General features: G+C 58.2%; 55 protein-coding genes and 1 tRNA gene (2 of these 56 only partly in view). 28 read left to right on the top strand and 28 right to left on the bottom strand.

The window, feature by feature from the left end:
• The 6 genes from GFB49_RS16155 to GFB49_RS16130 all read left to right on the top strand — a co-directional run.
• Positions 1-364: the end of a monovalent cation/H+ antiporter subunit D gene (locus GFB49_RS16155; RefSeq protein ID WP_153216963.1), read on the top strand. Its footprint begins 1169 nt before the window's first position; only the last 364 of its 1533 coding nucleotides appear in the window; its start codon lies off the left edge, out of view; the stop codon is at positions 362-364.
• Positions 361-858 carry a Na+/H+ antiporter subunit E gene (locus GFB49_RS16150; RefSeq protein WP_153216962.1) on the top strand — a complete coding sequence of 166 codons (498 nt, stop codon included), beginning with the start codon at positions 361-363 and terminating at the stop codon, positions 856-858. The genes GFB49_RS16155 and GFB49_RS16150 overlap by 4 nt, the downstream gene beginning before the upstream one ends.
• Positions 855-1124: a K+/H+ antiporter subunit F gene (locus GFB49_RS16145; RefSeq protein WP_153216961.1), complete on the top strand. Its 270-nt coding sequence runs from the start codon at positions 855-857 to the stop codon at positions 1122-1124. Before GFB49_RS16150 ends, GFB49_RS16145 begins: the two co-directional genes overlap by 4 nt.
• A gap of 12 nt (positions 1125-1136) precedes the next feature.
• Positions 1137-1505, top strand: coding sequence for a Na+/H+ antiporter subunit G (locus GFB49_RS16140; RefSeq protein WP_153216960.1), 369 nt, complete (start codon positions 1137-1139; stop codon positions 1503-1505).
• 28 nt (positions 1506-1533) lie between these two features.
• Complete coding sequence (gene selD, locus GFB49_RS16135; protein ID WP_153216959.1) at positions 1534-3684, top strand: selenide, water dikinase SelD; 2151 nt, start codon at positions 1534-1536, stop codon at positions 3682-3684.
• Positions 3685-4126: 442 nt separating this feature from the next.
• Positions 4127-4606, top strand: a complete 480-nt coding sequence (locus tag GFB49_RS16130; RefSeq protein ID WP_153216958.1) for a MarR family winged helix-turn-helix transcriptional regulator — start codon at positions 4127-4129, stop codon at positions 4604-4606.
• An 11-nt stretch (positions 4607-4617) separates the two neighbouring features.
• Here the strand turns inward: GFB49_RS16130 and GFB49_RS16125 are convergent, their stop codons facing one another.
• The 3 genes from GFB49_RS16125 to GFB49_RS16115 form a co-directional block, all read right to left on the bottom strand.
• Entirely contained in the window at positions 4618-5334 is a 717-nt protein-coding gene (locus tag GFB49_RS16125) for an SOS response-associated peptidase (protein ID WP_153216957.1), read from the bottom strand.
• Positions 5335-5337: 3 nt separating this feature from the next.
• Positions 5338-5646: a DnaJ family domain-containing protein gene (locus tag GFB49_RS16120; RefSeq protein WP_153216956.1), complete on the bottom strand. Its 309-nt coding sequence runs from the start codon at positions 5644-5646 to the stop codon at positions 5338-5340.
• A gap of 83 nt (positions 5647-5729) precedes the next feature.
• On the bottom strand, positions 5730-7310 hold the full coding sequence (locus tag GFB49_RS16115) for a bifunctional metallophosphatase/5'-nucleotidase (RefSeq protein WP_153217022.1): 1581 nt from the start codon (positions 7308-7310) through the stop codon (positions 5730-5732).
• 275 nt (positions 7311-7585) lie between these two features.
• Between GFB49_RS16115 and GFB49_RS16110 the strand changes: the two genes are divergently transcribed.
• The 3 genes from GFB49_RS16110 to arsC are packed head-to-tail and all read left to right on the top strand — an operon-like array spanning position 7586 to position 9330.
• Positions 7586-7924 carry a DUF952 domain-containing protein gene (locus GFB49_RS16110; protein WP_153216955.1) on the top strand — a complete coding sequence of 113 codons (339 nt, stop codon included), beginning with the start codon at positions 7586-7588 and terminating at the stop codon, positions 7922-7924.
• A gap of 9 nt (positions 7925-7933) precedes the next feature.
• On the top strand, positions 7934-8992 hold the full coding sequence (locus GFB49_RS16105) for a quinone-dependent dihydroorotate dehydrogenase (protein WP_153216954.1): 1059 nt from the start codon (positions 7934-7936) through the stop codon (positions 8990-8992).
• Positions 8989-9330: an arsenate reductase (glutaredoxin) gene (gene arsC / locus GFB49_RS16100; protein ID WP_343032607.1), complete on the top strand. Its 342-nt coding sequence runs from the start codon at positions 8989-8991 to the stop codon at positions 9328-9330. The genes GFB49_RS16105 and arsC overlap by 4 nt, the downstream gene beginning before the upstream one ends.
• A 9-nt stretch (positions 9331-9339) precedes the next feature.
• Here the strand turns inward: arsC and GFB49_RS16095 are convergent, their stop codons facing one another.
• Genes GFB49_RS16095 through GFB49_RS16085 form a run of 3 tightly spaced genes read right to left on the bottom strand, consistent with a single transcriptional unit; the run spans position 9340 to position 11633 of the window.
• The gene (locus tag GFB49_RS16095) at positions 9340-10680 is read right to left on the bottom strand and encodes an MATE family efflux transporter (protein WP_153216952.1); all 1341 of its coding nucleotides are present in this window, start codon (positions 10678-10680) and stop codon (positions 9340-9342) included.
• Positions 10681-10689: 9 nt separating this feature from the next.
• The gene (locus GFB49_RS16090) at positions 10690-11199 is read right to left on the bottom strand and encodes a PaaI family thioesterase (protein ID WP_153216951.1); all 510 of its coding nucleotides are present in this window, start codon (positions 11197-11199) and stop codon (positions 10690-10692) included.
• Positions 11196-11633 (bottom strand): PaaI family thioesterase, encoded by a 438-nt coding sequence (locus GFB49_RS16085; RefSeq protein ID WP_153216950.1) that lies wholly within the window; start codon positions 11631-11633, stop codon positions 11196-11198. The genes GFB49_RS16090 and GFB49_RS16085 overlap by 4 nt, the downstream gene beginning before the upstream one ends.
• A 105-nt stretch (positions 11634-11738) precedes the next feature.
• Here GFB49_RS16085 and GFB49_RS16080 point away from each other — a divergent pair, with 105 nt between their 5' ends.
• The 8 genes from GFB49_RS16080 (at position 11739) to GFB49_RS16045 (ending at position 19648) form a co-directional block, all read left to right on the top strand.
• Positions 11739-12110 carry a MerR family transcriptional regulator gene (locus tag GFB49_RS16080; RefSeq protein ID WP_343032606.1) on the top strand — a complete coding sequence of 124 codons (372 nt, stop codon included), beginning with the start codon at positions 11739-11741 and terminating at the stop codon, positions 12108-12110.
• Between the two features lie 212 nt (positions 12111-12322).
• On the top strand, positions 12323-12718 hold the full coding sequence (locus GFB49_RS16075; RefSeq protein WP_153216949.1) for a MerR family transcriptional regulator: 396 nt from the start codon (positions 12323-12325) through the stop codon (positions 12716-12718).
• Positions 12719-12754: 36 nt separating this feature from the next.
• Positions 12755-14536 (top strand): acyl-CoA dehydrogenase C-terminal domain-containing protein, encoded by a 1782-nt coding sequence (locus GFB49_RS16070; protein ID WP_153216948.1) that lies wholly within the window; start codon positions 12755-12757, stop codon positions 14534-14536.
• Positions 14537-14590: 54 nt separating this feature from the next.
• Complete coding sequence (locus GFB49_RS16065) at positions 14591-14803, top strand: hypothetical protein (protein WP_153216947.1); 213 nt, start codon at positions 14591-14593, stop codon at positions 14801-14803.
• 288 nt (positions 14804-15091) lie between these two features.
• A complete protein-coding gene (locus GFB49_RS16060; RefSeq protein WP_153216946.1) occupies positions 15092-15724 on the top strand; it encodes a glutathione S-transferase family protein in 633 nt (210 codons plus the stop codon).
• 27 nt (positions 15725-15751) lie between these two features.
• The gene (locus tag GFB49_RS16055) at positions 15752-16963 is read left to right on the top strand and encodes an acetyl-CoA C-acetyltransferase (RefSeq protein ID WP_153216945.1); all 1212 of its coding nucleotides are present in this window, start codon (positions 15752-15754) and stop codon (positions 16961-16963) included.
• Between the two features lies 1 nt (position 16964).
• Positions 16965-17453 (top strand): cupin domain-containing protein, encoded by a 489-nt coding sequence (locus GFB49_RS16050; protein WP_153216944.1) that lies wholly within the window; start codon positions 16965-16967, stop codon positions 17451-17453.
• Positions 17450-19648: a 3-hydroxyacyl-CoA dehydrogenase NAD-binding domain-containing protein gene (locus GFB49_RS16045; protein ID WP_153216943.1), complete on the top strand. Its 2199-nt coding sequence runs from the start codon at positions 17450-17452 to the stop codon at positions 19646-19648. The genes GFB49_RS16050 and GFB49_RS16045 overlap by 4 nt, the downstream gene beginning before the upstream one ends.
• A 170-nt stretch (positions 19649-19818) precedes the next feature.
• On the opposite strand, the gene GFB49_RS16040 is transcribed toward GFB49_RS16045, so the two are convergent.
• Positions 19819-20514 carry a Hint domain-containing protein gene (locus GFB49_RS16040; protein WP_153216942.1) on the bottom strand — a complete coding sequence of 232 codons (696 nt, stop codon included), beginning with the start codon at positions 20512-20514 and terminating at the stop codon, positions 19819-19821.
• Positions 20515-20618: 104 nt separating this feature from the next.
• Positions 20619-21287, bottom strand: a complete 669-nt coding sequence (locus tag GFB49_RS16035; protein ID WP_153216941.1) for a sulfotransferase family 2 domain-containing protein — start codon at positions 21285-21287, stop codon at positions 20619-20621.
• 148 nt (positions 21288-21435) lie between these two features.
• Between GFB49_RS16035 and GFB49_RS16030 the strand changes: the two genes are divergently transcribed.
• Positions 21436-22446: a hypothetical protein gene (locus GFB49_RS16030; RefSeq protein ID WP_153216940.1), complete on the top strand. Its 1011-nt coding sequence runs from the start codon at positions 21436-21438 to the stop codon at positions 22444-22446.
• A 79-nt stretch (positions 22447-22525) separates the two neighbouring features.
• Here the strand turns inward: GFB49_RS16030 and GFB49_RS16025 are convergent, their stop codons facing one another.
• The 5 genes from GFB49_RS16025 to GFB49_RS16005 all read right to left on the bottom strand — a co-directional run bounded on the left by GFB49_RS16025 (position 22526) and on the right by GFB49_RS16005 (position 27623).
• Positions 22526-23845: an SPOR domain-containing protein gene (locus tag GFB49_RS16025; RefSeq protein WP_153216939.1), complete on the bottom strand. Its 1320-nt coding sequence runs from the start codon at positions 23843-23845 to the stop codon at positions 22526-22528.
• A 122-nt stretch (positions 23846-23967) separates the two neighbouring features.
• Positions 23968-24600 carry a uracil phosphoribosyltransferase gene (upp, locus tag GFB49_RS16020; RefSeq protein WP_153216938.1) on the bottom strand — a complete coding sequence of 211 codons (633 nt, stop codon included), beginning with the start codon at positions 24598-24600 and terminating at the stop codon, positions 23968-23970.
• A 108-nt stretch (positions 24601-24708) separates the two neighbouring features.
• Entirely contained in the window at positions 24709-25899 is a 1191-nt protein-coding gene (locus GFB49_RS16015; protein WP_153216937.1) for a phosphopentomutase, read from the bottom strand.
• On the bottom strand, positions 25899-27200 hold the full coding sequence (locus GFB49_RS16010; protein ID WP_153216936.1) for a thymidine phosphorylase: 1302 nt from the start codon (positions 27198-27200) through the stop codon (positions 25899-25901). Before GFB49_RS16010 ends, GFB49_RS16015 begins: the two co-directional genes overlap by 1 nt.
• A gap of 12 nt (positions 27201-27212) precedes the next feature.
• On the bottom strand, positions 27213-27623 hold the full coding sequence (locus GFB49_RS16005; RefSeq protein WP_153216935.1) for a cytidine deaminase: 411 nt from the start codon (positions 27621-27623) through the stop codon (positions 27213-27215).
• A gap of 474 nt (positions 27624-28097) precedes the next feature.
• On the opposite strand from GFB49_RS16005, the gene GFB49_RS16000 reads away from it, so the two are divergent.
• From GFB49_RS16000 to GFB49_RS15990, 3 genes are all read left to right on the top strand, one after another.
• Positions 28098-30368: an NADP-dependent malic enzyme gene (locus GFB49_RS16000; RefSeq protein WP_153216934.1), complete on the top strand. Its 2271-nt coding sequence runs from the start codon at positions 28098-28100 to the stop codon at positions 30366-30368.
• Between the two features lie 270 nt (positions 30369-30638).
• Positions 30639-32531: a propionate-CoA ligase PrpE gene (gene prpE, locus GFB49_RS15995; RefSeq protein ID WP_153216933.1), complete on the top strand. Its 1893-nt coding sequence runs from the start codon at positions 30639-30641 to the stop codon at positions 32529-32531.
• Positions 32532-32691: 160 nt separating this feature from the next.
• Complete coding sequence (locus GFB49_RS15990) at positions 32692-34131, top strand: amidase family protein (RefSeq protein WP_153216932.1); 1440 nt, start codon at positions 32692-32694, stop codon at positions 34129-34131.
• A 33-nt stretch (positions 34132-34164) separates the two neighbouring features.
• On the opposite strand, the gene GFB49_RS15985 is transcribed toward GFB49_RS15990, so the two are convergent.
• From GFB49_RS15985 to GFB49_RS15970, 4 genes are all read right to left on the bottom strand, one after another.
• Entirely contained in the window at positions 34165-35214 is a 1050-nt protein-coding gene (locus GFB49_RS15985) for a quaternary amine ABC transporter ATP-binding protein (RefSeq protein WP_153216931.1), read from the bottom strand.
• 12 nt (positions 35215-35226) lie between these two features.
• The gene (locus GFB49_RS15980) at positions 35227-36255 is read right to left on the bottom strand and encodes an ABC transporter permease (protein WP_153216930.1); all 1029 of its coding nucleotides are present in this window, start codon (positions 36253-36255) and stop codon (positions 35227-35229) included.
• Positions 36256-36327: 72 nt separating this feature from the next.
• A complete protein-coding gene (locus tag GFB49_RS15975; protein WP_153216929.1) occupies positions 36328-37293 on the bottom strand; it encodes an ABC transporter substrate-binding protein in 966 nt (321 codons plus the stop codon).
• Between the two features lie 369 nt (positions 37294-37662).
• Positions 37663-38418: an NAD kinase gene (locus GFB49_RS15970; protein ID WP_343032605.1), complete on the bottom strand. Its 756-nt coding sequence runs from the start codon at positions 38416-38418 to the stop codon at positions 37663-37665.
• A 186-nt stretch (positions 38419-38604) separates the two neighbouring features.
• Between GFB49_RS15970 and glyA the strand changes: the two genes are divergently transcribed.
• Together glyA and GFB49_RS15960 are read left to right on the top strand one after the other, a co-directional pair.
• Positions 38605-39897, top strand: a complete 1293-nt coding sequence (gene glyA, locus GFB49_RS15965; RefSeq protein ID WP_153216928.1) for a serine hydroxymethyltransferase — start codon at positions 38605-38607, stop codon at positions 39895-39897.
• Between the two features lie 101 nt (positions 39898-39998).
• A complete protein-coding gene (locus tag GFB49_RS15960) occupies positions 39999-40874 on the top strand; it encodes a DUF817 domain-containing protein (RefSeq protein ID WP_246149758.1) in 876 nt (291 codons plus the stop codon).
• A 227-nt stretch (positions 40875-41101) separates the two neighbouring features.
• Here GFB49_RS15960 and GFB49_RS15955 read toward each other — a convergent pair whose 3' ends face one another.
• On the bottom strand, positions 41102-41467 hold the full coding sequence (locus GFB49_RS15955) for a hypothetical protein (RefSeq protein ID WP_343032604.1): 366 nt from the start codon (positions 41465-41467) through the stop codon (positions 41102-41104).
• A gap of 141 nt (positions 41468-41608) precedes the next feature.
• On the opposite strand from GFB49_RS15955, the gene GFB49_RS15950 reads away from it, so the two are divergent.
• The 3 genes from GFB49_RS15950 (at position 41609) to GFB49_RS15940 (ending at position 44725) form a co-directional block, all read left to right on the top strand.
• A complete protein-coding gene (locus GFB49_RS15950; protein ID WP_153216927.1) occupies positions 41609-42373 on the top strand; it encodes an alpha/beta fold hydrolase in 765 nt (254 codons plus the stop codon).
• 143 nt (positions 42374-42516) lie between these two features.
• On the top strand, positions 42517-43332 hold the full coding sequence (locus GFB49_RS15945; RefSeq protein WP_153216926.1) for a CE1 family esterase: 816 nt from the start codon (positions 42517-42519) through the stop codon (positions 43330-43332).
• A gap of 259 nt (positions 43333-43591) precedes the next feature.
• Positions 43592-44725, top strand: coding sequence for a class I SAM-dependent methyltransferase (locus GFB49_RS15940; protein ID WP_246149761.1), 1134 nt, complete (start codon positions 43592-43594; stop codon positions 44723-44725).
• A gap of 126 nt (positions 44726-44851) precedes the next feature.
• Here the strand turns inward: GFB49_RS15940 and fcl are convergent, their stop codons facing one another.
• The 9 genes from fcl to GFB49_RS15895 form a co-directional block, all read right to left on the bottom strand.
• Positions 44852-45883: a GDP-L-fucose synthase gene (gene fcl / locus GFB49_RS15935; RefSeq protein WP_153216925.1), complete on the bottom strand. Its 1032-nt coding sequence runs from the start codon at positions 45881-45883 to the stop codon at positions 44852-44854.
• Positions 45831-46952 (bottom strand): GDP-mannose 4,6-dehydratase, encoded by a 1122-nt coding sequence (gene gmd, locus GFB49_RS15930; RefSeq protein ID WP_153216924.1) that lies wholly within the window; start codon positions 46950-46952, stop codon positions 45831-45833. The genes fcl and gmd overlap by 53 nt, the downstream gene beginning before the upstream one ends.
• A gap of 39 nt (positions 46953-46991) precedes the next feature.
• On the bottom strand, positions 46992-48191 hold the full coding sequence (locus tag GFB49_RS15925) for a DegT/DnrJ/EryC1/StrS family aminotransferase (RefSeq protein WP_153216923.1): 1200 nt from the start codon (positions 48189-48191) through the stop codon (positions 46992-46994).
• Positions 48188-48961, bottom strand: a complete 774-nt coding sequence (locus tag GFB49_RS15920; RefSeq protein ID WP_153216922.1) for a glycosyltransferase family 2 protein — start codon at positions 48959-48961, stop codon at positions 48188-48190. The genes GFB49_RS15925 and GFB49_RS15920 overlap by 4 nt, the downstream gene beginning before the upstream one ends.
• Complete coding sequence (locus tag GFB49_RS15915) at positions 48954-49820, bottom strand: NAD-dependent epimerase/dehydratase family protein (protein ID WP_246149757.1); 867 nt, start codon at positions 49818-49820, stop codon at positions 48954-48956. The genes GFB49_RS15920 and GFB49_RS15915 overlap by 8 nt, the downstream gene beginning before the upstream one ends.
• Entirely contained in the window at positions 49820-50749 is a 930-nt protein-coding gene (locus GFB49_RS15910) for a glycosyltransferase family A protein (protein WP_153216920.1), read from the bottom strand. Before GFB49_RS15910 ends, GFB49_RS15915 begins: the two co-directional genes overlap by 1 nt.
• A gap of 382 nt (positions 50750-51131) precedes the next feature.
• Positions 51132-51217, bottom strand: a tRNA-Leu gene (locus GFB49_RS15905).
• 242 nt (positions 51218-51459) lie between these two features.
• Complete coding sequence (locus GFB49_RS15900; RefSeq protein ID WP_153216919.1) at positions 51460-52017, bottom strand: tetratricopeptide repeat protein; 558 nt, start codon at positions 52015-52017, stop codon at positions 51460-51462.
• A gap of 54 nt (positions 52018-52071) precedes the next feature.
• Positions 52072-52542, bottom strand: a complete 471-nt coding sequence (locus GFB49_RS15895) for an Lrp/AsnC family transcriptional regulator (protein ID WP_153216918.1) — start codon at positions 52540-52542, stop codon at positions 52072-52074.
• A 123-nt stretch (positions 52543-52665) separates the two neighbouring features.
• Here GFB49_RS15895 and putA point away from each other — a divergent pair, with 123 nt between their 5' ends.
• Entirely contained in the window at positions 52666-56073 is a 3408-nt protein-coding gene (gene putA, locus GFB49_RS15890; protein WP_153216917.1) for a bifunctional proline dehydrogenase/L-glutamate gamma-semialdehyde dehydrogenase PutA, read from the top strand.
• Positions 56074-56125: 52 nt separating this feature from the next.
• The gene (locus GFB49_RS15885) at positions 56126-56899 is read left to right on the top strand and encodes a rhomboid family intramembrane serine protease (protein ID WP_153217016.1); all 774 of its coding nucleotides are present in this window, start codon (positions 56126-56128) and stop codon (positions 56897-56899) included.
• 181 nt (positions 56900-57080) lie between these two features.
• Here GFB49_RS15885 and GFB49_RS15880 read toward each other — a convergent pair whose 3' ends face one another.
• Positions 57081-57671 carry the 3' portion of an inositol monophosphatase family protein gene (locus tag GFB49_RS15880; protein ID WP_153216916.1) on the bottom strand. Its footprint extends 195 nt past the window's final position, so the window shows 591 of its 786 coding nt (coding positions 196-786); its start codon lies beyond the right edge, outside the window — the gene reads right to left on this strand; its stop codon occupies positions 57081-57083.

Below are 57671 nucleotides of genomic sequence, written 5' to 3'. Positions count from 1 at the left end.
AGGTTTCCTGGGCAAGCTGTTGGTGATGGATGCCGCCCGCGATCACGACATGGTCTGGATTATCTGGGCGGTCATTCTGATCGGCTCCCTTGTAACCATTCTGGGACTGGCGCGCGCAGGCACAATCATCTTTTGGAAGGCCTATGACGCCACAACCAAAGCGCCTGAGGCCGATGAGCAGGAAGAGGAGGCCATCCACCAACCGGCTCCTGCCTTGCCGGTTGTGGCCACGTTTGGCCTGGTCGCGGGACTGGTGCTGCTGACGGTCTTTGCAGGTCCCATGAGCGCCTATGCAACCGCTACGGCTGAACAGCTTTTTGCACCTGAGGCTTACATCCAAAACGTTCTGGGAGTTCCGAAATGAAGCTTTTGCGCCGCGCCCTCCCGCACCCGTTGCTGACGCTCTACCTGACTGTCACCTGGCTGTTGCTGGTCAATGGCTGGTCGCTGAACTCGCTGGTCTTTGGCTTCTTGCTGGGCTGGCTTATCCCCTTTGTCACCGCGGCCTATTGGCCCGACCAGCCCAAGATGCGCGCTCCGCTGAAGATCATCGCCTATATCGGTGTGGTGATTTCGGACATCATCCTGGCCAATATCGTGGTTGCCAAAATTGTCCTGTTCAAATCCAATGCAGATCGCAAACCCGCCTGGGTCACCGTTCCGCTGGACCTGCGCACCCCCGAGGCGATTACGGTTCTTGCCGCGACCATCACGCTGACACCTGGCACAGTCTCTGCAGACGTCTCCGACAAGGGTCACGCGCTGCTTGTCCATTGCCTGGACGTCGAAGACGCAGAAGCCGTCGCCGCCGAGATCAAGTCCCGCTATGAAGCTCGCCTGATGGAGATTTTCGAATGATGATATTTGCCATCTATTTTGCCTTTGTCTGTTTTGGGGCTGCCGTGTTGATGAACCTCTGGAAAGTGGTCTTTGGCAGCCATGTGGCGGACCGGATCCTGGCGCTGGACACGATGTTCATCAATGCAATCGTTTTGATGGTCTTGTACGGGCTGGCCAATGGCACCGAGATCTATTTTGAGGCCGCTTTGATCATCGCCATGCTGGGGTTTGTCTCCTCGGTGGCCTATGCGCGGTTTATCCTGCGCGGCAATATCATCGAGTAATAGGGGCAACACATGGAAACGATTTTGGAATTCGCCGTCACCCTGTTTCTTGTGGTCGGAGGGGTCTTTGGCTTTGTGGGCTCTTATGGTCTGATCAAACTGAATGATCCCATGTCCCGCCTGCACGCGCCGACCAAGGCCACAACCTTGGGCATGGGCGGTGTTTTGGTGGCCTCAATCCTGCACTCGATCTTGGTCGAACATCATGGGTCCGTTCATGAAATCATGATTATCCTATTCCTCTTTATCACGGCGCCCATCACGGCAAATTTCATTGCCAAGGTGCACATCCACCGGCATGAAACCCCCAAGTCCCTGCCACCCGCTGGCAGCGATACCGTTTGGGCCACCCATGCCGTCCCGAAAGAGGATGAGGGCTGAGCCACACCAAGGTTGAAGAGGCACCATTATGCAAACCCCGACCCTCCCCGCGACCAAAGATGTGGTTTTAATCGGAGGGGGTCATGCACATGCTTTGGTGCTGCGGTCTTGGGGGTTGAAACCACTGGCAGGCGCGCGGGTCACGGTTATCAATCCCGGACCAACGGCACCTTATTCCGGCATGTTGCCAGGGTTTGTTGCCGGTCACTATGACCTCGCCGCACTGGATATCGATCTGGTACAGCTTGCCCGTTTTGCAGGTGCGCGTGTTATTCTGGGGCGCGCCACGGGGATCGACCGGGAAAACAAGCAGATCACGGTTCCCGGTCAGCCGCCCATTGCCTTTGACGTGGCTTCGGTGGATGTGGGTATTACCTCGGATATGCCGCTGCTGAGCGGTTTCCGCGACCATGCGGTTCCGGCAAAGCCGCTGGGCCCTTTTGCCGCCAAATGGGATGCCTTTCGGGCGGGCGACGGCCCGGCTCATGTGGCTGTGATCGGCGGTGGTGTGGCTGGCGCAGAGCTGATTTTGGCGATGGCCTATTCCTTGCGCGAACGCGGGAGACTGGGTACCACCACTTTGATCGACAGCGCCGCGGCCTTGACCGCGATCCCAGAGGCGGCAGCACGCATTGTGCGCAATCAACTGTCTGCCTTGGGCGTGTCCCTTATTGAAAATGCCAAAATCACACGTGTGTGGCCACATTCGATCACGCTTACAGATGGGCGCGAGGTCCAATCGGACTTCACCACGGGTGCCGCCGGGGCCCGCCCTTATGGATGGCTGCAAGAGACCGGGCTTGCGCTATCGGATGGTTTTGTCGATGTGAACGCGATGCTCCAATCTTCGGACCCGCATATCTTTGCAACCGGCGACTGCGCGCATCTCACCCAGTCGCCGCGCCCCAAGGCCGGTGTCTACGCGGTGCGCCAAGCGCCCATCCTCTATCACAATCTGCGCGCCATGATTACGGGTGACCGGCTGAAGCCCTACAAAGCGCAGAAAGACTATTTGAAACTCATCTCCCTTGGCGGCAAATCCGCCCTGGGTGAGAAGTTCGGCACGCCCTTTTCTGGCCCACAGATCTGGCGATGGAAAAACCACATCGACCAGAGTTTCATGGCGCAGTTCCGCGATCTGATCCCACAGGATCCGCCAAAACTCCCGGCCGAATACACCGAAGATCTGCCAAACGCCCTGGCGAACAACACGGTGAGCGGCAGCTGTAAGACCAAATTGGACCACACAAGTCCTGCCCAACACCTGCCCTGCCAAACCCGTTGCGCGGACATAGAGCATCTGCAGGGCGACAGTGCGGCCATGGTCGATGTTCAAGGCAAGCGCCAGGTCGTGGTCACAGATCACATGACAATGCTGACGCTTGATCCAATCCTCAACACCCGAATTGCAGCCTCCCATGCGCTTGGGCGGATCTGGGCAACCGGGGCACAGCCCAAAACGGCCACGGTCACCGTCACCCTACCGCCCATGACGCCGTCGCTGCAGTCCCGCACCCTGCAGGAAGTCATGACCGTCGCAGCCGAGGTGTTCGAACAGGCCGGCGCTCAGATCATTACGGGCCACAGCGCCGCCGGACAGGAGCTGGCACTCGGTTTCACTGTAACGGGTGATTTGCAGGGGCCCGCGTCCACATTGGCGGGTGCCCAACCGGGCGATGCGCTGATCCTGACCAAAGCCTTGGGAACGGGCGTCCTGTGGGCCGCTGAACGTCAAGCCAAGGCCAATGGGGGTGATCTGGCCGATGCCATTGCCCAGATGCTGCGCCCGCTTGGCCCGTCAGCTCAGATCCTGTCGAAGGCCCATGCCATGACACATGTTGGCAGCCTTGGCCTTTTGGGGCATCTGCAGGCGCTTTGTGCTGCGTCCAATTGCGGGGCACAGATCACCACGCACCATATTCCCGTTCTGCCGGGTGTTGCGTCGCTGTTGGACGCAGGCCTTCGTGCGCCGTTGGATTGCGCAAACCGCACGGGCTTTGCCTCGGACCGAACTGCGCCTGATGTCCTGTTTGACCCGCAAACTTGTGGCGGGCTTCTTGCGGCTGTTGCACCGGACTACATCGACGCTGTGATTGATGCCTTGGACGCACAGGACGAGCCTGCGGCTGTGATCGGTCAGATTACCAACAAGACTGGCGACATACAGATCATCGCCTAACAATGCCCCAGCGCGGGTCCTGGAGCTTAAATTACAATCAGCGATGCTGTGATGTCCTTTTAGGCCGAAAGGCACCCAATTTAGGGGACCACTTGCCTGATTCTGGTCATCTCACGGCGTCGGATAGCTTGTTTCAGGGGTACCTTAAGCAGTAGCCTCTGTAGCTGCGATTTAATTTTTCCTCGCAAAATCAACTAGAAGCAGACTGCGCCTCTCAGATCCTTGGATGTAACGAATACATCGCTTCGGGAACTCGGCCATCTTTTGGCAGAAAGCCGTCAGAGACCTTACGTTGCATGCCTGAACGAGCAAATTTTAGCTGTTTTTTCCCTAAACTTTAAAAACTAACTTGCCACTAGTTTTAAATAGAAAGTATCGGTAAATCCGCTAGATGGTTAATAAAACGTGAAACACGTTACTCGTCGATACAGGAAACAAATATATGGCTTCTCCTCATTCGGAGATGTACTCACTACCCTCCCACCTCATCCGCCGCCTGAACCAGATCTGCGTGGCACAGTTTGCCACGGCTATGTCGGATGCAAAGATTGACCTGACACCGGTACAGTATTCGGTATTATGGGCGCTCGAGGCATTTCCCGGCGTCGACCAAGCCTCTGTTGCGAAGCAGATCGGCTATGATCGCGCGACGCTGGGCAAGGTCATCGATCGACTAGAAGCCAAATCCCTTATCGATCGCCAAGTCAGCCAGTTGGACCGTCGCGCGCGCGAAATCTACCTCACCTCAGAAGGCAAGGCCTTGCTGCAGAAAGCCCACCCTGTGGTCAGTGCCTGTCAGGATAAAATGTTGCCGGGATTGAGCCCGCAAGAGCGTGAGGCGCTCGTTGAACTTCTGACCCGTGTCACGGAAGCGGCAAATGCCGAGACGACGGCACCGACTTTCTCTCCGATGAAACCCTAAGCGGTGGGCAGCTAAAACAGTTCTCCCTGGCTCAGGTCCTCTTGCGGGCCTTTCAAGGAAACGTGGTCATCCCCATCAAAAGGCTCAATCAGCTCGGGCCCTTCTGCGCGGTTTGAATTGACCTTTGGATCAACCCGGTGGAACTGCAGCAGGTCCTCGGCACCAGGTGTCATCAATCGCGCGGCACCCGGCCCCTCTTCGCCCAGCCAAAGCCCCCATTGCTCCGGCTCCAGGATCAACGGCATCCGGTGATGCAGCCCCGCGATCCGTTGATTGGCCGCAGTTGTGACAATGGCGCAGGTCGATTGCGGATCATCCCCCCAGCGTTGCCACACCGCACCAAAGACAATCGGAGCGCCATCCTGACGGGTGAAATACCAAGGCAGACGGGTGCCCGTTTCATCCTTGGTCCATTCATAAAACCCATCCGCCGGAATCAAACATCGCCGGGTCCGGCAGGCCTCAGCAAAAGCGGGTTTTTGGGCCAATGTCTCGCTGCGCGCGTTGATCAACAAGGGGCCGTCGGTTTCAGACTGATACCAATGGGGCAAAAACCCCCAACGCATCGACACCAGCTGTCGCCCCATCGGGCCGGACTGCACCACCGCAATCTGATTGGTTGGGCAGATATTATAATTGGGCAGGTTCGGAAGCGTGTTCGCCGGTTGGGCGGCAAACAGCTGAGCCATCGCATCCGTCGGCAGGGTCAGGGCAAAGCGTCCGCACATGGGTCACCGCAGATGTGCTTTGCGCGCCAGATCGATCCGCGCTTCCATCATCGACATCTCTTTCAGGATGTCTTTGCGTTTGGTGCGGTCCCCGGTTTCACGCAGTTCCGCCCGCAATCGTTCCAGCTCACGCGATAGCGAGACAAACTCAGGCACGCCACCTGCTTCTTTTACAATGCGGTTCACCAGCTCATTCTCAGGGTCCTCTACCTTGGGCAAGGGTTTGCCTGCGCCTTCAAGGTTTTCAAAGGCGCCATCCGCCGCGGCGGCGGCGATTTTCTGGTTGATGAGGTCAATCAGCGGGTGATCCATGGCCTCAATCTGCCAGAAACCCCGCAAAAGAAAAAGCCCCGCCGTTACAAGGAACAGCGGGGCCGTATGCGCAGAGCAAGCGCTTATTTTTTGGTGATACGTCCGTCGGTATAGGGCACATAGGGGCCGACTTTTGCCAGATACTCGGCGGTCACATCAGCCAGGTCCGGCCCAAAGTCATAGGCTTTTGCGGCATCGACAAACATCCGGTAGCCATCGCCGCCACCGCGCACATAGTTGTTGGACACCATGCCATAGGATTTGGATGGGTCAATCGGAACCCATGCGTCGCCGTCTTGAACCAGCACCTCTTGGATACGGCCTTCACCCGCTGCCACCGAAGGATCCCAGGTGAATTTCAGACCTGCCACCTGGGGAAAGCGGCCTTTGACCTCTTCGACCTGGCTCACACCGTTTTCCAGCGCGTCAATCACGGTTTGACCGGTGACTTCAAAGGTCGACAACGTGTTCTGGAACGGCAGGACGCTCAGGACTTCGCCCATCGTGATCTCACCCGCATCGATAGAGGCCCGCAAACCGCCGCCGTTCTGGATCGCAATCTGAATTCCTTGGTCCTTGACCCGGTCCAGCATAGCGTCTGCAACCAAATTGCCGATGGCACATTCACCGGTGCGGCAGAACTCGCGCGCGCCTTCGATGGCTTCTTTGGCCTCGGCGACAACTTCTTTCTTCACGGCTTCAATGGGTGCACCCATTTCTGCCACACGGGCTGCCATCGCGGCATCGGGCGTTACTGACGCATCCAACAGGATCGGCTCACCCGCAGCAGCGGTTACATGGCCTGCATCATCAAAAGTGATCGACAGTTCGCCCACATATTTGGAATAGGCATAGGCCTGCACCACAGGGACCGCGCCGACCATCATCGGATAAGGGCCAGCCGCGCGGTCGCTGGTGTTTGACAACAACGTATGAGAATGGCCGCCCACCACCAGATCCAAACCCGGAACCGCCGCCGCGATTTCCAGATCCTTGGACAGGCCCACGTGGGTCAATGCGATGATCTTGTTGACACCTTCCGCCTCGAGCGCGGCAACATCCGCCTTGAGGCTGTCGATCTCATCCTGAAAAATCACATTCGGCCCCGGAGATGAGGTATCCACCGTATCGGTCGCCAGAACCGAGATCACGCCGATCTTCTCACCGCCGATCTCCAGCACCACATGGTTGGATACTTTTTCTTTGAGGCTTGCCTCGGCCGACAGATCCAGATTGCCCGAGATCACCGGGAAGGACACCGCGTCAATGAATTTGGCCAGACCCTCGGGCCCGTCATCAAATTCATGGTTGCCCACCGCCATCACGTCGTATCCGATGGCCTCCATAAACTCAGCCTCGGCTGCGCCTTTGTAGGTGGTGTAAAACAATGAGCCCTGAAACGGATCCCCTGCGTCCAAGACCAGCAGGTTTGCATCAGCCAGTTCAGCGCGCTTTGCGTCGATCATGGTTTTGATCCGCGCCACACCGCCAAAACACTTGCCCTCGGCCTCATCATCCGCGCCGCAGGTGGAATCGTATTTGTTGATCGATTCAATACGGCTGTGAATGTCATTGGTGTGCAAAATGGTCAGATTGAACTCAGCAGCGGCCATGCCGGACGTTAGCCCCAATGCCGCAACACTGGACAGAAAACGAGACAACATCATTAGGTGAACTCCCTGTTCGAATGTACCTAGTTCCTGAGACTAGATCCGGTTGATCCTGATCCAAAGGGGAAATAGGGGCAAGAAAACCCTTGGGCAATTTTCGCCCATATGGTCAAAAACCCAACAGAATGACCGTGAAATGTGCGAAATTATGCGAAATATTACATGAGAGGCGGACGGGAAACGCCCGGCGCGGGGCCAATATTCGGACTTGGTTTCAGACATCACGCCTCCTCTTGACCCGCAGCGCATCCCCGTGCATCAGAGGCCCCATGCTGATTTACAAGATATTCCGTCAGGACGAATGGGACGCCTTTCAGGAGGCTGGAGAAACACGTGGCGCGCCGGTGGATCTGGCTGATGGCTTTGTCCATTTTTCCACCGCCCCCCAAGCGGCCGAAACCGCGGCCAAGCATTTTGCAGACGAGGACGGCCTGTGGCTCTTGGCGTTGGATGCCGAAGGGTTGGGTGAGGCGCTGAAATGGGAGCCGTCACGCGGCGGGGCCTTGTTCCCGCATCTCTACCGGGAACTCCATATGACCGATGTTCTGTGGAGCAAACCCTTGCCCTTGGTCGATGGTCAACATCAGTTCCCGTCGGATATGGAGTAAGAAAAAACCATGAAACTGGTCGAAAAACTGGCGCTGACTGCCCTCCACCGGATGGACCCCGAGGCCGCACATGGGCTGTCGATATCCGCGCTGAAATCCGGGCTTGCGCCAACGCCCGGTCCTGTGACCTCTGCCCGCTTGCGCACCAAAGTTGCGGGTCTGGATCTACCGAACCCTGTGGGCCTCGCGGCCGGTTTTGACAAAAACGCCGAAGCGCTTGCTCCGCTGAGCCGCGCTGGATTTGGCTTTATCGAAGTGGGGGCCGCCACCCCGCGCCCGCAGCCCGGAAATCCCAAGCCCCGCCTGTTTCGGCTGAGCGAGGATCGCGCCGCGATCAACCGCTTTGGCTTTAACAACGAAGGCATGGAAGCCATTGGTGCCCGTCTGGCGAAGCGTCCCAAAGACGCGGTGATTGGCCTGAATCTAGGTGCCAACAAAGATAGCAGTGACCGGGCGGCGGATTTTGCCACGGTTCTGCGTCACTGCGGTTCACATTTGGATTTTGCCACGGTCAACGTGTCCTCCCCCAATACCGAGAAACTGCGGGATCTGCAGGGCAAGGCTGCGCTGAGCGCGCTTTTGAACGGTGTGATTGAGGTCCGCGACGACCTGGAGCGACGCGTTCCGGTGTTCTTGAAGATCGCCCCGGATCTGACACTGGAAGAGCTGGACGATATCGCAGCCGTCGCCCAGGAAACTGGCATTGACGGGGTGATCACCACCAATACCACTCTGTCCCGCGATGGTCTGCAAAGCCCGCACAAGGATGAGGCAGGTGGCCTGTCCGGCGCGCCTTTGTTTAAGAAATCAACCCGCGTGGTGGCCCAGCTGTCGGACCGGCTGGCAGGGGCTGTGCCCCTGATCGGGGTCGGCGGCATCAGCACCGCCGAACAGGCCTATGCCAAGATCTGCGCCGGAGCTTCTGCCGTGCAGTTTTACACAGCCATGGTCTATGGCGGGCTGAGCCTTGCGGGTGAGATCGCAACCGGCCTGGATGCCCTGCTGGCGCGCGATGGGCACGCGACAGTGGCAGATGCGGTTGGCAGCAAAAAGGGAGACTGGCTGTGATTACCTACTGGCACAATCCGCGCTGCTCCAAATCCCGCGCAGGCCTTGCGTTCTTTGAAGAAAAGGGCGTGACCGTCGATGTGCGCCTTTATCAAAAAGACGGGCCCACTCTGGCTGAGTTGACCAAGGTGCAAGCATTGCTGGATGTCCCTGCCATTCAGATGATGCGCCGCAAGGATGCGCTGTTCAAAGAGCTGAACCTGAGCGCAGATATGGACGACGCCGCCCTGTTGGCTGCCATGGCCGAACATCCCGCGCTGATCGAACGCCCCATTGCATTTACGGCGACCACCGCCCGGATTGGCCGCCCGACCGAGGCGCTGGCAGAGCTGCTGTGACAGCGCCGGTTATGACAGGGCTGGCCCGGCGCGCGCTTCCAGCGCCGGGTATCGCAGACCCAGCGTGACACCGCGTGCCACAAATGAAATCAGCAACGCCAACCACAGCCCGTGATTGCCAAACACCGGTGTCAAAATTAGCCCCGCAGCCACATAGATCGCAGCGCTCAGGATCATCATATTCCGCATGTCGCGCGACGCCGTTGCGCCGATAAAAATTCCATCAAGCATCCAACTGGCCCAACCTAAAATGGGGGCCGCCACGATGTAAGGCAGGAATTCTCGTGCGACACTACGAACATCCCCTGACGTCGTCATGGTGTCGATAAACACAGCGCCCCACAGCGCAAAGGCTGCCGCCATAGCGGCAACCACGACAAAGCCCCAAAAGCTGGTGATTTTGACACTTTGCCGAAGTGCCGCGCGCTGTTGCGCGCCCAGCGCCTGCCCCACAAGCGTTTCCGCGGCAAAGGCAAACCCATCCATCCCATACGCCGTGACAAACATGAGCTGCAGCAAAACCTGATTAGCGGCCAAGGTCACGTCACCCTGGCGCGCGGCAAGAAAGATAAAGGAGGAGAAGATCGCCTGCAGCAGCAGGGACCGGATCAGAATGTCACTGTTGACCATCGCCATATGTTTCAGACGCGCCGCATCAAGCACCCGCGCCCAGGCGCGCCAACGTGGCGATTGAAACGCGTCCCGACAGAACCAAAGCCCCAAGGCAAAACCCGACCATTCGGCAATGAAGGTGGCCATCGCAACGCCGTTCACCCCCCAGTCAAGGCCAAGGACAAACCAGATATCCAGCACCATGTTCAAAAGGTTCATGACCACTTGCACGGCGAAAAAGGAAAAGGTGCGCTCCTGCGCAATCAGCCAACCTGACAGACCATAAATGGCAATCATGGCAGGCGCGGACCAGACCCGGATGCCCAAGTAACTCCGCGCCATCTCACTGGCTGAGTCCGACGGAGCCGCCAGCGACAGAGCCAATGAGAACAGCGGCACCTGCAACAGTGTGATGACCAACCCTGCTCCGATCCCAATCAGCAAACAGCGCGTGAGGATCGCCGCGACCTCGGGCGTGTCGCCGCGCCCGATGGCCTGGCTGGCAAGCCCAACCGTCCCCATTCGCAAGAAACCAAAGATCCAGTAAAGCGACGTCAGAATAACCGAGCCAACCGCAACAGCCGCCAGCGCGGCAGCATCCCCCAGCTGGCCAACCACGCCCGTGTCCACCACCCCAAGCAAGGGAACGGTTGCATTGGACACCACCACCGGCAAGGCGATCTTAAGCACGCGGCGGTGCGACACGGGCTTGAATGTGACCTGATCGGTGCGTGCCATAAGCGTCGTCTATTCGGGCTCGGTGGCCATCAAAAAATGCCCAGTGGCTTGGGCCAGCAGTTTTTCCTTGTTGTCCTGCCACGCCTCCACATGCACCGATGCAAACCGGCGACCGGACCGCCAGACCCGCGCCCGCGCGTAGGCATCGCGCGGCAGGCCAGACCGCAGGTAATCCACGCTGAAATCGATGGTCTTGGGCTGGCGTGGCAAATCTCCCGCGGCCATGGCTTCGAGATCATAGGCACCGCTTTCGATCCCTTCCCACAGTACGGTCCAATGAAGTGTGATCATCGCCGTCATCTCCAGAAACGCAGCAGTGGCCCCACCGTGCAGGGCGGGCAACACGGGGTTGCCGATCAGCTTATCATCAAAATTCAGCTGCGCCGTCAGCTCATTGCCCCGCCGGTCAAAGGTGATGCCCATGAATTGGATATAGGGCACCGAAGACACCAAGGCATGCAGCGCCGCGTCGCGACGGTGTTTGACTTGCTGAATGGGCTCTGGACGGGGGCGGTTCATGCGCTCTCCTCCGGCAGGCGGCGTTCCACCGTAAAGGCACCAGTGGCAGTTGCCACGGGCCGTGCGCGGTCTTCATCCATCGCCACAGCCCGCACAAAGGCCACATTGCGGGTCATCTGATGACACACGGCTTCGGCGCGGATGGTCTGACCGGGCGTTGCGCTGCGCATATAGTCGATGCGCAGATCAATCGTGGCCGTGCTGTCGGGCTGGTCCGGGTGAAAAAACACTGCCATCCCACAACAGGTGTCCATCAAGGCCGAAACCGCACCGCCATGCACCACGCGTGTTTTAGGGTCACCAATCAGATTCTCATCATATGGCATATCAATTACGGCTTTGCCGTCCCCGCATGAGACCATCAGCATGCCCAGCGCTCGGCAATGGGGCAAAGCGTCCAGAAACCCCTGTGGTGTCTTTGGTATCTCGTGCATCGCCCATCCCTTTGTTTGTCTTCTCCACAATTGCTTCTAATGGACGCGCTCGGTTGTTGCACTTGCAAAAACTCCCACCTAGGTTAGCCGCAAGGGAGAGAGAGCGTGACCACAGACGAATTGTCGTTCAAAGAGATGTGCGCCGAGTTCGACGTAACGCCGCGTACTTTGCGATACTATGAGTATATCGAGCTGCTGCAGCCCCGCCGTGAAGGCCGCAGCCGCTATTACAGTGCCAAAGAGCGAGCGCGTATGACCTTGATCTTACGCGGGCGCAAGTTTGGGTTCCAGCTGGAAGAGATTCGCCAATGGCTGATGATCTATGAAAACGAAGGGACCCAGGCGCAGCTTAAGGCGTTTCTGGATATGGCCGATCGCCAGCTTGCAGAGCTGAACGAGCAGCGTGCGCAGATTGATCAGGCCCTGGCTGAGCTGACAGAGCTGCGGGCTACAACCGAAAGCCTGATAGACAAATAAACGCAGCGTTCCGCTGTATTCCAAGCCCCGGTCTCCGCCGGGGCTTTTTTGATTTTCGCAGCACCTCTTTATGGACCCCACGTAAAGGCGCGAAGTGACGTGACGTCCAAGTTACGTAAACGTCAAGATCTGCTTTTACTGTTCTACATAAGGTTTGCGCGACACGGGGTTCACCCAGTCAACACGACCACGAGAGCAAGGATCAAAACCGTATGAGTGACGACACTTTTACCATTCGCGAAATGTGTGATGCCTTTGGGGTAACACCGCGCACATTGCGCTTTTACGAGGCCAAAGAGTTGCTGTTCCCGATCCGGGAAGGACAGCGCCGTCTGTTCACCAAACGGGACCGTGCGCGGTTGAAACTGATTTTGCGCGGCAAACGCTTTGGGTTCAGCCTGGAAGAGATCCGCCAGCTGTTAGAGCTCTACCATGCAGATGACCAGCAGCTGGTTCAGCTGACCCGCACCTATGAGGTCGCCTGTGAACGCCTCGCTGATATGGAGCGCCAACGCGAAGAACTGGACACTGCAATTGACGAGCTGAAAGACCAGCTGCGATGGGGCGAGAAGATGATCGCCTCGATGAAATCCCAGGCTGCGTCCTGATCCCCCTTCCCCTTTTTCTTTGGACGGAGACCCAATATGCCCCGTTACACCGCCCCAACCCAAGACGTGCAATTCCTGTTGCATGAGGTTTTGAAGATCGCAGACCGCGATATCCCAGGTTACAGCGAGCTAGACTCTGAATTCACCAGCGCGGTTCTGGAAGAAGCCGGCAAAATCGCCTCTCAGGTCCTGCAGCCCCTGAACTCCGTTGGGGATCAGGGAGGATGCAAATATGAAAACGGCGTGGTGACAACCCCGACAGGTTTCAAAGACGCGTTTGAACAGATGAAAGACGGCGGCTGGCCCGGTCTTGACATGCCCGAAGAATTTGGCGGCCAGAACATGCCTTATCTGATGGGCACCGCCGTGGGAGAGTTCTTCTCTGCCGCCAATCAGGCCTTCACCATGTATCAGGGTCTGACCCATGGCGCGGCTTCTGCCATTCTGGCCCATGGGACAGATGCACAAAAAGCCACCTACCTGCCCAATATGGTCTCCTGCGCCTGGACCGGCACCATGAACCTAACAGAACCCCATTGCGGCACGGATCTGGGCCTGATGCGGACCAAAGCCGAACCCCAGGAAGATGGCAGTTACAAGATCACCGGGCAGAAGATCTTTATCTCCGCAGGCGATCATGACCTTGCGGACAATGTGATCCATTTGGTTCTGGCTAAAATCCCCGGCGGGCCTGAAGGGATCAAAGGCGTGTCATTGTTTATAGTGCCCAAAATCATGGTGGATGAGGACGGCGCCCTGGGCACACGCAACGCTGTGTCGGTCGGTAAAATCGAAGAAAAAATGGGCATCCACGGCAATTCCACCTGTGTGATGAACTATGACGGTGCGACCGGCTATCTGCTGGGACAGCAACACAAAGGCATGCGCGCCATGTTCACCATGATGAACGAAGCGCGTCTGGGCGTGGCGATGCAGGGGCTTGCGCAGGCAGAGGCTGCGTATCAAAACGCCGTGGATTATGCCAAGGACCGCCTGCAGGGGCGCGATGTGACCGGCGTCAAAAATCCCGATGGCCCGGCAGATCCGCTGATTGTCCACCCCGATATCCGTCGCAACCTGATGGCCCAGAAAAGCTTCACCGAAGGGGCGCGCGCCTTTATGCTTTGGGGCGCGCTGTTGATTGACCAATCCCATCGTTCCAATGACGCCGAGGCTGAGGGGTTGATCTCACTCCTGACGCCCATTCTCAAAGGGTTCCTGACGGACAAGGGCTATGACATGACCGTCCAGGCCCAGCAGATCTATGGCGGTCACGGCTATATCGAAGAATGGGGCATGTCCCAATTCACCCGCGATGCCCGGATCACTATGATTTATGAAGGCGCAAACGGCGTTCAGGCGCTGGACCTTGTCGGGCGCAAGCTGGCGCAGGATGGTGGCAAACATGTCATGGGGTTCTTTGAACTGGTGAAGTCCTTCTGCAATGAAGCCGGTGAGATATCCGAGGGTTTCAAGACGCAATTCATCGACCCGTTGAAAGCAGCCTCCAAGGATCTGCAAGCCGCGGGCATGTATTTTATGCAAAACGGGATGAAGAACCCCAACCACGCGCTGGCGGGCTCTTATGACTTTATGCATCTCTTCGGCCATGTGTGCCTGGGACTGATGTGGGCGGATATTGCAAAAGCTTCGCAAAAGGCATTGGACAGCGGCACAGGCGACGCCGCGTTCTATGAGACTAAATTGGCAACGGCACGGTATTACATGTCCCGCGAACTGCCTGCCACGGCATTGCATCTGGCACGTATTCAATCCGGCGCGGACCCTGTTATGGCGCTGGACCCTGACGCGTTCTGAGGTCACTCTTTGCACGGCGCGTCGAGCGCCGATAGAGCCATCAAAGGAAATGAAATGCCCAAACGCTTCCGCCTCACCCGCCGTTTTCCGGTATCCATGACCGAAGACGGCTATCGCCGCCTGCGCCGCTTCGCGCAGGATGCCGGTCTGGATGAGGGCGAAGCGCTGTCTTTCCTCTTTGAGAACTTCGACAGTGTCACCAACCATGACAATCTGACCCATCGTATGCGGATCTTTAACGCCGAATTGGAGGACCGCAAAAGATGAACTGGACACTATCAAACAAAACCGGTCCTGCTTGTTGCTCCTGCGGGAGCCTCCGGCGGAAGTATTTAGAAAAAGATGAAAGGGCTGCGCGCCCAATCCCAAGCCTTCGCCAAATGAAAGGGCGCGCTTTCACCTTTTACGATCATCGGCTCTTCAGCCTGTACCGCCAGATCACAATCGCGCCATCTAGGTAAAAGAACTCTAAATGGTTTCATCTTTTTTCAAATACTTCACGGGGGTGCGGGGGTGTGAAACCCCCCCTCAACTCTCACAAAGGGACGCAATTCTATGACAATGAAACTCTACTGCTTTGGCGAAAGCGGCAACGCCTATAAGGCTGCTCTTGCGATGGAGCTCGCAGGCCTCGAATGGGAACCCGTTTATGTGGACTTTTTCAACGGAGAGACCCGCACCGAGGCCTTCCGCGAGATCAGCATTCAAGGTGAAGCGCCTGTTTTGGTTGATGGAGATATGACACTCAGCCAGTCGGGGGTCATTCAACAGTATATCACCGACAAGACCGGGAAATTTGCAGGCGCGCCAGAGGACAAATACGAAGTTCTGCGCTGGGTGCTGTGGGACAACCACAAAATGTCGAGCCAAGTGGGCATGACCCGCTTCCTGATGAACTTCCTACCTGAAGACAAACGCCCTGCCCCGGTGATCCAGTTTATGCAAGGCCGCTTGCAGGCTGCCTGGACAACATTGAACGCTCATCTTGAAGGGCGCGAGTGGATGGTCGGGACCGGGATCACCAATGCGGATCTCAGCTGCTGCAGCTACCTGTTTTACCCCGAACCCTTTGGCTTTGACCGTGCCGACTGGCCCCATATTGACACCTGGCTGACCCGCATCAGCGAACAGCCTGGTTGGAAACACCCCTATGATCTGATGCCCGGCAACCCGTCAGACCGTGCATAACACCCTATCGCGCTTGAGGAGAGCATGATGACAGACGCCTATATCTATGACGCCCTGCGTACCCCGCGGGGCAAGGGACGCAAGGATGGATCTCTGCATGAGGTCACCGCCCTGCGCCTATCCGCCCTCACCCTGAACGCTGTCAAAGCCCGCAACGGGCTGGAGGGGCATGTGGTTGAGGATGTGATCTGGGGCAATGTGACCCAAGTCATGGAACAAGGCGGCTGTCTCGCCCGGTCTGCTGTGCTGGCATCGGATCTGGACGAACGCATTCCGGGTCTCTCCATCAACCGCTTCTGCGCCTCTGGCATGGAGGCGGTCAACCTGGCGGCCAACCAGGTCAAAGGCGGCGCTGGCCAAGCCTATATCGCAGGCGGCGTCGAGATGATGGGCCGCGTCGCCATGGGGTCGGACGGGGCGGCCATTGCGGTCGATCCAAGCCTTGCGATGGAGAGCTATTTTGTACCGCAAGGCATTTCAGCCGATATTATTGCAACGGAATATGGTTTCACCCGAGATGATGCCGATGCTTTGGCGGTGGAATCTCAGCGCCGTGCAGCGGAAGCCTGGTCCGAGAACCGGTTTGAGAAATCGGTCATTCCTGTCATGGACCAAAACGGTCTGACCATTCTGGACCGCGACGAATACATGCGCCCCGGCACCGATATGGCGGCCCTGGCCAAGCTGAACCCCGCCTTTCAGATGATGGGCGAGCAGATGCCCGGCTTTGACAAGGTGGCGATGCTGAAATACCCGCATCTGGAAAAGATCAACCACATCCACCACGCGGGCAACTCGTCCGGTATCGTGGATGGGGCCGCGGCACTTTTGATCGGCAACAAAGAGTTCGGCGAGGCCCACGGGCTGACCCCACGTGCACGTATCAAGGCAACGGCCAAGATTGGCACCGATCCCACCATCATGCTGACCGGACCCGTGCCTGTGACCGAGAAGATCCTGGCGGACACAGGCATGACCATCGGTGATATCGACCTGTTTGAGGTGAACGAAGCCTTTGCCAGTGTTGTGATGCGCTTTCAGCAGGCCTTCCAGGTGGATCCGGCACTGATCAACCCCAATGGCGGCTCGATCGCGATGGGACACCCGCTGGGTGCAACCGGTGCCATCATCATTGGCACGCTCTTGGATGAGCTGGAGCGGCAGGACAAAGAATGCGGCCTGGCCACGCTGTGCATCGCCTCTGGCATGGGTGCTGCCACAATTATCGAGAGGGTCTGATATGCCCAAGCTTGATCTTTCAAAAATCGAAGCCCGCGGTGGGTCCGGCTATCCGGGCAAGCTGGCAGATCCGGTCGCCGGGCGCACAGGCCAACGCTTGGGCGATGCCGGTGGGTTGACCCAGTTCGGAGCGAATTTGATTCATCTGGAGCCCGGGTCCGCCTCGTCTCTGCGCCATTATCACATGGAGCAGGATGAATTCGTCATTGTCACCGCTGGTGTCTGCACGTTGGTGGACGATGACGGCGAACATGAGATGCGGCCCGGTGATTGTGCCGCATTCCCGGCAGGTGACGCGAACGGGCACCATTTCATCAACAAAACCAACACAGTGGTGAGCTTTCTTGTGATCGGCACCCGGACCGCGACAGAAACCGGATACTACAGCGACGTCGACATGATGGTGAAAGTCACCAACAACAAAGAGTTTGAGTTCACGCGCAAAGACGGGAGCCCGCTGACAAAAGACCAAACGGGAGAGGACACATGAGCGATTTTACTTATCACGTCGACAGCGACGGTGTGGCGATCATCACATGGGACGCGGTGGAGAAATCCATGAATGTCCTCACCCGCGAGGCCTTTGCGCTGGTGGAAGACTATATTGACCGCGCGCTGGACGATGATGCTGTCAAAGGTGTGGTGATCACCTCGGGCAAAAAAGACTTTGCCGGTGGCATGGACCTGAATGTGCTGGCCACAATCCGCGAGGAAAGCGGTGAGAACCCGGCCCAGGGCTTGTTTGATTTCACCATGAACGGTCACCGCATCCTGCGCAAACTGGAACGCGCCGGTCTGGAGCCCAAAACCAACAAAGGCGGCAAACCGGTGGCCTGCGCCATCAACGGCACCTGCGCAGGCATCGGAACCGAAATTGCGCTGGCCTGCCATCACCGGGTTATGACCACCAACCCCAAGGCCAAGATCGGCTTGCCAGAGATCATGCTGGGCATTTTCCCCGGCGGCGGCGGCACCACGCGGTACATCCGCATGGTGGGCGCCGTGGCCTCGGCGCCTGTCTTGCTGGAAGGCAAGATGATGGACCCCAAGAAAGCCAAGAGCGCAAGCCTTGTGGACGCGCTAGCCGAAGATCCGCTGGCCGCCGCCAAGGAATGGGTGCTGAACGCAACCAATGCCGACATCATTAAACCCTGGGATGCCAAAGGGTTCAAAATGCCCGGCGGCGCGCCTTATCACCCGGCTGGGTTCATGAATTATGTCGGCGCATCCGCGATGGTCAACGCCCAGACCCAAGGTGCCTTCCCAGCCGCCAAGGCGTTGTTGTCGGCGATCTATGAAGGGGCGCTGGTCGACTTTGACACCGCGCTCAAGATCGAGGCACGCTGGTTCACCCATGTTTTGATGAACCCGTCATCCTCGGCCATGATCCGTTCGCTGTTTCTGAACAAACAGGCGCTGGAAAAAGGCGCGGTGCGTCCCAAAGCCGTGGCGGATCAGTCCGTCAAAAAGGTCGGCGTTCTGGGCGCGGGTATGATGGGCGCAGGCATTGCGCTGGTTTCGGCCATGGCGGGCATCCAAGTGGTGCTGGTCGACCGTGATCAAGAGGCCGCTGACAAAGGCAAGGCTTATGCCGAAACCTATGCGGACAAAGGCATCAAACGCGGCAAGTCCACGCCCGAGAAGAAAGAGGCGATGCTGTCCCTGATCACCGCCACGCCGGATCTGGCGCAGCTGCAGGGCTGCGATCTTATTGTCGAAGCGGTGTTTGAAGACCCCAAGGTCAAGGCTGAGATGACCCAAAAGGTCGAGGCGATAATTCCTGACGATTGCATTTTTGCCTCCAACACCTCCACCCTGCCGATCACCGAACTGGCCAAAGCTTCCAGCCGCCCAGAGCAGTTCATCGGCATTCACTTCTTCTCTCCGGTCGAGAAGATGAACCTGGTGGAGATTATCAAAGGGCGCGAGACCGGGGACCGGGCCGTGGCCAAGGCGCTGGATTATGTGCGCCAGATCCGCAAAACCCCGATTGTGGTGAATGACGCGCGCTTCTTCTATGCCAACCGCTGTATCATCCCCTATATCAACGAAGGCCTGCGGATGATCACCGAAGGCGTGTCGCCCGTGCTGATCGACAATGCCGCGCGTCAGCTGGGTTTCCCGGTTGGGCCGATCCAATTGACCGACGAGACCTCCATCGATCTTGGCGCCAAAATCGCCCGTGCCACCAAGGCCGCAATGGGCGACGCCTATGATGACAGCCCCGCCGATGATCTGATCTTCTGGATGGAAGAGCTGGGACGTCTGGGCCGCAAAGCCAACGCGGGCTTCTTTGACTATGACGCCAAGGGCAAGCGGGTCGAATATTGGAAAGGCCTGACCGAGAAGTATCCGGTTGCGCCGGAACAGCCCGACCTGATCGAAGTCCAGGAACGCCTGATGTTTGTACAGGCGCTGGAAGCGGTGCGCGCGTTGGAAGAAGGTGTGTTGATGGACATCCGCGAAGGCGACGTTGGCGCGATCCTGGGCTGGGGTTTTGCGCCCTGGTCGGGCGGGCCGCTGTCATGGCTGGACATTGTTGGCACGCCCTATGCCTCCGAACGCTGCAAGGAGCTGGCTGAAACCTATGGCGCGCGCTTTGCCTGCCCGAAGGTCCTAGAAGATATGGGAGAGAAAGGGCAAAGCTTCTACGCCAAATTCGCCCCAGACCGCGCAGCGGCCTGATCCTGTGGTGCCGCGTCAGACCTGATGCGGCCTCCACAAAAGAGAAGCAGCGGCTTGGCCCATGGGATGATCCCGGATGCTCAGCCGCTGCGGTTTTAGGTCAAAGACTGCTCGGGTCTTGCCTGATGCCAGTTGCTTTCTGGCTTGAAAATTCATCGTCGCCTGCGCGGTCAGCGCAGATCCATCGGGTCAAACCCATCTGTGCGGATAGGGAAGGGAACGCCGCTCATGCCCTGTTCGATCCTGTCATCCTCGGCCATCATATCAACCACCAGCGCACGCGCGTCGCCCACCGACAGCACCCGATAGGCCTCATCCATCCTGTCAAAAGCGAAATCCAGAATGTCCCGTTCTGCCGGGCAATATCCCAAGGCACCCGCCTCGACATAGACAACCTGATCCTGGGCAAACCTCGGCAGAACCAGCTCCATCCGTTCACCGGGCCGCACGCGCGAAATTCCACGATAGCCATCCAGCGTACAGGCCGGCAAAACCGCAAAGGGATCGCCAAACTGGGCGTCGATCACATCGCTTTCGACCAGCAGCCCCTGATCCGGCATCACCCACATCGGGGCGCGGTTGTTCAACGCATCGGCGGGAACATAAACGGGCGCACGCAACGCACCCATTGTGTCCGCGCCGGTCACCAGTGTTTCGCGATACAGCGCGGTGATGGGCTGCATTCCGTGGTCAAAGGTCAGAACCTGATCACCAACCGCCAAAGCTTCCACTGGGCGCCAGCCGAGGTTCGACGCCACATGGGTGCCCCCCAGCAAACCACCGGTTCCGGTGCTCACCATGCGGGCACGCCCGGACAAACGGTCACCAAGCTTCAGATCTTTGCGTTTTAACAGCCATTCCAGCATTCTGCCGTACTCCACAAAATGGGTTCAGCACATGCCGCACATCCGCAAAATCCGCCAAATTCTGGCGTTGTCGACGCGGATTGATAGGCCAGTTCACCCAGTTCCTAGGACTGTGTTAACGGCCAATCGTTAAAAGAGTATTCAAATCGTTCCAGTTCGACCGCAGAAAAATCGGCGACAATGGCGGCACTCTCGGGCGTGTAATAGCTGCGCCAATCCGCTTCGCGATCCGACCGATTGGCCTGTGGCAGTGTCAGTTCAAACCCCAAATGATCAAACAAGGGCTGCGCATCTGTGGCAAAATGTTCAATCCTGATAAAGAGATCACAGCGTTCCACCCCATCTGATCCGGTCACATAATGTGGCGCGGGATTGGCCCGAAACGCGGTTTGGATGCTGGGGTGTGCCAGGAATTCCGGAAACGCCAACGCCTTGGCCAGACCAACAGAGGGGTGTGAGAAATTTTGGCTACGCAGCCAAAAGTAATAGCTGACCACCCGGTCCCACGGGTTGCGCACCAAGGTAAACGTAAAAAGCGCATCCATCTGGGCTTTGGGCAACAACCCCTCCAGATCCGCGCGTGTGGAATGCTTCCAAAGCCGCCCGCGCGTTTGAACGTCCTGAAGACGGCGCCGCCGTTTCAAAGCCTTTGGCGTATCCCCCAGCATCATATCATCCGCCATCGCCCGCGCCTCCAGCGCCAGGGCCAGGGACGTGCCGCCCGTTTTGGGGATGTGAATAAACAGATAGTTGCGGCCAGTGGACAGGATCATGGCGCAACGCTAGGCCACCCACCCCTGCGGGAAAACCCCTGAGGTCGCATTTTCCTGACCAATAGCGGGACATTACCCGTTCAATCCTGTTTGCCGACTGGACTGGGCCTGTGTTATGTTGATGCCAACAATAATGCAGGCAAGCGCCATGACGGCACTCAAGGAATTTCAGCGGCTCGAAGCAGCCGGGTTGTGGCGCGCCACGCCCGAAGCGCAGCGACGTGATGTGATCATATCGATCGGGGACGCCACCTTGACCATCACCGATCTACAAGACCGCCCCCTGGCGCATTGGTCCCTTGCCGCTATTGAGCGGCAGAACCCCGGCCAGTTTCCAGCCCTGTTCCACCCCGACGGAGACCCCGGCGAAACGCTGGAGATCGCGGTAGACGAGACCACAATGCTGGACGCAATCAGCAAGGTGCAATCGGCCATCAATCGCGCCCGTCCCCACCCCGGACGGTTACGGGTCCTGGGCAGCCTTGGTGTCACCGCATCGGTTTTGGCAGCCCTGGCCCTGTGGCTTCCGAGCGCGCTGCAGCATCACGCGATCAGCGTTGTCTCTGACATCAACCGCAAGGCCATTGGTCAGGCGCTCTTGGGCCGGATTGAACGGCTGTCCGGCCAGGCCTGCGTCACCCCACAGACGGCACCACTGCTCGCCCAGTTTGCCGAGCGTATCAACATGCGACAGATCGTGGTGCTGCGCGATGGGGTAAAGACCAGCTTGGCGTTGCCCGGTGGGATCTACCTGCTCAACAGCAGCTATTTCGAGGATTATGAGGATCCAGCGGTGGCCGCTGGCGCACTATTGGTGGAACGGGCCCGCACCCGTGCGGAAGATCCGCTGATGGCCCTTCTGGCGGCGGGCGGCATATCATCGGCCTTCCACCTGTTGACCACAGGCCAGCTGAGACAGGAAACGCTGGACAGTTATTCAGAAACCGTTTTGGTAGAGCCGCGCCCCACGGTGGAAGATCAGGCCATTCTGGCCGAATTCGCCCAAAGTGCCATTCCCGCCACCCCTTATGCCTATGCGCAGGACATCACCGGCGAGACCACGCTGTCTTTGATCGAAGCCGACCCATTGGCACATGTGGAGTTGGAGCCGTTGTTGAGCGATCAGCAATGGGTGCAATTGCAGAACATCTGCGGCTAAGGCCGGTCCATCAGGGCCACAAGGCAACAAAAAAGGCCGCGTATGTGCGGCCTTTGATACGCTATATGGTGCGTGCGTGTTATTTGCTCAGCCGCGCTGCTGGGAACCCGGCCTGCTGAACAGAGCCAAGCGCGGCTTGCGCCGCAGCACCCCGCACTGGACCGACCAGAACCACCTTGAGTTCTTTGCCTTGACGGCTGGCCCGCCCCATCCGCACCGGCAGGCCAGAGGCCGCCAAGCGGCCGGCCGCAGCTTTCGCCTGCGCCGGATCGGCAAAGCTGGCTGCGCGCACGTAACGCAATGGTTGCGCCAGTTCTGCACTCACATCGCTGGACAGGAATCCCAATTGCGCTGGCGTGTGCTGGCTGCGGTTTTCAACGGTGATGGTGCGCGCTGGCTGTTTGGCCACCAGTTTGCGCGGCAAGGTGTCGGTCCAGACCTGAGCGGTTTGCGCGTCGCCAGCTGCCGTGCGGACACCGCGATTGGGATTAAACCGGGGCAAGCTGTCGGCCACCCGCGTAAAGCCTTCGGGGGTATCCTCGGACACTGCGGCACGTGGAAACAGGTCCTGCTCTGCCCGACGCGGGTTCAGGCGGTCGTCTTCCCACACGGTCCGATATCCAGGCGGCGGCGTGATCCCGGCCGCTTGCTGGCGATCTGAATACAAATGCGCAGGCAACACCCGTGTGTCTGCTGGCAATTGCAACGAGGACTGCGGGCCAAAGCTCACAGGCGACTGGCTTTGCGGGCCGCAGCGCACGCCGGTGGAATTAGTATACTGTCGGCTGACTTCGGACAGGCCGTCACAGGCGCTATCGCGAACAGTGGCTTTGGCGGTTGGCGCAGGCTGGATCACCAAAGGCGCGGCCTCAACCCGGCGCACGCGTTTGACTTGTGGTGCCGGGGTCGGATCGGGTTTTGGCGCAGGCGCGGCAACAACAGGTGTCGGAGCCCGGCGCTGCGGTTTCTGCGGCGCGACAACTTTTCGAGTGGTCGCGGGCACGGTGGGCGCAGCCGCTTGTACGGTTGGCGCTGCCGCCGCTGTTGGCGCGGCTTGGGTGGCATTTGGGCGATCAGCCTCTGGCAAGGTAATCAGTTCAGGCGCGGCAGAAGCCCGGCGTGCCGGTGCAGGTGCTGCGGCGGTGCCCGCCAAATCGGTGGGTTGAAACCCACAGATCTGACGCCGATTGCGCTGCACGCGCGGCACCCAATTGACAATCCCGTCGATGCCTGCGCGGATATAAACACAGCCGCGACTGTCCACATATTGCCGCCCCTGATAGCTGCTCGGCGGCAGTTCCGCCGGCGGGCTGGCGGTGCGAAATTGCTGTGCTCTTGCGTCCTGCCCGAACGCGCCCCCTGCAATTATGGCGAGAGCAATAATTCTTGTTAGTTTCATGCCTGTGCCCCACAAAATATGGCCACAGGATGCCCGAAACCACCAATTGAGTAAAGCGCGGATCGCGGGAATATGGCAGGAATGAGGCAAGAATTGTGCCTCATCCCCTGATATTCACTGGTTTACTTGGTGCCGAACATCCGGTCACCCGCATCGCCAAGACCCGGCAGGATGTACCCTTTGTCGTTCAACTCCCGGTCCAAAGAGGCGGTGACAATGGCCACATCCGGATGCGCCTCTTTCATACGGGCCACCCCTTCGGGAGACGCCAACAGACACAGGAAACGGATATCGGTGGCGCCTGCCTCTTTCAGTAGGTCAATCGCAGCCACGGATGAGTTTCCGGTGGCCAGCATCGGATCCACCGCGATCACCATACGGTCGTTCAGACCTTCGGGTGCTTTGAAATAATATTGCACCGGTTTCAACGTCTCTTCATCGCGGTAAAGCCCTACGAAACCCACGCGCGCGGATGGCACCAGTTCAAGAACACCGTCCAACATCCCGTTGCCCGCCCGCAAGATTGAGACCAGCGCCAGCTTCTTACCCGCCAGGATCGGTGCTTCCATGTCTTCCATCGGCGTTTCCACTGGCGTGGTTGTCAACGGCAGATCGCGCGTGATCTCATAGGCCAACAACTGGGTGATCTCGCGCAGCAGGCGACGGAACCCGGCGGTCGATGTGGCTTTGTCCCGCATCAGGGTCAATTTATGCTGAACCAACGGGTGATCCACAACTGTCAGATGCTCGGTCATCTTTTTCTGTTCCCCTTAAAGTTTTGGCTTACTAACCGCAGGCCTCCCTGCGGGACAAGCTGTTATTTTACCATCGGGTCAAAGCAGGTTTTGGCCCCGCCCTAGGACTTATTGTGCCGCAAAACCCAGGTGTTTGGCCAGAAGACCCGCCACATCGACAAAGCGGATCTGCCCCAAAGAACCAGCGCCAACACCCGCAACCAAAACAGGCACCTGTTCCCGCGTGTGATCGGTGCCGGGCCAGGTTGGATCATTGCCATGGTCGGCGGTGAACACCATCATGTCCCCCGGACGCAGCGCCGCCAGAACCGGTGCAATTTCGCGGTCAAACCATTCCAAGGCACAAGCATATCCCGAGACATCCCTGCGGTGTCCAAAAAGACTGTCAAACTCCACGAAATTGGCCACTGTCAGACTGCCGTCCCGCGCCGTTTGCGCGCGGTGCAGCAGATGTTCCATCAGCTGGGCATCGGTCCCTTTGTCGAGTGTGTCGATCCCCTTCATGCTGAAGATATCGCCGATCTTGCCAATCCCGTGAACGGTGCCGCCGGCCGCCTGCACCTGTTCCAACAGGGTTGGTTTGGGCGGCGCCACGGCAAAATCACGCCGGTTTGCCGTGCGTGTAAAACCGCCTGTGACATCGCCCACAAACGGTCGCGCAATCACCCGCCCCACGCGCATGGCATGCAGACGCGGCGCCATCGCCTCACAAAGGGTCAGCAGGCGGTCCAGCCCAAAATGCACCTCATGCGCGGCGATCTGAAACACGCTGTCGGCCGAGGTGTAGCAAATGGGTTGCCCGGTCTCGATATGCGTTTGGCCCAATTGTTCAATAATTGCGGTGCCCGAGGCATGGCAATTGCCCAATGTCCCCGATGCCTGCGCAAGATGTGCAACCTCCCGCATCAGTTCCGCAGGAAAACACGGGGCTGTCTGCGGGAAGACATGCCAAGTCCACGGCACCGGAACCCCTGCCAATTCCCAATGCCCTGTGGGGGTATCCTTGCCAGGGCTGGCCTCAACCGCTGTGCCCCACAAACCGGTGGGTTTTGCACCCAAGCCCGGCACCAAACGCCCCGACAGCGACTGCATCGCTGCCCCCAGACCAAGCTGATCCAGATGTGGCATCCGCAACGGTCCCGCGCGGCCGGTGTTGGCCTGACCACGCGCGCAAGCCTCAGCAATATGGCCAAGGGTATTGGCCCCAAGGTCCGGCAAGTTCCCGTTGAAAAACAAACCTGCGTCGGGCGCATGGCCCACACCAACGGAATCCATCACCACCAGAAAGGCACGCGCCATCAGCCGATCCTTTCATGCAACAGCGGCGGCAGCTCTGGCGCATCCTCGCCAAGGGTGATCGCCGACAACACCGTCTGCACCGCCTGCTCGGCTGCCGCCTCATCACTGGCATGCACCACACACAAGGGGTCCCCTGCCGAAACGCGCTGTCCCAAACGGCACATGTCTGCAAGGCCAACGGAGGGATCGATCGTATCGCTTTCGACCAACCGCCCGCCGCCAAGGCGCACAACGGAATGGCCCAGAACCTCGCCCTCAATCGCGGTGACATATCCGTCGTCAGGTGCAGGAACCGGACGGGTGATGGGCGCGCGCGGCAAAATATCTTGCCAGGTTTTTTCAAACCCCACAGGCGCTCCCATTTGGGTCAGCATCCTGCAGAACCGCTCCATCGCGGTGCCATCTGCGATCACTTGGCGGATCTTCTCTTGTCCGGCTTCTTCGTCCTCGGCCAAACGGCAATCCACCAGCAAACGCCCGCCCAAAAGCGCTGCACACTCCAGCAATGCGCCCCCCTGCCCCGACAGCACCGCCATCGCTGATCGCATTTCCAATGCGTTGCCCAAATTGGGCGCCAGCGGCTGGTTCATATCGGTGATCATCGCAGAACAGGCACAGCCCGCGGCTTGTGCGGTTTCCGTCAGCGACCGCGCCAGCGCCTGCGCCTCGGCCTGGGACTTCATAAAGGCACCAGAGCCCAGTTTAACATCCAGGATCAACGCATCCGGGCTGGCGGCCAGTTTTTTCGACAGGATCGAGGCTGTGATCAGATCGAGGCTCTCGACCGTGGCGGTCACATCGCGAATGGCATAAAGCCGTTTATCCGCGGGCGCGATCCGACCAGATGCCCCAACAATGGCACAGCCTGATGTGCGCAGCAGGTCGCGCAATGTCGCCTCATCCACCTGAGTGCTTAAACCGGGCACCGCCTCCAGCTTGTCCAGCGTGCCACCGGTGTGGCCCAGCCCCCGCCCCGAGATCATGGGCACATAAGCGCCCAAAGCGGCCAAAGCCGGTGCCAGCACAAGCGACACGCAATCACCGACGCCCCCGGTTGAATGTTTGTCCAACACAGGCCCATCCAGATCCCAGGCCAGAACATCGCCGGTGTCACGCATGGCCAAGGTCAGATCCTTGCGCGCCTGGGTGTCCAAGCCCCGCCAACAGACTGCCATGGCAAAAGCGCCAGCCTGCGCATCAGTTACCGTGTGGTCGGCGAGCCCTTGCGAAAACCACCGCAGGCTTGCCGCATCCAACTGTTGGCCCTGCCGCAAAGCAGCAATGATCGCCCGCGCTTCCATCCGAGGTTCGCCTTATTCTGTATCGAGGAAATCGGCGCCAAAAGAGCCGGGCAACAAATCCCCGACGGTTGTCTCCATTGTGGCGCCCTCCACAGTGGCCAAGGTAACTTTGGCATCCCCCTTGGCAAACTCCGCCAGTTTTTGACGACAGCCCCCACATGGCGGCACAGGCGACGGGCAATCGGCGATCACAAAGGCTTCGACCAGCTCGGTTTCACCCGCTGCCACCATGGCCGCAATGGCACCCGCTTCGGCGCAGGTGCCCTCGGGATAGGCCGCATTTTCCACATTGCAGCCGGTATAGACCGCCCCAGATGCCGAGCGTACCGCTGCGCCCACTTTAAAATTGGAATAGGGCGCATAGGCGTTCTCACGCACTTGGGTGGCTGCGGATTTCAGTGTGTTTGGATCTTGATCGGTCATTTTTATCCCCGAGACGGACAACCGGACTGGCGAGCACGGCAGTGTTTTTTCTTTTGAGAGTCAGTGCTGCAGTTTGCCTGCAAACCCTTGTTACCGCAAGCGGAAGCACCAAGCCCACCAATGCAGCCAACGGACGTTACCTTGAGGGTCCACAGCACAAAGCACTCCCGCCCGTCGTCGATCTTTTTGCAAAAGATCTCCTCCCGTTGGGCCAGGCATCGCGCGCTGCGCGATGCCTGGCCCAAGGCCGCCAAGGGCACGTGGCCAAAGCCCGTCGTGTCCTGCGGGCGCGGGAGCGCTCCCCTCATTTTCACCGCGCAAAACGTAAGGTTCCGCGTTTGGAGAACTGGGAATCCCCCTATAACTCATAGGAAATCGCGTAAAAAGAAGCGCAAAACGCCGCCGATGTCCCGGAAACAGGTTCCCAGGCGTGGAGCAATAGTTTAATGCTAAACTAAGTTTGGGAGAGCTCCTATGTCTGACAAAAAGTCTCTGCGCGAAGACGCGCTGAACTATCATGAATACCCACGCCCCGGCAAACTTGAGATCCGGGCCACCAAGCCGATGGAAAACGGGCGCGACCTGGCGCGTGCCTATTCACCTGGCGTTGCAGAGGCCTGTGTGGAGATCAGCAAAGATGCCGCAACTGCCGCACGCTACACCGCACGCGGCAATCTGGTGGCCGTGGTGTCCAACGGATCCGCGGTTCTGGGGCTGGGCAATATCGGCGCTTTGGCTTCAAAACCGGTGATGGAAGGCAAAGCCGTCCTGTTCAAGAAATTTGCAGGTATTGACTGCTTTGACATCGAAGTAAACGAAAGCGATCCAGAAAAGCTTGCCGATATTGTCTGCGCGCTGGAGCCAACCTTTGGTGCGATCAACCTCGAAGACATCAAAGCCCCCGATTGCTTTATTGTCGAAAAGCTTTGCCGCGAGCGGATGAATATCCCGGTTTTTCACGATGACCAGCACGGCACCGCCATTGTGGTAGGGGCTGCGGCCACCAATGCCTTGCGCGTTGCGGGCAAAAAGTTCGAAGACATCAAAGTGGTCTCCACCGGTGGCGGCGCCGCAGGGATTGCCTGCCTGAATATGTTGCTGACCCTGGGCGTGAAGCGCGAGAACGTCTGGCTGTGCGATATCGAGGGTCTGGTCTACGACGGGCGCACAGCGGATATGACACCGCAAAAGGCGGAGTATGCCCAGAACAGCGACCTACGCACCCTGGATCAGGTGATCGAAGACGCGGATTTGTTCCTTGGCCTGTCTGGTCCAGGCGTTCTAAAGCCTGCAATGGTGGCCAAGATGGGGGAACGCCCGATCATCTTTGCCCTGGCCAACCCAACGCCCGAGATTATGCCGGATGAGGCCCGCGCCGCCAAACCGGATGCAATCATTGCCACCGGGCGCAGTGACTTCCCGAACCAAGTGAACAATGTCCTCTGCTTCCCCTTCATCTTCCGAGGGGCGCTGGATGTGGGGGCCACGGAAATCAATGATGAGATGAAGGTCGCCTGTGTGGAAGGCATCGCGGAACTGGCCCGTGCAACCACCAGCGCCGAGGCCGCCGCGGCCTACAAAGGGGAACAGCTGACCTTTGGCGCAGACTATCTGATCCCCAAACCCTTTGACCCACGCCTGTCCGAAGTTGTGGCCAAGGCCGTTGCCAAAGCTGCGATGGAAACAGGTGTCGCCACCCGCGACATGGATCTGGACCGATATCGCGATCAGTTGAACGCGGGCGTTTTCAAATCTGCCATGCTGATGCGCCCGGTGTTTCAGGCCGCCTCCACCGCAGCGCGCCGCATCGTCTTTGCTGAGGGTGAAGATGAACGCGTTTTACGCGCAGCCCAGGCCATCCTGGAAGAGACGCCCGAGCGTCCGATCCTGATTGGCCGCCCCGAAGTGATCAACCATCGATGTGAGCGGTTGGGCCTGTCGATCCGCCCGGATCGGGACTTTGAGCTGGTGAACCCGGAAAAAGATGCGCGGTATCGTGACTATTGGGGCACCTATCACGAGTTGATGGCACGCAAAGGCGTGACCCCCGATCTGGCCCGCGCCATCATGCGCACCAATACCACCGCAATTGGCGCGGTTATGGTGCATCGCGGTGATGCAGACAGTTTGGTCTGCGGCACCTTTGGCGAATTCCGCTGGCATCTGAACTATGTCACCCAGGTTCTGGGCAATGAGACCTACCAACCCGATGGCGCACTGTCACTGATGATCCTGGAAGATGGGCCGCTGTTCCTGGCAGATACCCATGTCTGGTCCCTGCCCACCCCCGAACAACTGGCCCGCGTCGCCAAAGGTGCGGCCCGCCATGCCCGCCGATTTGGCGTCGAGCCCAAAATCGCCTTCTGTTCGCAATCGCAGTTTGGCAATCAGGCCGAAGGCTCTGGTAAACGTCTGCGCGAAGCGATCGAGATGCTGGATGGTATGGAGACCGACTTCCAATATGAGGGCGAAATGAACGTCGACGCCGCCCTAGACGCAGAGCTGCGAGAGCGCTTGCTGCCGGGCAACCGTCTGACGGGTGCGGCCAATGTTTTGTTGTTTGGTCATGCGGATGCGGCGTCGGGTGTGCGCAATATCCTCAAGGCCAAGGGCAACGGTCTGGCAGTGGGACCCATCCTGATGGGCATGGGCAACCGCGCGCATATCGTGACGCCTTCGGTGACCGCACGTGGGCTGCTGAATATGGCCGCAATTGCTGGCACGCCTGTCGCCCATTACGGCTAAAACATCCCATGCCCTGCAGTTCCTTTGGATCTGCAGGGCATTTTTTATTCGGCTGTGGGCTTTGCAAAGCAGCACACCAGTTAGCGAAAGAATTTGCAGCCCTGTTAACTTTGCAAAGTTTCGCGTGATCACCTTGTAAAGTCTGAAAATACTCGCCTCATATGGCCAGTTTATTGGTGAATTCCTTTACAAAACTTACGGATAACCCCTCAGTTTCCTTGATTGTTTGCAAACCCGTCGCCTACCCATGATGTAGGGAGGACGAAGACAATGGGTTATCGCGACATTTATTCTACATGGCAGGCCGATCCAGAGGCGTTTTGGATGGAGGCGGCACAGGCCATCGATTGGGTTGAAGCGCCCCAGAAAGCGCTGACCGACAAGGGCGATGGGCTTTATGAATGGTTTGCCGACGCCAAGGTCAACACGTGCTGGAACGCCGTTGATCGCCATGTCGAGGCCGGGCGGGGTGAGCAAACCGCGATCATCTATGACAGTCCGATAACCCACACCAAGCGTGAGATCTCTTATGTGGAGCTGCGCAACCGTGTCGCCACATTGGCTGGCGCGCTGCGGGCCAAAGGGGTCGAAAAGGGCGACCGCGTCATTATCTATATGCCGATGATCCCCGAGGCCTTGGAGGCGATGCTGGCCTGCGCGCGTCTGGGCGCCATTCACTCCGTTGTCTTTGGCGGATTTGCCGCCAATGAGCTGGCCGTTCGCATTGATGACGCCAAGCCCAAGGCGATCATCGCCGCCTCTTGCGGAATGGAACCGGGCCGTGTGGTACATTATAAACCGCTGCTGGATGCAGCGATTGACCTCTCCTCCCACAAGCCTGATTTCTGTGTCATCTTCCAACGCGAACAAGAAGTCGCGCAGCTGGTCGAAGGGCGCGATTACAATTGGCACGGCTTCCAATATGGTGTGGAGCCTGCGGATTGCGTTCCGGTTGAAGGCAACCACCCGGCCTATATCCTTTATACCTCCGGCACCACAGGCGCGCCCAAAGGGGTGATCCGCCACACCGCAGGCCAGTTGGTCGCGCTGAATTGGACGATGAAGAACATCTATAATGTGGCGCCGGGCGATGTGTTCTGGGCGGCATCCGACGTGGGCTGGGTCGTTGGCCACTCTTATATCTGTTACGGGCCTCTGATCCACGGCAACACCACCATTGTGTTTGAAGGCAAGCCCGTTGGCACCCCAGACGCGGGCACCTTCTGGCGGGTAATACAGGAACATAAGGTCACAAGTTTCTTTACCGCCCCTACAGCATTTCGCGCAGTCAAACGCGAAGATCCCAAGGGCGAATTCATTACCAAATACGACCTCTCCTCACTGAAACAGGTTTATTTGGCAGGGGAACGCGCCGACCCCGATACTATTACTTGGGCGCAACAGCATCTCGGGGTCCCGATTGTGGACCATTGGTGGCAGACCGAAACCGGTTGGGCCATTGCCGCAAATCCCATCGGCATTGAAGAGCTCCCCACCAAGCTCGGCTCCCCAGCCGTGCCCATGCCCGGTTATCAGGTCGAAATCCTGGATGAGGCCGGCCACCCGGTTCCCGCCGGGACCCTGGGTGCAATCGCAATCAAGCTGCCGCTTCCTCCCGGCACGCTTCCAACCCTCTGGAATGCAGAAGACCGGTTTCAGAAAAGCTATCTGACCAACTTCCCCGGCTATTATGAAACCGGAGATGCAGGGATCATTGATGAAGATGGTTATATCTCAATCATGGCCCGCACGGATGATGTGATCAACGTCGCAGGCCACCGCCTGTCGACCGGCGGCATGGAAGAGGTTCTGGCGGCGCATCCCGATGTGGCCGAATGCGCGGTAATTGGCGTGACGGACGCACTGAAAGGCCAGATGCCCGTGGGCTTCCTGTGTCTCAATGCTGGCTGTGACAAGGATCACGGGGATGTGGTGAAAGAGGTTGTCAAACTGGTGCGTGAAAAAATCGGACCTGTTGCGGCCTTCAAACTGGCTGTGGTGGTTGATCGCCTGCCCAAGACGCGCTCGGGCAAGATTCTGCGGGGGACCATGGTCAATATTGCAGATGGGACAGAATACAAGATGCCTGCGACGATTGACGATCCAACGATTCTTGATGAGATCAAATCAGCGCTGCAGACCATCGGATATGCGCAAGCTTAACGGTTTCATCTGGCCTTACCGGCGACGGGTGGTCAGCTGTTAATCCCTTGTTAACCGCTGCCTCTTTTCCTCGCGCCCCGGCAATCTGCCGGGGCGTTAATTCGCGTTTTACTTGCAACTCTGTGCATCCGTCCTAGGCTCCAAAGCAGGAGAGTTGCACATGAAAAATCAAGAAATCTGGCGCTTGGACGCCAGCGGGTTAATGGCATTGACCCGCACAGGAGCAGTGTCTGCAAAAGAGGCCACAACCGCAGCTTTGAACCGGTTGGAAGCGGTTAATCCGCAGCTGAATGCCGTTGTTGAAACCTTGGCGGAAACGGCTTTAAACACGGCCGAGGCGTTGGATCAGGCCCGTGCCAATGGGGCACCTTGTGGTCCCCTGCATGGCGTCCCTGTGACCATCAAGGTGAACGTGGATCAGGCCGGATGCGCCACCACCAACGGGGTTGTGGCGTTGAAAAATGTCATCGCCCCCGAGGACGCGCCGGTGGTTGCAAACCTACGCAAGGCCGGGGCGGTTATCATCGGGCGCAGCAACACATCCGAGTTTTCCTTTCGCGCCGACACGGACAACCCGCTTTATGGGCGCACCCATAACCCTTGGGGAAAACATATCTCGGCCGGGGGATCGTCAGGCGGTGCCGGTGCGGCTGTGATGGCCGGGATCGGCGCATTGGCCCATGGCAATGACATTGGCGGCTCATTGCGGTTTCCCGCGGCTGCGACAGGGGCCGTGTCATTGAAGCCGGGATTGGGTCGCGTGCCCGCCTGGAATCCCAGCCAATCTGCCGAGCGCGGGCTTTTGGCGCAGAGCATGTCCGTTCAGGGTCTGCTGACACGATCGGCACGGGATCTGGACCTGGCCATGCCTGCCATGATCGCGGGCGATATGCGGGACCCGCTGCACAGCCCCCTGCCCTGGCAAGGTCCGCCGCTTGAAGGGCCGATCCGTGTCGCCTTCAGCCGCGAGACCTATGGGTATGACCTGCACCGCGATGTGGATGCCGCATTGGACGCGGCCCTTGATGCGCTGCGAGATGCGGGATACCGTGTCGAAGAGGTAGAGACCCCCAGCATTTTTGAAGCGGGCCGCATTGGTTACCGCGCCTTGATGGGAGAGGTCAAAACCCTGATGGGACGCGATATCAAGGATATGGGCTCGGACACCATCCGCCAGATCTTTGACACCTATTTCCAGGAGTTCCCCCCCCTGTGCAATTCGGATCTGTTACGGGCGATGGCCGAACGCAGCCGGTTCATGCGGGAATGGAACGTCTTTTTGGCGCGTTACCCGCTGGTTCTGACGCCCTTTATGTTCAAACCCTTCTTTGCGCCCGACCGTGACACCAACGGGCGCGCGGGCGTGCAAGAGGTGCTGGGCGAAGCGATCTATTCTTATGCGGTGAATTTTCTGGGCTTGCCGGCGGCCTGTGTACCGGCCCGTCTGGCGCAGACCGAAAAAGGGCCACAACCGATCAATGTGCAGATTATCGCGCAACGTTGGCGCGAGGATCTGGCCGTGGCCGCCGCACAGGCAATTGAAGAACGCCTTGGCCAGATGTGCCACCCCTTGTGGGAGACAATGGAGGCTGGGAAATGATGGAGGGCTAAGCGCCCTCCACCACGGCGCGTTTTACAGCGCGCGTTTGCTTTCGGACGCGCTGGTGGGCACCAGGGCCTGCACCAGCGCGTTCATATGGACCACACCAACTGGCGCGCCGCCGCCGTTGGTCACGCGATAGGCCGCGTTGGTGTCGCCACCGCTCAGGGCGATGATTTCTTCCAACGTGGTTTCCTGATCTACGTCGCCCGCAACAGCCTCACCATTGATCGGTGCCATAATGGAGCGTGCCCGCAGAACCCGCGCGCGGTTAATGTCCGAGATGAAGTCGACGATATAGTCATCCTCGGGGTGCAGCAGAATATGCTGAGGCTCACCCTGCTGGACCACTTTACCGTCTTTCAGGATCACCAGGTGATCGGCCAGTTTCAGCGCTTCATCCAGATCGTGGCTGATAAAGATGATGGTCTTGGCCAGTTCCTTTTGCAGCTCTAACAGAAGGTTCTGCATATCGGTCCGGATCAGCGGGTCCAAAGCTGAGAAGGCTTCGTCCATCAACATAATCGGCGCGTTTGACGTCAACGCGCGGGCAATCCCCACACGCTGCTGCATGCCGCCGGACAGTTGATGCGGGAAGCGGTCTTCAAACCCGGCAAGGCCCACACGCGCCAGCCATTTGATCGCCTCTTGGCGGTAGGATTTCGCATCCTCTCCCCGCACGATCGGAGCCAGAGCCACGTTTTCCAGAACCGTCCGGTGCGGCAGCAGCGCGAAATGCTGGAACACCATCGACATCTGGGTGCGACGCATCTTGCGCAGCTCTTCCTCGCCCAGATCCAGGACGTTTTCACCCTGGATCAGAACTTCACCTGCTGTGGGGTCAATCAACCGGTTCACGTGCCGGATCAGAGTGGATTTCCCCGACCCCGACAGACCCATGATAACGGTGATCTCACCCTCTTTCATGTCCACATTGATGTTCTGCAAACCCAGAACATGGCCGTGTACATCCAGCAGCTCTTCCTTGCCCATGCCCGCATGCACATGCGTCATCATCTCTTCGGAGGCTGAGCCAAAGATCTTGTACAGGTTGCGGATTGAAACCATCACATTGTTAGTCATTTTCCGCTCTCCTTAGTGCTGCTGGGCGGCATTGACGCGCGCCACGGCGGTTTTGGTCACACGGTCCAGGATCACAGCCAGAAGCACGATGCCAAGACCCGCAACCAGACCCACGCCCAGTTCAAGGTTTCGAATACCACGCAGAACCAGAACACCCAGACCCGGAGCGGATACCAGCGAGGCAATCACAACCATCGCAAGGCTCATCATGATGGTCTGGTTGATGCCAGCCATAATGTTTGGCAGGGCCAGCGGAATCTGAACCTGCAACAGTTTCTGGCGCGGCGTCATGCCAAAGGCCTGCGCGGCTTCCAGTACCTCTTTGTCAACAAGGCGGATCCCCAGATCGGTCAGACGTACCACCGGCACAATGGCGTACAGAATGATCGCGATGCCATAAAGTTTGCTTTCCGTGACGCTGAACAGGAAGATCAGCGGGATCAGATAAACAAAGGTCGGCAGCGTCTGCAGCATGTCCAAAACGGGCAGAAGGGATTTTTGCAGCCTGTCAGAACGCGACATCGCGATGCCGATGGGAACCCCTAAGGCCACACATATAAAGGCACAGACAAAGATAATCGCCAGCGTTTCAACCGCATATGTATAATGGTCGATAAAGGCGAGTGCGAGCAGCGACGCCGCCACAAAGCCCACCAGTTTCAACGACTTGGTCACGCTGAATGTCAGCAGGAACAACAGTGGCATAATGATCCACCACGGCACGGACTGCGCCGCAAACAAGGCCCCATCCAGCAGCCAGCTGAGCGGTTGTGTCACCGGGTCCAGGACAAATTTCAGCACATCTTTGATCGCCAGAAAACCGTCTTCGAGCCCTTTAGTCAGTTCCCGAGACTTCGGGAACGCACTACAGGCCTCGTTTAAAACATCCATCGAGGGAAACGGCAAATCCCAGATCGACGCCTCCTTTGCCTTGCCACCTTGGGCCAAAAGATCTGCCATCGAAAGTGGCGCAGCGCTTGAGCCAGCATCACACCAGCCCCGCAGACCAATTGTGTCAAAGAGAAAATCGTAGCTTGCCATATCCTATCCTTCGCGCGAGCTAAAACAAACGCCCGCACCGGGTTATCGGGCGGGCGTTCATCATGTGTTTGATTAGTTCAAGATCTGCGCGAGGTTCGACTTGGCGTCGTCGTTCAGCCAATCCGCCCAAACGGATTTGTTGTTGATCAAGAAGTTCACAGCAGCTTCTTCGGCAGAGGCGTTGTTTTCATCCTGCCATGCCAGGATGGTGGACATCTCGTCAGCTGTGAATTTGACGTTGCTCATCAGAGCCGCCAGCTCAGGGTGCTCTGCTTCAAACTCGTTGGTCACAACGGTCCAAACAGGCGACGGTGGGAAGTCAGAGATTTCCGGTGCGTCACGGTCCTTGGTCTGGTTGCGGTGGTGCGCTTCGGGATCAACCGGGCCCAGTTCAACCTTGGTCATGTTGTATTTGCCCATAACCTTGGTGGGTGCCCAGTAGTAGCCAAACCATGGCTCTTGCGCGTCATAGGCCGCAGCGATGGACGCCGCCAGAGTTTCACCAGAACCGTGATCAAAGACTTCGATACCGGATTCCTCGACACCCAAAGCACGGGTCAGGTTGTCGTTCAGGATACGGCAGCCCCAGCCTTCGGGGCAATTGTTGAAGCGTCCGCCAACCAGCTCAGGGTTCGCCAGAACACCTTCAATGGTCTTCAGCTCAGGATGAGCGTCCGCCAGATAGGTCGGGATCCACCAGCCTTCAACACCGCCTGGTTCCAAAACCGCGGTCAGCTCTTTGACACGGCCTTGCTCAACCAGTTTTTTGTAAGCTTCGCCACCGCCATTGGTCCACATCTCGGTCACAATGTCCGGCTCGCCGTTCTCCGACAGCGAGGTTACCGCAGGCACGGTGTCAGAGGGCACACGGGTCACATCGCAACCGTAACCATGGGTCAACAGGAATGTCGAGATCTCGGTTACGATGGCCGAAGAAGCCCAGTTCATATCCGTGATCGACACCTCGCCGCAGTCGCTTGCCATGGCAAACCCTGGCAGAACAATGGCACAAGCGGTTGCTGCAATTTTATACTTCATATCTTCCTTATCTCTCCTGTTGTCGGAACGGGCCAATCTAGTTTTTATCCGCCAGCAAACTGCACCTCATGCACAGATTTATCAGGCAAATTACACCCAAGGATTGGGCGCTGATGGTCTCGTCTAATCAAAGACGACCGCCTCCTATGGCGTGCCCCACTACTTTGACACACTAAACAGTTCGTGACGCAAACGGAACATATTGGTCGCATTTGTACAACCGCAAATTTGGCAGCACAGTACGTCACACATGCCTGTGAAGAAGGCGATGCGGAATTAGGAGGTAGCATCTCGTTTTCATGACTCTAAGGTGCACCACTGCCTGAGGTATGCACCACAGAATATGCGACAGGTTGGCCCCAATTTGCGTCAGGCAAATTGTTCAGTTATCAAACGTTCTTCAAGTCCATGGCCTGGATCGAACAGGATCCGATGGGTCACGTGGCGTTCTGATTTGATTTCCACCCAATCCACATCCGGAAAAGATTCCGAATCGGCATGTGCCATGACGGGTCGTTTATCGGCTTCTTGCACTTCGAACCGCACACACGCCTCACTTGGCAACAAGGCACCACGCCAGCGGCGCGGGCGAAAGGCTGCAATTGGCGTCAACGCCAGAACATCTGCGCCGATGGGAAGGATCGGCCCATGGGCGGAATAATTATAGGCGGTCGAGCCTGCAGGCGTCGCCACCAACGCCCCGTCACAGACCAGTTCTTCCAGACGTTGACGGCCATCGACCAGGATCTTCAACTTGGCCGCCTGCGGACCAGATCGCAGCAGGGATACTTCGTTGATCGCCAGGGCATGATGCTCTTCGCCGTTGCGGCAGACCGCACGCATCGACAACGGGTGCACGATTTCCTGCTCGGCCGCTTCCAGCCGTTCCACCAGGCCGCTTTCGTTGTATTCGTTCATCAAAAACCCGATGGTGCCGCGGTTCATACCGTAAACCGGCACATCCAGATCCAGAATTTCCTGCAGGGTTTCCAGCATAAAGCCATCACCACCGAGGGCCACCACCACATCCGCATCTTCGGGGCGAGAATCACCGTAACGCCCGATTAATGCGGCCCGTGCGGTTTGTGCAACGGGGGCGCGGCTGGCCAAAAAGGCAATTTTCACAGGACAGACCTCTGTTTCCGGTGTGACACGTTTGGTTCCAAAACAATCACAGCTTTTCCCAGAAGACCAGCCACCGCGCTGCGAAGTCGCTGGGAAATGCCAATTAGTCGCTTTACATTCTTCCAAACTCGTGATGTTTCCTATAGGAAACTTCTCACTTTCATTCTCCAGCCACACGGAGCGAACATGACCACAACACGTGATCCCGGTTTCTTTACCCAATCCCTGTCCGAGCGCGACCCGGACCTTTTTGGCGCCATCACCAATGAGCTTGGCCGCCAGCGCGACGAGATCGAACTGATTGCGTCGGAAAACATCGTTTCAGCCGCCGTGATGGAAGCACAGGGCTCTGTGCTGACCAATAAATACGCTGAAGGTTACCCAGGCCGTCGCTACTATGGTGGCTGTCAATATGTGGACGTTGCCGAAAACCTGGCCATCGACCGCGCCAAAGAGCTGTTTGGCTGTGAATTCGCCAACGTTCAGCCGAACTCAGGTTCACAAGCCAACCAAGGTGCGTTCCAAGCCATGATCAAGCCGGGCGATACTATCCTTGGTATGAACCTGGCCTCTGGTGGCCACCTGACTCACGGTGCCGCGCCGAACCAGTCCGGCAAGTGGTTCAACGCCGTTCAGTACGGTGTGCGCAAACAAGACAACCTGATCGATTATGATGAGGTGCAGGCGCTGGCCACCGAACATCAGCCCAAGCTGATCATCGCCGGTGGTTCCGCGATCCCGCGTCAGATCGATTTTGCCAAGTTCCGCGAGATCGCCGACAGCGTTGGCGCTTATCTGATGGTCGACATGGCGCATTTTGCCGGTCTGGTTGCCGCCAGTGAACACCCTTCGCCCTTCCCTTATGCGGATGTGGCCACCACCACCACGCACAAGACCCTACGCGGCCCGCGCGGCGGCATGATCCTGACCAACAACCCGGATCTGGCGAAAAAGATCAACTCTGCGATCTTCCCCGGCATCCAGGGCGGTCCGCTGATGCATGTGATTGCAGGTAAAGCCGCAGCCTTTGGCGAAGCGTTAAAGCCTGAGTTCAAAGAGTATCAAAAGCAAGTGCGCGCCAATGCGGTTGCACTGGCGGATGAGCTGATGAAGGGTGGTCTGGACATCGTCACCGGCGGCACCGACACCCATGTGATGCTGGTGGACCTGCGTCCCAAGAAAGTGACCGGCAATATCGTCGACAAGGCTCTGGGCCGTGCGCATATCACCACCAACAAAAACGGCATCCCGTTTGATCCGGAAAAGCCGACCGTGACCTCTGGCATCCGCCTGGGCACCCCGGCCGGCACCACCCGTGGCTTTGGCGAAGAGGAGTTCCGCGAAATCGCCCGTCTGATTGTCGAAGTTGTCGATGGTCTGGCCGCAAATGGCGAAGAAGGCAACGCCGAAGTCGAAGCCGCAGTTCGCGGCAAAGTGGCAGCGCTCTGCGGTCGTTTCCCGCTCTACCCGAACCTCTAAACGCACCGTTTTTTGAGAACCCGTTTTAACCGTCGCCCTTTTCAAGGGCGGCGGTTTTTCTATGCTACACGGACAGATCTAACCGTATTTCGAGAACTTTGATGACGACAGAAAATTTAAACCGTACCGAACGCCTGGAACGCAGTCTGGGCGACTGGATGCGCGCCCATCTGCCGTTTTATCTTGCGGAGTTTGTCATGTTTGTCCTCAAGCAGGGCTGGGCCGCCATATTTGGTATCCTTCTGCTTGGCGGGCTGATTGTGACAGACTGGATTTGGCAGGACAGCTGGCGTGTCGCCCGCTATGACGCGCTGTTGATCTATGCGCTCCTATTGCAAGCCTTCCTGCTGACCACCGGCATGGAGAGTTGGCGCGAAGCGCGGGTGATCCTGCTGTTTCACCTCACGGGGACAGTGATGGAGATCTTCAAAGTCCACATGGGATCATGGGCCTATCCGGGAGACGGTGTCATCAAACTCTGGGAGGTGCCCCTGTTTTCAGGGTTTATGTATGCCTCGGTCGGCTCCTTCATTGCCCGGGTGATCCGGCTTTTTAATATGCGCTTTGCCCCCTACCCGCCGTATTGGGCCACAATATTGCTCGCCTGCGCGATCTATGGAAACTTTTTCGCGCATCACTTCCTGCCAGATCTCCGCTTGCTCCTGTTTGCTGCAACTGTGATCCTCTACCTGCGCACGCGTATCTGGTTCAGCGTGGGGGCGCAGACCTATTGGATGCCGCTGCCTGTCGCGGCCTTTTTGTCCAGTTTTTTCCTGTGGTTGGCTGAGAACGTTGGGACCAGCACTCGCACCTGGCTTTACACGGGACAAACGGTTGAGACATGGGTCAGCCTAGCCAAGATGGGATCCTGGTATCTTTTGCTCTACGTCAGTTTTGCCACGGTTACCCTGGTCTTCCGAGAAGCGCTCATCGCTCCGAAGCGCACAGTGCCGAAGCAAAGCACTCCCGCGCCCTGACCTTGCATCAAAGATGCAAAGTCAAAGGCCTTGGGCCACGCATCGCAGCCCCTTTGGGGCTGCGATGCGCCAGCGATCCGTTACAACTGTTTAGGCAAGAACCACCTCTGGTGTGACGCACCCGCACCGCGCAACGCTCGGTGCCTGGCCCAACGCTTTGCCGATTTTCTTTGAAAATCAAAAAGGGGCGGGAGCACTTGCTCCGCGCACCACGCCCCAGGCAGCGTTCAGATAAATCCACGCAGTCGCAGGACAAAGATCAACAGTCCAATCACCACCAGAACCGCAAATCCCATCGACCCCAAAACATCCAGAACCCGTCCCCAGCGCCGGTCTGCCACGTCGATGCTCTCCAAATGATCTCTGAGCTCTTTTGCGGCGCGCCACAGCGGGACCTCGTCCACCGTCATCTGCAGATGTGGATGTCGCAGGATCGGCTCTGCTGCAGCCAGCTGCAACCCTTGGCGATAAACCCGCCGCGGCAGGCTGCGCCGCCGTTTCTTCAGAACACCCGCAAAATCCCCACGCCCACCTTCGCGAGCCCGCAGCATTTTATGGAGGTCCTCAATTTCGGCCGCTAAATCTCGTGCCACGTTGTGCGTCCCCGTATCCCTTTTACCCGATCCATCGTAACAAGTGGCGCAGCCGCCCTCAATCACCGATGACATCAACCGACCCAATAAGCTCTTTGAAAAAGTCTGGTCCATCAGATCATTCGCCGCTATCACCGCCTTATGCTGAACACCATCTCCCACGGCTCCGCCACCGACCAACCGCCCCTTTTGATTGTACACGGCCTTTATGGATCGGCCCGCAACTGGGGTGTCATTGCCAAACGCCTGTCGGATACGCGTCAGGTGATTGCCGTGGATCAACGCAATCACGGGTTCAGCCCCTGGACCGCCACACACAGCTACCCGGAACTGGCCGCTGATCTGGCTGAGGTGATCCAGGCCCATGGTGGGCAGATGGATGTCTTGGGCCATTCCATGGGTGGCAAGGCCGCCATGACATTGGCGCTCCAACACCCGGAACTGGTACGGCGCTTGCTGGTGGCGGATATTGCGCCTGTGGCCTACAGCCACAGCCAGATCCAATTCATCACCGCCATGCGCACCGTGGATCTTGCTACATTGGAGCGCCGCTCGGACGCTGAGGCGCAGCTGTCTGCCGCAGGGGTGGATCCAGCTCTTCAAAGCTTTTTCACCCAGTCGCTGGATATCCCAAACAAACGCTGGCGTTTGAACCTGGACACGCTGGAAGCCGAAATGCCCAAGGTTCTGTCCTTCCCAGACGCTGTGAGCGGACAATGGAGCGGACCTGCCCTGTTCTTGTCCGGTGCCAATTCGGACTATGTCCAACCTGAACACCGCCCCCGGATCAAATCCCTGTTTCCAAACGCCAAATTCGCCAAAATCCCCGGCGCAGGCCATTGGCTTCACGCGGAAAAGCCGCGTGAGTTTGAAGCGGCCGCGCGGATGTTCCTGACCGCATCCTGAGCCACAGATCCCAGGCTGACACATTTGCCCACAGTAAGGTGAATTGACCTGTTACAACAGGCACGAGACTACTTTCGCGACCTTCGTGGCTGCCCGCGCCTTGCAGGCAGCCTTGGTATTTTGAAGGGACGAAAGGGTTTCAAATGGTCACAAAAACAGCTGCAATCGCCGCATTTATCACCTTGGCCGCTGCCAGCACCGCCAGCGCCTGCGGCGCAGACAGCGATTGCAAGATCGGCGATCGTCACTATCGGATTTATATGCCCGCAGGGCATGACGGCACACAAAAGATTGGCGCAATTGTCTTTACCCATGGCTACAAAGGCACCGCCAAAGGGGCCATGAACAACAGCAATCTGACCGGTCTGGCGGATGAGCTGGGAGTGGCCCTGATCGCCACCAAATCGGCCAAAAACGACTGGTCCATCCCCGGCGCCCCCTCCAGCGAGACAGATCCCAACGTGGATGAGCTGGCCTATTATGACGCGATGCGCGCAGATGTGGCCACGAAATTTCCCATTGATGACACCCAGCTGATGCTGACCGGCTTTTCAGCAGGGGCCATGATGGTCTGGAACCTCGCCTGTCACCGCAGCGAAGATTATGCAGGTTTTGTGCCCATGTCCGGCACCTTCTGGCAGCCCGAACCCCTGACCTGCGACACGCCCCCGGCCAGTGTCATTCACATTCACGGCACCACTGACAAGATTGTCCCGCTGGAGGGTCGCAAGGTTTTGGACACCCATCAGGGCAGTGTCTCGGGCGTTTTGGCCATGTACAGCGCCTATGGGGATTTTGCGGATACCGGTGCGACAAAACTGGGGGGCTTGGCCTGCGAGACCAAGGCCAATGCCACAGGCGATATCCTGGATTTCTGCACCTTTGATGGTGGTCACAGTTTCAAAGCGGAATACCTGAAATCGGCTTGGACCCATCTGGGCGCGAAAGGCAAGCTCTGATCCCTGCCCTTTACGTGTCAGAGCTGCAGATGCGTTTGCAGCTCTGATTGTCCGCGCCGCCTGTATCCAACTCATTTGATCCACCCCGGCTTTACGGTTTCTTAGAGCCTGCTGCGGATGATGCAATTTAACTGAATTTGCTTCAAATGAGGACATTTTAAAGTTGTTCGAAAAACCTACACAACTGGGGCCGCAGCCCGCTCCGGACTTCCCAACTTTCACAGCCGTAGAGCCGTCAGATACAGCCGCCGCAAACGAACTGGTCGAACAGGCAAAGGCCCTGTCGCTGGGCGATGGTGGGATGAAAACCGCCGCGCTGTTGTCGCAGGCCTTGGCCGCAGATCCGCATCACCACGAAGCGCTGCTGCTGCGCGAAAAACTGTTTCAGACCTTTGTGCCGCGCTGGCACTTTCCGATGCTGGCCGATACCGAACGCAATCAGGCCTATGCAAGGGCCATTGCCGCAACCGTGCGCCCCGGCGACATCGTCTTGGACATCGGCTGCGGCGCAGGTCTGACCGCGATGCTGGCGGCGCGCGCGGGGGCAAAACACGTCTATACCTGTGAACAACAGCCCCTGATCGCGGCGGCAGCCAGACAGGTGATTGCACAAAACGGGCTGAGTGATCGGATCACGGTCATTTCCAAATGGTCACATGAGATTGTGATCGGTCAGGACATGCCAGAACCTGCCGATGTGGTTGTGTCCGAGATTGTGGATACCGTGCTTTTGGGCGAAGGGGCAATGGCCACGCTGACCCATGCCATGGGCGCATTGGCCAAACCCGGCGCGCGCGCGGTGCCTGAATCCGGCACGCTGCAGGCCCAATTGGTGCAAAGCGACCAATTGGCCAATCAATGGCAGCCACCCCAGGCCGAAGGGTTTGACCTGCGCGCCTTTCACCATCTGGCCAATGTCGCACAGATCACGCCAAACGATCTTTTGCACTATGAGTTCAAACCATTGGGATCCGCAATTGATCTGTTTGACTTTAACTTCATGCGCCCCTCTCTGGCCCATGGCCACGTCAGCGCTGCGTTGAAATCCACCAACACTGGGGTCGCCCATGCGGTTTTGGTCAGCTTTGAAATGGATCTGGCTCCCGGTGTGCGGGTCAAAAGCGGTCTGGCCTCGGACGGTCATTGGGGGTGCAACGCGTATCTGCTGGATCAACCACGTCTGGTGTCTGCGGGTCAAAGCGTCGAGATCACCGCGCAGCATGATTCCGCCCAGCTGAGCCTGTCGATCCACCCGGAACGCACACAAGCCGCGGACCCAAAAGCGCTGTGGATGTCGCCAGATTGGCAGCGGACACAGCATGGCGGGTTGGCACCCTCCCAACCCCAATGGCCCGCAGCCGAAATGCCTGCGCAAACGCCCCCGGTCCATTAAACCACGCGCCGCCATCTGAGATCACAAACCAGATTGGCGGCGTCACATGATCTGTTTCAGAAAAAAGCCACGACCAGACAGCTGAGCCGTGCGAAATTTGCCGATGCACGTTTGGGAAAAAGAAGGTTATTTGGAGCGCAGGCCGTTTTCATCTTGTTCAAGGTACCACGCATAGGTCTGCCGAATTCCGGCCTCAAGCTTGATGTTTGCCGTCCACCCCAGCTTTTGCAGCCTTGAAACATCCATCAATTTGCGCGCGGTCCCATCCGGGCGGCTGAGATCAGTCAAGATCTCCCCTTCAAAACCGACAACTTTGGCCACCAATCGGGCCAGATCCAGGATCGAGATCTCTTCGCCACAGCCGACGTTAATATGCGACAGCATTGGTTCCGTCTCACGCTGATAAATCTCCTGCGGGAGGTCCATCACAAAAAGCGCCGCCTCGGCCATGTCATCCACATGCATAAATTCGCGCATCGGGCGGCCCGACCCCCAAATGGTCACGCTGCGCGCCTCTGACGTCACCGCCGTGTGGAAATTTCGGATCAAGGCAGGCAAAACATGCGAATGCTCGGGATGGAAGTTGTCACCGGGTCCATAAAGGTTTGTGGGCATCACCGAGCGATAGTCGACACCATATTGTCGATTGTAGCTTTCGCACAGCTTGATCCCAGCGATTTTGGCAATTGCATAGGGTTCGTTTGTGGGCTCAAGCGGACCCGTCAACAGCGCGGCTTCAGAGATCGGCTGCGCGGCCGCGCGGGGGTAGATGCAACTGGAGCCAAGCTGCAACAGCCGCTTGACACCCGCTTCATAGGCCGCGTGGATGACATTGCATTGGATCATCAGGTTTTCATAGATGAACGGGGCCGGATAGGCGTTGTTGGCGACAATGCCGCCCACGCGCGCGGCGGCCAGGATCACCTGATCCGGACGTGTCATTTCCAAAAACGCGTGAACAGCGGCCTGATTGGTCAGATCCAAACTGGTCCGATCACGGGTAATCAGCTCAAGCTGCTGCCCCTCTGCACATCGCGCTTGTAGACGACGCAGGATTGCGCCGCCGACCATTCCACCGTGACCCGCAATAAAGACTTTCACCCGATTAACCTTCGCAACACACCGGAATATCCATACCGTGTTCTTTGAGCAAAGCATGGCGTTTTGCGACTTTGAGATCTTCGCGCACCATTTCGGCGCACATCTCCTGAGTTGAGATTTCCGGGACCCACCCCAACCGGTCTTTGGCCTTGGTCGGATCTCCCAGCAGCGTCTCAACTTCGGAGGGGCGGAAATACCTTGGGTCAATGCGCATAACCACATCGCCAACCTTGAGCCCAGGCGCCTTGTTCCCGTTGATGTCTGCCACAACCGCAATCTCATCAAGGCCGGTGCCGACAAATTCCAACGTCAGCCCCAGCTCTGCAGCCGCCCAGACAATGAACTGGCGCACGGAGTATTGAACGCCGGTTGCGATGACAAAATCCTCGGCCTCATGTTGCTGCAGCATCATCCACTGCATCCGGACATAGTCCTTGGCATGTCCCCAATCCCGCAATGCGTCAATATTGCCCATGTAGATACAAGGCTCGAGACCCTGCGCGATATTTGCAAGGCCACGAGTGATCTTGCGAGTCACAAAGGTCTCGCCACGGCGCGGGCTTTCGTGATTGAACAAGATGCCATTGCAGGCGTACATGCCATAGGCCTCGCGGTAGTTCACGGTGATCCAATAGGCATACATCTTGGCCACCGCATAGGGAGACCGCGGATAGAAAGGTGTGGTCTCTTTTTGCGGGGTTTCCTGCACCAGACCATAAAGTTCCGATGTCGAGGCCTGATAGAACCGCGTCGTTTTCTCCATCCCTAGGAACCGGATCGCCTCCAGCAACCGCAGCGTACCGATGGCATCCACGTCCGCCGTGTATTCCGGAGCCTCAAAGGAAACCGCGACGTGAGACTGAGCGCCCAGGTTATAAACCTCATCCGGCTCCACCTCACGGATGATCCGTGTCAGATTGGAGGTATCCGTCAGGTCGCCGTAATGCAGGTTGAAACGCGCATTATCGACATGCGGATCCTGGTAGATATGATCCACGCGGTCAGTGTTAAAGGAGGAGGCGCGGCGCTTGATGCCATGCACCTCATAGCCTTTGTTCAGAAGAAACTCTGCCAGATAAGAGCCGTCTTGTCCGGTGATGCCAGTTACAAGTGCACGTTTGACCATAATATCCTCATGTGCTGTCGAAGCAGATAGTGCAGCCTGTCAGGCGCTCATTTGAAGCGATTGCGCAAGCGGACGCGCAACGGCGTTGAAGCTTGTCGCCACGCGCGCAATGTCATCTGCAGTTAAATTGTGGTGATTGGGCAGGTAAATCCCGTAGTCGTGGATCAGATCCGCTTGGGGTAAGGTCTGCTCCCCATAGACGCGGGTCCAAAACGGATGGCGTGCGATATTGCCGCAAATCAAGGGGCGGCATTCGATCTGCTCCGCCTTGAGCGCGCGCGCCACCTCCATCCGGTTCTCTACCAATGTGCCATAGGCAAAGGAGGACAGAAGCTGGGCATCGCTGGATTGCGCGTAAAACCCTGGCAGCAACTGTTTGTAGGTTGCAAAATTCTGCGCCCGCGTGTCGCAGATCTGGTCCAACTTCTTGAGCTGTTGCAACCCAATATAGGCCTGCAGATCGGTCGAACGCAGGTTAAACCCCGCATAATAAAACGTATAAAGGTTTCGGAATTCGTCAATCTCATGCGTGCGCTGGAGATCGGCCTGCCGCTGTGGTGCCAGATCGCGGCTCCAGCCATGCGACCGCAGCGACAGCATCACCTGATGCAGCTCAGGATCATCTGTGACCACCATGCCGCCTTCGATCGTCGAGATATGATGCCCGTAGTAAAACGAGAAACTGCCCGCCAACCCGTGGCACCCCAGTTTGCACCCGTCAAAAGTCGTCCCCAGCGCCTCGCAGCTGTCCTCGAGCAGGATCACATCGTAGCGATCACAGATCGCTTTGATCTCCTGCAGATGGTTGGGGTGACCCAGAACATGAACCAGGATCAACATCGCAGGCGCTTCGTCTCGGCACAGGGTTTCCAGATGATCCAGGTCGAGGCCCAGATTGATGGCGTCGCAATCGCAAAGCCGCACATCAAAGCCCAATTGCATCAAGGGCGACACAGTTGTGACCCAGCTTACGGCTGGCGCGATAACCTTGTTGTTGCGCAAACGCCCGGCCTCTTTGGCGGCGTAAATCATCAACAGGTTTGCCGAGGAGCCGGAATTCACAAAAACCGCGTGATTACAGCCCATCCATTTGGCAAATTCCGCCTCAAACTCTGCTGTCACCTCAGCCTTGGTCAATCGGTTTCCGGCCAGCATCCATTCCGTCGTGGTCACAAGATCGGCCTGCGAAATCGTCTCTTCCGCCAGAAGGACAGGTTTTACGGTGTTCTTGGTCGTCATTGTGTCGCCCGCACGATTTGCATCGCTTTCAACTCAACATAATAGGCGCGCACTTCGTTATAGGCGGCGCTCAGCTCCTGCTTTTTTTGCGCGTCTTTTAGAGCGTCGATGGTGATGCTGCCGTCATGGGCCCGAAAGCTTGCAAGCGGTTCTTTGACAAAACCAAGCTTGGGATAGCGCAGCATCGACAGCAGGGACGCAAAAATATCCGGTCCGACCCCATGGTATTCGCTGGTCTGGAGCGGCAAACCGCCCTGATAGAGCGCATCGATCAAAACCTGTTTGCGAAACAACGCCGCACCGGGTGAGATCAGGGAGCTGACAATCTTGTCCTCGGCGACGTGGTTTTCGAAAATGCCCGTAGATGGCAGCCATTCCAGGAACTGCGTCATCATTTGGCGACCGCTTTGATCATCAACCACTTCAGCGCCGCTAAAGGCAAAACCGACATCATCAGCCATCACGCTGAGGCATTTTTCGATAAAGCTGTCAGCGATCCAATCGTCGTCATACTGCAGATGAACATAGGTGCCGTTGGCATGCAAAATACCTTCAAGCCAACAAAAATGCGGGCCAAAATCACGTGCACGTTGGACATAGGTGACCTTGTCGCCGTATTCGGCAACAACGTCGGAAGTGTTATCCGTAGACCCATGATCCACAACGATAACTTCGCACGGATGTGTTTGCGCCAAAGCGCTGTCAATCGCCTTTGGCAGCATGTCCGCGCGGTTGAATGTTGGGATGACGATAGAAACCGACTTAGTCATGATTTTCTCCAATCAAGGCGCGCAGGCGCGACACGTCGGGCACCAATATGTTTGGGGTGCCAATAGATTTGATGTTGAGCGGGAAACTGGCCAGGGACTGGGCGAAATCAGCGACCCGCTGAGGGGTCCCCGAGCCCACGTTAACCACGCCCTCTGCCCCACCGAGTGCGAGACGCACCAGAATGCGCGCCGCCTGTTCTGCCGTCAGGAAATCCCGCAGGCTTTCAGCGCCATGCAGTTCAAACGGGGCGCCAGGATCAGCCTTTGCCAAGCGGCGTTCCAGCGAGGGACGCAGGTATGAACCCTGCTGATCAGGATCATGGATCGAGAACAGCCGCGGCACACACAGAGCACGCCCCGTGTCCTGACAGATCTCACGTGCGGCCTGTTCTGCCAGCAGTTTGCTTTTGCCATAGACGGACACGGGTTCTGTTCGATCGGTTTCACGAATGGGGTCGGGCTGGCTGGCGTAAACATGACCCGAGGAGCAGCACAACAACCGCGCCCGCGGCGCAGCACGGCCGGTTTCTGGCTGAATCGCCGTGTCACCGTCCTCGCTTTGCGCCAGCGCGGCCAGAAGATTGACAGTCCCGCCGACGTTGACGGCATAGCCGCGCGCAGGGTCGGCCAAGACCGCATCCACCGGCACAAGTGCCGCCAAATGAATAACCAGATCCAAGGGGCCCGCGGCCTTGAGCCCACGGGTGGTCGCGGCCAGATCCGTGAGGTCGGCCGTATTGCGCAGGATTTCCCAACCGGGGGCGACCTCCTGCAGCACGGCGCACAGATGACGCCCCACAATGCCACCGCTGCCGGTGACATAGACCCTGCCGTTTGTAGGGATTTCCATCATCATCATTACGAACCCGGTGCAGCCGATTGCGCACCGCGCAGCATCGCGGAATAACGCGCCGCAAGCTGCTGGCTTTGCGCTTCAATCGCGTTGCGCGGTGCCGCAGGCGTCGCGGGCGCAGCAGTTTTATCCAGACGCGGCACGCCAATTTGATGGACAAAGGACACCTTGTGGACACCAAATTGTTTCAGGTTTTCGTCGTCATTATGTGGACGGAATTCACCCTGAGCGTCGGGCGAGGAATAATAGCGCCCAATCACCTGAGGAAGACGAGTCAGCTTCATGTTCGAGCGGATCAAGTACTGCCAAAAAATCGAGTCTCCTCTCGACAGGATCGGTGCCTCGTTGCCAAAATAAGTCGGATACCAACGTTTGGTTTTCTCCAGATCCCACATGGTCGCCGGACCAAAGGTGCCGATCCGCTCACCGGTACCACTGCCCAAACGCAAATTTTCCGCCGGTTTCGGCGGCCAACCAGAAATAAAGACGGTTTCGGCCACGTGAGAGGATGCAAAGCTTTGCGATTGGAACGCGTGATCAAAGCAGACCAGCCATTCCCCCGCCACCAGCGCCGCGTTCTGTTCACGCAGATCCCGCAACATCAGCTCAGCCGCATCTGTCGCGAGGCGGTCGTCCATATTGAGGTTCATCACATAGCGCGTTTGCGCAAAAGCAACGCCAGCGGCCCAGGCTTGATAAATCGTGAGCGGTTCAGAGAAAGAATGCCAGGGCGCGTCCAGCCAATCAGGAGGCGTGTCGCCATTGTCAAATATGTAACAAGGCTCAACAGGCAGGGTTTGTTGTTTCAGGTTTTCCCAATGTGTTCGCAAAAGCTCCAGCTTGTTGGGCTGCTTGTGCCAGACCGCACAGAACACGGTAACAAGCGGGCGGTCAGAGGCCGCTGTGTCTGGAAGATTGTTGGATGACACACGCATCGCTCGACCCTCATTCTGATGTCATTTTTCCACGTCTTCGACGCGTTACAATTTGAACTAAACCTCTGGTTTTAAAATCGAGTTAACATCGCGAACGCTTCTGCTTCTGGATCCGGGCTTGCGTGTTTGGCATCCGTGGTCGTGTTGGAGTCAGACCACTGCTGACCGAACCAAACGCTGCAGCAGGCGTTGCGGAACATAATACAAAGGGCTTTGAACCAGACCCTGGCAAACCAAGGTTACCCCTTGCTTTCATCGGAAATCAGGAAAGCGTGGGCGTCACAGGGCGCATAAATTGAGGCGTGGAGGCCACGTGTGGGTACCGCGCAACTTGTCTGCAAGACTCTCGCAAAACAGTCCGGGGCTGTCCCTTTATTTTCACTGGTACCCGCGGCCGGACTCGAACCGGCACGGCGTTTCCGCCTGGAGATTTTAAGTCTCCTGTGTCTACCATTCCACCACGCGGGCACAGCGTGACGGGTCCCAATGAAACCCGTTTTCAAATCGGACACAAAGGTCCTGACGTCGGTGCAATCCGCCAGCCCCAACCCAAGCGTTTCGCCCGTATTGTCGTTGCCAACATCTTGCCCCTCCCACACAGCGGCGGGTGTCTGACATAGGGGTCTAACGGTGAGAAACAGCCGGTACAACCGAAAAATGAGCCGGGCCGCACCACCTGTGGCGCAAGCGTCAAACCGGCACGTCTGGGCTTATAGATCAACCCCATCAAGGGCCAAAGGTGCGCCCGGCAACAACAGGCCACGCTCTGGCAACCAGGGATTCAGCGCCAAGGCTTCTTGCAGGGTTGTGCGGGCCTCGTCCAGGCGGTCCAGCCCAACCAAGGACAGGGCCCGGCCGCTCAATGCGGCCACGTGGTTTGGAGTGATTTCCAGAGCTTTGTCCAGATCCACCAAGGCCGCGTCGTAATCCTGACGCAGGAAATGCACAAAGGCCCGTTGGTTGTAGCCTTCGGCATAATCCGGGCAATAGTCCACCAAGGTGTCGAAATCCTGCAGCGCCCCCAGAAAATCATAAGACGACCGCCGCCGCATGCCACGGTCCAGGATTTCCTGTGATTGTTCATCCGGCGCATCCGCCCAATACTGCCACATCTGAATGGAGTATTGCTGGGCTTCGGCTTCGGTTTTGGCGGCTTGGGTATCTGCCAGCAACTCTTCCAAAGCCGCGCTGTGATCCGGCGGTGTGGGACACATCGCAATCGCGGTTGCGGGAAGCATGACAAACGGGATCAGGGCCAGAATACGCATATCCCAATGCTGCCGCAAAAGTCGCAAATCGCAAAACACCTTTTTGTGTGCGGCCTACAACGCGTTTGGGCCCGCCTGTTCCTTGACCGCCTGCATCGCCACATAGGTGGAGGTTGATGATACATGCGGCAGGGCCGAAATCTTCTCTCCCAGAACTGTGCGATAATCGCTCATGGAGCGGGTGCGCACCTTGAGAAGATAGTCAAAATGCGAGGCCATCATATGCGCTTGCTCGATCTCCACCATCTTGGCTACCGCTTCATTAAAGGCCCGCAGCGCCGCCTCGCGGGTGTCGCTCAGTTTGACCTCGACAAAGGCCACATGATCCAGCCCCAATCGGATCGGATCCAACATGGCCCGGTATCCGGTGATGATCCCGTCGCTCTCAAGCCGTTTGACACGCGCCTGCGTTGGCGTCTTGGTCAGCCCGATGCGCCGCGCCAGATCCGCCACAGAAATGCGCCCGTCCTCTCCCAGAACATTCAAAATCTCCAGATCAAAACGATCCAATCCCGGATAGTCCATTTGCACCTCACGTACGGGTAAATAAAGTCCAATGGCCTACAAAGTACCAAAATACAGACGAACAGCCCATAGAAAAACGGTCATACTGATAAAAACAGACTAAGAGCCAGTTGGGGATCCCATATGACCAAACAGCCGCGCCTGCGTGATGTGATCGATCAAGAGACCTATGTGGACCAGACCGCCAAACGGGATGCTTTGGTGGCGCTGGCCGATCTGAGCCCTGAGGACCGACAAACGATCTCAGCCCGTGCGGCGGCTTTGGTGGAAGATATTCGCAGCCACTCCGCGCCGGGGTTGATGGAGGTGTTTCTGGCCGAATATGGCCTGTCCACGGATGAGGGCGTGGCCCTTATGTGTTTGGCCGAAGCCCTGCTGCGGGTGCCGGATGCAGATACCATCGATGCGCTGATCGAAGACAAGATTGCCCCCTCTGACTGGGGCAAACATCTGGGGCATTCCTCCTCTTCTTTGGTCAATGCCTCCACCTGGGCGCTGATGCTAACGGGCAAGGTGCTGGAGGAAGAACGCGGCCCGGTGCGGGCCCTGCGTGGCGCCATAAAACGGCTGGGTGAGCCGGTGATCCGTACCGCTGTCAGCCGTGCCATGAAGGAGATGGGCCGCCAGTTTGTTCTGGGTGAGACCATCGAAAGCGCCATGAAACGCGCCAGCGGCATGGAGGCAAAAGGGTATACCTATTCCTATGACATGCTGGGCGAAGCCGCTCGCACCGAAGCGGATGCTGCGCGCTATCACCTGTCCTATTCCAAGGCGATCTCTGCCATTGCAGCCGCCTGCACAAGTGACGATATCCGCGAAAACCCTGGCATTTCGGTCAAACTGTCAGCGCTGCACCCGCGGTATGAGCTGGCGCAGGAACAGTCAGTCATGGAACAGCTGGTGCCTCGGCTCAAGGCGCTGGCTCTCTTGGCCAAAGCCGCCAATATGGGGCTGAATGTCGACGCCGAAGAGGCCGACCGCCTGTCGCTGTCACTGGAAGTGGTGGAGGAAGTGATCTCGGACCCCGCGCTGGCTGGATGGGACGGGTTTGGCATGGTGTTTCAGGCCTATGGCCCCCGCACCGGCGTGGCCATTGATGCGTTTTACGACATGGCCGTCAAATATGATCGCAAGTTCACCCTGCGTCTGGTCAAGGGTGCCTATTGGGACACCGAGGTCAAACGCGCGCAGGTCGAAGGTTTGGACAATTTCCCGGTATTCACCTCCAAAGCTCTGACGGATGTTTCCTACATCGCCAATGCGCGCAAGTTGTTGGGGATGACCGACCGGATCTATCCGCAGTTTGCCACCCACAATGCGCATACCGTGGCCGCCGTTCTGCATATGGCGGATCAGGACCAGCCGTATGAGTTCCAGCGGCTGCATGGCATGGGCGAAACCCTGCATCAGATGGTGCTGGAGCAAAACAAAACCCGCTGCCGCATCTATGCGCCGGTGGGCGCGCATCGGGATCTTCTGGCCTATCTTGTGCGGCGTCTTTTGGAAAACGGGGCAAACTCCTCCTTTGTGAACCAGATCGTCGATGAGAATGTACCACCGTCGATGGTCGCACTGGATCCCTTCACCCAAATCGCGGATGTCACCCCGCCGATGAAAACCGGCCCGGCGCTGTTCCAGCCGGAACGGCCCAATTCCCAGGGCTTTGACCTTGGCCACGCGCCAACCCTGTCCCGGATCGAGGCGGCGCGCGCGCCGTTTTTGAACCACAGCTGGCGCGCCTCCCCGCTTCTGGCCTGCGACGCCGTGCCCGAGGCTCCGCAAACCGTCACCAACCCCGCCGACGGCTCGGCAATTGGCACAATCGCCCAGGCAAGCCCCCAGGATGTCGAGGGCGCATTGGCGGCCGCTGTCGGCTGGGACGCCCCCGCCGCAGAACGCGCGACGGTCTTGAACCGGGCGGCCGACCTTTATGAGGAACACTTTGGTGAATTCTTCGCGATCCTTGCGCGCGAAGCCGGTAAAAGCCAGCCCGACGCCATCGCCGAACTGCGCGAAGCGGTGGACTTCCTGCGCTACTATGCTGCCAATATTCCCGATGCCAAACCGGCTGGCGTTTTCACCTGCATCTCGCCTTGGAATTTCCCGCTGGCGATCTTTACCGGCCAAGTGGCCGCGGCATTGGCCGTCGGCAATGCGGTCATCGCCAAACCGGCGGAACAAACCCCATTGGTGGCATTCCGCGCGGTTGAATTGTTGCATGCCGCAGGGGTTCCCCGCGCGGCCTTGCAGTACCTTCCTGGTCCGGGCCGTAAAATCGGCCCCGCGCTTACGGGGGATGCGCGGATTGGCGGCGTGGCCTTTACCGGCTCAACCGCAACGGCCCTCCATATTCGTCGCGCCATGGCCGAGGGCTGCCAACCCGGCGCGCCCTTGATTGCGGAAACCGGCGGTCTGAATGCGATGATCGTGGATTCAACAGCCCTGCCGGAACAGGCGGTCCAATCCATCATCGAAAGCGCCTTTCAATCTGCAGGCCAACGTTGCTCTGCCCTGCGGTGCCTCTATATCCAGGACGACATCGCCGATGATTTCCTGACCATGTTGACCGGCGCAATGGAATGCCTGTCGATGGGCAACCCCTGGCAGCTGTCCACGGATTGCGGCCCGGTGATTGACCAGACGGCCCAGGACCGCATCACCGCCCATATCGCAGACGCCCGCGCCCAAGGCAGGGTGCTGGCCGAGCTGACCGCGCCGGATACTGGAACCTTTGTTGCGCCCACCTTGATCGAAATCGCGGGCATTGCGGACCTCAAGGAAGAGATCTTTGGCCCCGTGCTCCATGTGGCGCGGTTCAAATCTCATGAGATCGACGCGGTGATCGATGCGATCAACGCCACGGGCTATGGCCTGACCTTTGGCCTGCACACACGTATCGATGACCGGGTGCAACACGTGTGCGACCGGATCCACGCAGGCAATATCTATGTGAACCGCAACCAGATTGGCGCAATTGTCGGCAGCCAACCTTTTGGCGGCGAAGGGCTGTCAGGAACCGGTCCCAAGGCAGGCGGCCCGCTGTATCTGTCACGGTTCTGCGCGCCGGATCGCCAGACCACCGGCGACACATGGCCCAATGTGATGGAATCGCTCCCCACATCCAATGACACAGGCGCAGCCCCCACCACCCAATCTTTGCCCGGCCCCACGGGTGAATCAAATCGCCTGACTACTGCGCCGCGCCCGCCGCTGTTATGCGCAGGTCCGGGGCACGCAGCAGCGCAGGCCCAGGCCAAGGCCGTCCGCGCCTTGGGAGGACTCGCGATTGAAGCCTCTGGACAACCAGCGGCGGAGCTCTTGCAGGGCACGGGCGCAATTTCTGGCGTGTTGTGGTGGGGCGACAGCGACAGAGCCCGCGCGTTGGAACAGGCTCTGGCGCAACGCCCCGGCGCAATTGTGCCGCTGATCCCAGGTCTGCCCGACCTGGCCCGTGTAATGGCGGAACGCCACGTCTGCGTGGACACCACCGCCTCTGGCGGCAACGCCGCACTCTTACAAGGGAAGGGATAACCTTTTCATCCCCCTTGACGCTGGGCCCCTCAGGGCCCAGCTTTTTTCTATGTTGTTTCCGTTACGCGACCAAAACCCATCCGGGCGCACGCCTTATGTGACTTATGCGCTGATGGCGGTGAATATTCTCGCCTATCTCTGGTATGCCTCGCAGTTCCCCGAAGGCCGCGCCCTTGCACAATTCTATGATGTGGTGGCCGTGGTCCCGATTGAAATCACCCATGGCCAAGACTGGGGCACGCTGCTCACCTCCATGTTTGTCCATGCAGGGCTCCTGCATCTGGCGGGCAATATGCTGTTTCTGTGGATCTTTGGCGACAATATCGAGGATGAGATGGGCCACCTGCCCTTTTTCCTCTTCTACCTCGCCAGCGGCGTTGCGGCCGCCTTGGCCCAGGTTGGCGCCGATCCCACATCCCAGATCCCAACCGTTGGCGCCTCTGGCGCAATTGCCGGGGTCATGGGCGCCTATCTGCTGATGTATCCCCGCGCCAAGGTCGATGTGCTCTTGGTTCTGATCATCTTCTTTCGCGTCTTCTCCATCCCGGCGGTCTGGGTGCTGGGCACCTGGTTTGCCATGCAGTTTCTTGGCGGCTTTACCGCCCCCACCGACCAGGGCGGCGTGGCCTATTGGGCCCATGCTGGTGGCTTTGTCGCCGGTCTCGCGCTCTGCCTGCCCTTGTGGCTCCTGCGCGGCGGTCCGCGGTTCTGGCGACGAACCCACGGCCACCCGCCACATCCAACAGCCCAATACGCCTATTCCGCCAGCCACATCCCCAAAATCCGCCGCGCCCAACCGCGCAAACCCGGCCCCTGGGGCAAATGACAGGACCAGCCAACCCTCAACCAGCCACCGCATACAAAGATCAAGGCAGACCACCGCCCTTTCATCTTTTCAAAAATACTTCCGCCGGAGGCTCCCGCCACCGCGCCCTGCCCAAGCATAAGAAAACGCGCCCACCTTGCGGCAGACGCGTCCGAAAACCCTCAGCAAACCGATTGAACACTCAGCCGCGGATCACCTTGGCAAAATTGTCAAAGATCACCTCATTGCCGCAAATCACCGTGCCGCTATCCAAAATCTTGTCTTCCGGATCCAGCGCCTGGGCAAAGCCACCGGCTTCTTTGACGATGATCACACCTGCGGCCAGATCCCAGGCGTTCAACCGACGTTCCCAAAACCCCTCATAGCGGCCCGCCGCAACATAGGCCATATCCAGCGCAGCTGCGCCCCAACGGCGAATGCCCGCACAGGCCGGTGCGATCTGAGCCAGATCCTGAATGGTCTCCGGCAGATCCGCGCGCCCTCCAAACGGAATGCCCGTGGCAAAGATCGATTCAATCATCCGGTGACGCGCCGACACCCGGATCCGCGTGTCATTCATCCAGGCCCCTTCGCCTTTCTCGGCAAAGAACATCTCATCCTTGGCGGCGTCATAGATCACGCCTGCCACAACCTTGCCTTTGTGCTCCAGCGCGATCGAGATCGCCCAATGGGGCAAGCCGTGCAGGAAATTGGTGGTGCCATCCAGCGGGTCGACGATCCAGCGGCGGGTCGGGTCCTGGCCCTCTTCCTCGCCTTCTTCCTCAGCCAACCA

This window comes from Tritonibacter litoralis, from assembly GCF_009496005.1.
GTDB lineage: Bacteria > Pseudomonadota > Alphaproteobacteria > Rhodobacterales > Rhodobacteraceae > Epibacterium > Epibacterium litoralis.
The sequence above is the reverse complement of the archived record's forward strand: the minus strand, read 5'-3'. Positions and strand labels throughout refer to the sequence as shown.

Bases quoted from the DNA above. Each gene is read 5' to 3' on its own strand.
- GFB49_RS16150 (WP_153216962.1), top strand. From the start codon at position 361: ATGAAGCTTTTGCGCCGCGCCCTCCCGCACCCGTTGCTGACGCTCTAC.
- GFB49_RS16145 (WP_153216961.1), top strand. From the start codon at position 855: ATGATGATATTTGCCATCTATTTTGCCTTTGTCTGTTTTGGGGCTGCC.
- GFB49_RS16140 (WP_153216960.1), top strand. From the start codon at position 1,137: ATGGAAACGATTTTGGAATTCGCCGTCACCCTGTTTCTTGTGGTCGGA.
- selD (WP_153216959.1), top strand. From the start codon at position 1,534: ATGCAAACCCCGACCCTCCCCGCGACCAAAGATGTGGTTTTAATCGGA.
- GFB49_RS16130 (WP_153216958.1), top strand. From the start codon at position 4,127: ATGGCTTCTCCTCATTCGGAGATGTACTCACTACCCTCCCACCTCATC.
- GFB49_RS16125 (WP_153216957.1), bottom strand. From the start codon at position 5,334: ATGTGCGGACGCTTTGCCCTGACCCTGCCGACGGATGCGATGGCTCAG.
- GFB49_RS16120 (WP_153216956.1), bottom strand. From the start codon at position 5,646: ATGGATCACCCGCTGATTGACCTCATCAACCAGAAAATCGCCGCCGCC.
- GFB49_RS16115 (WP_153217022.1), bottom strand. From the start codon at position 7,310: ATGTTGTCTCGTTTTCTGTCCAGTGTTGCGGCATTGGGGCTAACGTCC.
- GFB49_RS16110 (WP_153216955.1), top strand. From the start codon at position 7,586: ATGCTGATTTACAAGATATTCCGTCAGGACGAATGGGACGCCTTTCAG.
- GFB49_RS16105 (WP_153216954.1), top strand. From the start codon at position 7,934: ATGAAACTGGTCGAAAAACTGGCGCTGACTGCCCTCCACCGGATGGAC.
- GFB49_RS16095 (WP_153216952.1), bottom strand. From the start codon at position 10,680: ATGGCACGCACCGATCAGGTCACATTCAAGCCCGTGTCGCACCGCCGC.
- GFB49_RS16090 (WP_153216951.1), bottom strand. From the start codon at position 11,199: ATGAACCGCCCCCGTCCAGAGCCCATTCAGCAAGTCAAACACCGTCGC.
- GFB49_RS16085 (WP_153216950.1), bottom strand. From the start codon at position 11,633: ATGCACGAGATACCAAAGACACCACAGGGGTTTCTGGACGCTTTGCCC.
- GFB49_RS16075 (WP_153216949.1), top strand. From the start codon at position 12,323: ATGAGTGACGACACTTTTACCATTCGCGAAATGTGTGATGCCTTTGGG.
- GFB49_RS16070 (WP_153216948.1), top strand. From the start codon at position 12,755: ATGCCCCGTTACACCGCCCCAACCCAAGACGTGCAATTCCTGTTGCAT.
- GFB49_RS16065 (WP_153216947.1), top strand. From the start codon at position 14,591: ATGCCCAAACGCTTCCGCCTCACCCGCCGTTTTCCGGTATCCATGACC.
- GFB49_RS16060 (WP_153216946.1), top strand. From the start codon at position 15,092: ATGACAATGAAACTCTACTGCTTTGGCGAAAGCGGCAACGCCTATAAG.
- GFB49_RS16055 (WP_153216945.1), top strand. From the start codon at position 15,752: ATGACAGACGCCTATATCTATGACGCCCTGCGTACCCCGCGGGGCAAG.
- GFB49_RS16050 (WP_153216944.1), top strand. From the start codon at position 16,965: ATGCCCAAGCTTGATCTTTCAAAAATCGAAGCCCGCGGTGGGTCCGGC.
- GFB49_RS16045 (WP_153216943.1), top strand. From the start codon at position 17,450: ATGAGCGATTTTACTTATCACGTCGACAGCGACGGTGTGGCGATCATC.
- GFB49_RS16040 (WP_153216942.1), bottom strand. From the start codon at position 20,514: ATGCTGGAATGGCTGTTAAAACGCAAAGATCTGAAGCTTGGTGACCGT.
- GFB49_RS16035 (WP_153216941.1), bottom strand. From the start codon at position 21,287: ATGATCCTGTCCACTGGCCGCAACTATCTGTTTATTCACATCCCCAAA.
- GFB49_RS16030 (WP_153216940.1), top strand. From the start codon at position 21,436: ATGACGGCACTCAAGGAATTTCAGCGGCTCGAAGCAGCCGGGTTGTGG.
- GFB49_RS16025 (WP_153216939.1), bottom strand. From the start codon at position 23,845: ATGAAACTAACAAGAATTATTGCTCTCGCCATAATTGCAGGGGGCGCG.
- upp (WP_153216938.1), bottom strand. From the start codon at position 24,600: ATGACCGAGCATCTGACAGTTGTGGATCACCCGTTGGTTCAGCATAAA.
- GFB49_RS16015 (WP_153216937.1), bottom strand. From the start codon at position 25,899: ATGGCGCGTGCCTTTCTGGTGGTGATGGATTCCGTTGGTGTGGGCCAT.
- GFB49_RS16010 (WP_153216936.1), bottom strand. From the start codon at position 27,200: ATGGAAGCGCGGGCGATCATTGCTGCTTTGCGGCAGGGCCAACAGTTG.
- GFB49_RS16005 (WP_153216935.1), bottom strand. From the start codon at position 27,623: ATGACCGATCAAGATCCAAACACACTGAAATCCGCAGCCACCCAAGTG.
- GFB49_RS16000 (WP_153216934.1), top strand. From the start codon at position 28,098: ATGTCTGACAAAAAGTCTCTGCGCGAAGACGCGCTGAACTATCATGAA.
- prpE (WP_153216933.1), top strand. From the start codon at position 30,639: ATGGGTTATCGCGACATTTATTCTACATGGCAGGCCGATCCAGAGGCG.
- GFB49_RS15990 (WP_153216932.1), top strand. From the start codon at position 32,692: ATGAAAAATCAAGAAATCTGGCGCTTGGACGCCAGCGGGTTAATGGCA.
- GFB49_RS15985 (WP_153216931.1), bottom strand. From the start codon at position 35,214: ATGACTAACAATGTGATGGTTTCAATCCGCAACCTGTACAAGATCTTT.
- GFB49_RS15980 (WP_153216930.1), bottom strand. From the start codon at position 36,255: ATGGCAAGCTACGATTTTCTCTTTGACACAATTGGTCTGCGGGGCTGG.
- GFB49_RS15975 (WP_153216929.1), bottom strand. From the start codon at position 37,293: ATGAAGTATAAAATTGCAGCAACCGCTTGTGCCATTGTTCTGCCAGGG.
- glyA (WP_153216928.1), top strand. From the start codon at position 38,605: ATGACCACAACACGTGATCCCGGTTTCTTTACCCAATCCCTGTCCGAG.
- GFB49_RS15960 (WP_246149758.1), top strand. From the start codon at position 39,999: ATGACGACAGAAAATTTAAACCGTACCGAACGCCTGGAACGCAGTCTG.
- GFB49_RS15950 (WP_153216927.1), top strand. From the start codon at position 41,609: ATGCTGAACACCATCTCCCACGGCTCCGCCACCGACCAACCGCCCCTT.
- GFB49_RS15945 (WP_153216926.1), top strand. From the start codon at position 42,517: ATGGTCACAAAAACAGCTGCAATCGCCGCATTTATCACCTTGGCCGCT.
- fcl (WP_153216925.1), bottom strand. From the start codon at position 45,883: ATGCTTTGCTCAAAGAACACGGTATGGATATTCCGGTGTGTTGCGAAG.
- gmd (WP_153216924.1), bottom strand. From the start codon at position 46,952: ATGGTCAAACGTGCACTTGTAACTGGCATCACCGGACAAGACGGCTCT.
- GFB49_RS15925 (WP_153216923.1), bottom strand. From the start codon at position 48,191: ATGACGACCAAGAACACCGTAAAACCTGTCCTTCTGGCGGAAGAGACG.
- GFB49_RS15920 (WP_153216922.1), bottom strand. From the start codon at position 48,961: ATGACTAAGTCGGTTTCTATCGTCATCCCAACATTCAACCGCGCGGAC.
- GFB49_RS15915 (WP_246149757.1), bottom strand. From the start codon at position 49,820: ATGATGATGATGGAAATCCCTACAAACGGCAGGGTCTATGTCACCGGC.
- GFB49_RS15910 (WP_153216920.1), bottom strand. From the start codon at position 50,749: ATGCGTGTGTCATCCAACAATCTTCCAGACACAGCGGCCTCTGACCGC.
- GFB49_RS15900 (WP_153216919.1), bottom strand. From the start codon at position 52,017: ATGCGTATTCTGGCCCTGATCCCGTTTGTCATGCTTCCCGCAACCGCG.
- GFB49_RS15895 (WP_153216918.1), bottom strand. From the start codon at position 52,542: ATGGACTATCCGGGATTGGATCGTTTTGATCTGGAGATTTTGAATGTT.
- putA (WP_153216917.1), top strand. From the start codon at position 52,666: ATGACCAAACAGCCGCGCCTGCGTGATGTGATCGATCAAGAGACCTAT.